General features: G+C 45.1%; 48 protein-coding genes, 2 tRNA genes and 1 pseudogene (1 of these 51 running past the window's edge). 29 read left to right on the top strand and 22 right to left on the bottom strand.

The annotated features are described in order from the left end of the window. Both AACT23_RS04235 and AACT23_RS04230 read right to left on the bottom strand, forming a co-directional pair. Window positions 1-903, bottom strand: the 5' portion of a protein-coding gene (locus AACT23_RS04235; RefSeq protein WP_094127099.1) for an imelysin family protein. It extends 360 nt beyond the left edge of the window; only the first 903 of its 1,263 coding nucleotides appear in the window; its start codon is at window positions 901-903; the stop codon falls past the left edge of the window. Window positions 904-1,069: 166 nt separating this feature from the next. Then, window positions 1,070-1,717: a GTP cyclohydrolase II gene (locus AACT23_RS04230; RefSeq protein WP_013856740.1), complete on the bottom strand. Its 648-nt coding sequence runs from the start codon at window positions 1,715-1,717 to the stop codon at window positions 1,070-1,072. A 223-nt stretch (window positions 1,718-1,940) separates the two neighbouring features. Here AACT23_RS04230 and AACT23_RS04225 point away from each other — a divergent pair, with 223 nt between their 5' ends. After that, the gene (locus AACT23_RS04225) at window positions 1,941-2,837 is read left to right on the top strand and encodes an ROK family protein (protein WP_094127098.1); all 897 of its coding nucleotides are present in this window, start codon (window positions 1,941-1,943) and stop codon (window positions 2,835-2,837) included. 212 nt (window positions 2,838-3,049) lie between these two features. After that, complete coding sequence (locus AACT23_RS04220; RefSeq protein ID WP_094127096.1) at window positions 3,050-5,200, top strand: TonB-dependent hemoglobin/transferrin/lactoferrin family receptor; 2,151 nt, start codon at window positions 3,050-3,052, stop codon at window positions 5,198-5,200. 124 nt (window positions 5,201-5,324) lie between these two features. On the opposite strand, the gene hutZ is transcribed toward AACT23_RS04220, so the two are convergent. Both hutZ and hutX read right to left on the bottom strand, forming a co-directional pair. Beyond that, window positions 5,325-5,855 carry a heme utilization protein HutZ gene (gene hutZ / locus AACT23_RS04215; protein ID WP_017044790.1) on the bottom strand — a complete coding sequence of 177 codons (531 nt, stop codon included), beginning with the start codon at window positions 5,853-5,855 and terminating at the stop codon, window positions 5,325-5,327. Window positions 5,856-5,909: 54 nt separating this feature from the next. Then, window positions 5,910-6,419 carry a heme utilization cystosolic carrier protein HutX gene (gene hutX, locus AACT23_RS04210; RefSeq protein ID WP_047691815.1) on the bottom strand — a complete coding sequence of 170 codons (510 nt, stop codon included), beginning with the start codon at window positions 6,417-6,419 and terminating at the stop codon, window positions 5,910-5,912. Window positions 6,420-6,720: 301 nt separating this feature from the next. On the opposite strand from hutX, the gene AACT23_RS04205 reads away from it, so the two are divergent. The 7 genes from AACT23_RS04205 (at window position 6,721) to trhO (ending at window position 12,343) form a co-directional block, all read left to right on the top strand. After that, window positions 6,721-7,431 (top strand): energy transducer TonB, encoded by a 711-nt coding sequence (locus AACT23_RS04205; protein WP_026028299.1) that lies wholly within the window; start codon window positions 6,721-6,723, stop codon window positions 7,429-7,431. Next, the gene (locus AACT23_RS04200; protein WP_094127094.1) at window positions 7,431-8,138 is read left to right on the top strand and encodes a MotA/TolQ/ExbB proton channel family protein; all 708 of its coding nucleotides are present in this window, start codon (window positions 7,431-7,433) and stop codon (window positions 8,136-8,138) included. The genes AACT23_RS04205 and AACT23_RS04200 overlap by 1 nt, the downstream gene beginning before the upstream one ends. Beyond that, on the top strand, window positions 8,135-8,545 hold the full coding sequence (locus AACT23_RS04195) for an ExbD/TolR family protein (RefSeq protein WP_017043643.1): 411 nt from the start codon (window positions 8,135-8,137) through the stop codon (window positions 8,543-8,545). The genes AACT23_RS04200 and AACT23_RS04195 overlap by 4 nt, the downstream gene beginning before the upstream one ends. Before the next feature lie 51 nt (window positions 8,546-8,596). Further along, entirely contained in the window at window positions 8,597-9,445 is an 849-nt protein-coding gene (locus tag AACT23_RS04190) for a heme/hemin ABC transporter substrate-binding protein (protein ID WP_094127092.1), read from the top strand. Window positions 9,446-9,455: 10 nt separating this feature from the next. Continuing rightward, window positions 9,456-10,490, top strand: coding sequence for a FecCD family ABC transporter permease (locus AACT23_RS04185; protein WP_094127090.1), 1,035 nt, complete (start codon window positions 9,456-9,458; stop codon window positions 10,488-10,490). Further along, window positions 10,487-11,269, top strand: a complete 783-nt coding sequence (locus AACT23_RS04180) for a heme ABC transporter ATP-binding protein (RefSeq protein ID WP_094123301.1) — start codon at window positions 10,487-10,489, stop codon at window positions 11,267-11,269. The genes AACT23_RS04185 and AACT23_RS04180 overlap by 4 nt, the downstream gene beginning before the upstream one ends. A gap of 90 nt (window positions 11,270-11,359) precedes the next feature. Next, window positions 11,360-12,343, top strand: a complete 984-nt coding sequence (gene trhO / locus AACT23_RS04175; protein WP_026027546.1) for an oxygen-dependent tRNA uridine(34) hydroxylase TrhO — start codon at window positions 11,360-11,362, stop codon at window positions 12,341-12,343. Between the two features lie 94 nt (window positions 12,344-12,437). Here the strand turns inward: trhO and AACT23_RS04170 are convergent, their stop codons facing one another. The 4 genes from AACT23_RS04170 to AACT23_RS04155 all read right to left on the bottom strand — a co-directional run bounded on the left by AACT23_RS04170 (window position 12,438) and on the right by AACT23_RS04155 (window position 17,762). Next, entirely contained in the window at window positions 12,438-13,169 is a 732-nt protein-coding gene (locus AACT23_RS04170; protein ID WP_013856728.1) for a transporter substrate-binding domain-containing protein, read from the bottom strand. A gap of 25 nt (window positions 13,170-13,194) precedes the next feature. After that, window positions 13,195-14,733: a methyl-accepting chemotaxis protein gene (locus tag AACT23_RS04165; protein ID WP_013856727.1), complete on the bottom strand. Its 1,539-nt coding sequence runs from the start codon at window positions 14,731-14,733 to the stop codon at window positions 13,195-13,197. Between the two features lie 244 nt (window positions 14,734-14,977). Next, window positions 14,978-16,657: a glycoside hydrolase family 32 protein gene (locus AACT23_RS04160; protein ID WP_094127088.1), complete on the bottom strand. Its 1,680-nt coding sequence runs from the start codon at window positions 16,655-16,657 to the stop codon at window positions 14,978-14,980. A gap of 118 nt (window positions 16,658-16,775) precedes the next feature. Next, window positions 16,776-17,762, bottom strand: a complete 987-nt coding sequence (locus AACT23_RS04155) for a LacI family DNA-binding transcriptional regulator (protein WP_010319758.1) — start codon at window positions 17,760-17,762, stop codon at window positions 16,776-16,778. Window positions 17,763-18,035: 273 nt separating this feature from the next. Here AACT23_RS04155 and AACT23_RS04150 point away from each other — a divergent pair, with 273 nt between their 5' ends. The 3 genes from AACT23_RS04150 to AACT23_RS04140 all read left to right on the top strand — a co-directional run bounded on the left by AACT23_RS04150 (window position 18,036) and on the right by AACT23_RS04140 (window position 22,123). Beyond that, entirely contained in the window at window positions 18,036-19,475 is a 1,440-nt protein-coding gene (locus tag AACT23_RS04150; protein WP_094127086.1) for a sucrose-specific PTS transporter subunit IIBC, read from the top strand. Between the two features lie 84 nt (window positions 19,476-19,559). Then, window positions 19,560-20,480, top strand: a complete 921-nt coding sequence (locus AACT23_RS04145) for an aminoimidazole riboside kinase (RefSeq protein WP_094127084.1) — start codon at window positions 19,560-19,562, stop codon at window positions 20,478-20,480. Between the two features lie 254 nt (window positions 20,481-20,734). Next, window positions 20,735-22,123, top strand: coding sequence for an EAL domain-containing protein (locus tag AACT23_RS04140; protein WP_255211867.1), 1,389 nt, complete (start codon window positions 20,735-20,737; stop codon window positions 22,121-22,123). Between the two features lie 46 nt (window positions 22,124-22,169). Here the strand turns inward: AACT23_RS04140 and AACT23_RS04135 are convergent, their stop codons facing one another. Further along, window positions 22,170-22,937: a potassium channel family protein gene (locus AACT23_RS04135; RefSeq protein ID WP_013856721.1), complete on the bottom strand. Its 768-nt coding sequence runs from the start codon at window positions 22,935-22,937 to the stop codon at window positions 22,170-22,172. Between the two features lie 463 nt (window positions 22,938-23,400). Here AACT23_RS04135 and AACT23_RS04130 point away from each other — a divergent pair, with 463 nt between their 5' ends. Beyond that, window positions 23,401-25,032, top strand: a complete 1,632-nt coding sequence (locus AACT23_RS04130; protein WP_013856720.1) for a methyl-accepting chemotaxis protein — start codon at window positions 23,401-23,403, stop codon at window positions 25,030-25,032. A 121-nt stretch (window positions 25,033-25,153) separates the two neighbouring features. Here AACT23_RS04130 and AACT23_RS04125 read toward each other — a convergent pair whose 3' ends face one another. Further along, window positions 25,154-27,958, bottom strand: a complete 2,805-nt coding sequence (locus AACT23_RS04125; protein ID WP_094127080.1) for a TolB — start codon at window positions 27,956-27,958, stop codon at window positions 25,154-25,156. A gap of 153 nt (window positions 27,959-28,111) precedes the next feature. Further along, window positions 28,112-28,531, bottom strand: a complete 420-nt coding sequence (locus AACT23_RS04120; protein ID WP_017048641.1) for a hypothetical protein — start codon at window positions 28,529-28,531, stop codon at window positions 28,112-28,114. 396 nt (window positions 28,532-28,927) lie between these two features. On the opposite strand from AACT23_RS04120, the gene AACT23_RS04115 reads away from it, so the two are divergent. The 8 genes from AACT23_RS04115 (at window position 28,928) to cydX (ending at window position 35,337) form a co-directional block, all read left to right on the top strand. Further along, the gene (locus AACT23_RS04115; protein ID WP_029189808.1) at window positions 28,928-29,884 is read left to right on the top strand and encodes an MBL fold metallo-hydrolase; all 957 of its coding nucleotides are present in this window, start codon (window positions 28,928-28,930) and stop codon (window positions 29,882-29,884) included. Continuing rightward, on the top strand, window positions 29,874-30,188 hold the full coding sequence (locus AACT23_RS04110; RefSeq protein ID WP_013856716.1) for a hypothetical protein: 315 nt from the start codon (window positions 29,874-29,876) through the stop codon (window positions 30,186-30,188). Before AACT23_RS04115 ends, AACT23_RS04110 begins: the two co-directional genes overlap by 11 nt. Further along, window positions 30,176-31,039 (top strand): DUF692 domain-containing protein, encoded by an 864-nt coding sequence (locus AACT23_RS04105; RefSeq protein ID WP_094127078.1) that lies wholly within the window; start codon window positions 30,176-30,178, stop codon window positions 31,037-31,039. Before AACT23_RS04110 ends, AACT23_RS04105 begins: the two co-directional genes overlap by 13 nt. Beyond that, complete coding sequence (locus AACT23_RS04100) at window positions 31,032-31,778, top strand: HvfC family peptide modification chaperone (RefSeq protein ID WP_013856714.1); 747 nt, start codon at window positions 31,032-31,034, stop codon at window positions 31,776-31,778. The genes AACT23_RS04105 and AACT23_RS04100 overlap by 8 nt, the downstream gene beginning before the upstream one ends. After that, entirely contained in the window at window positions 31,775-32,374 is a 600-nt protein-coding gene (locus AACT23_RS04095; RefSeq protein WP_017044810.1) for an HvfX family Cu-binding RiPP maturation protein, read from the top strand. Before AACT23_RS04100 ends, AACT23_RS04095 begins: the two co-directional genes overlap by 4 nt. Before the next feature lie 120 nt (window positions 32,375-32,494). Further along, on the top strand, window positions 32,495-34,075 hold the full coding sequence (locus tag AACT23_RS04090; RefSeq protein WP_094127076.1) for a cytochrome ubiquinol oxidase subunit I: 1,581 nt from the start codon (window positions 32,495-32,497) through the stop codon (window positions 34,073-34,075). Between the two features lie 11 nt (window positions 34,076-34,086). Continuing rightward, window positions 34,087-35,223: a cytochrome d ubiquinol oxidase subunit II gene (gene cydB, locus AACT23_RS04085; RefSeq protein WP_094127074.1), complete on the top strand. Its 1,137-nt coding sequence runs from the start codon at window positions 34,087-34,089 to the stop codon at window positions 35,221-35,223. Window positions 35,224-35,235: 12 nt separating this feature from the next. Continuing rightward, window positions 35,236-35,337, top strand: a complete 102-nt coding sequence (gene cydX / locus AACT23_RS04080; RefSeq protein WP_013856710.1) for a cytochrome bd-I oxidase subunit CydX — start codon at window positions 35,236-35,238, stop codon at window positions 35,335-35,337. 114 nt (window positions 35,338-35,451) lie between these two features. Here cydX and AACT23_RS04075 read toward each other — a convergent pair whose 3' ends face one another. The 4 genes from AACT23_RS04075 to AACT23_RS04060 all read right to left on the bottom strand — a co-directional run bounded on the left by AACT23_RS04075 (window position 35,452) and on the right by AACT23_RS04060 (window position 37,379). Then, window positions 35,452-35,814, bottom strand: coding sequence for a RidA family protein (locus AACT23_RS04075; RefSeq protein ID WP_013856709.1), 363 nt, complete (start codon window positions 35,812-35,814; stop codon window positions 35,452-35,454). Between the two features lie 12 nt (window positions 35,815-35,826). Then, complete coding sequence (locus AACT23_RS04070) at window positions 35,827-36,879, bottom strand: lactonase family protein (protein WP_094127072.1); 1,053 nt, start codon at window positions 36,877-36,879, stop codon at window positions 35,827-35,829. A 309-nt stretch (window positions 36,880-37,188) separates the two neighbouring features. Then, window positions 37,189-37,265, bottom strand: a tRNA-Val gene (locus AACT23_RS04065). 37 nt (window positions 37,266-37,302) lie between these two features. Continuing rightward, window positions 37,303-37,379 (bottom strand) — tRNA-Val (locus AACT23_RS04060). Window positions 37,380-37,651: 272 nt separating this feature from the next. Here AACT23_RS04060 and AACT23_RS04055 point away from each other — a divergent pair. Next, a complete protein-coding gene (locus AACT23_RS04055) occupies window positions 37,652-38,713 on the top strand; it encodes a GGDEF domain-containing protein (protein ID WP_094127070.1) in 1,062 nt (353 codons plus the stop codon). On the opposite strand, the gene AACT23_RS04050 is transcribed toward AACT23_RS04055, so the two are convergent. The 6 genes from AACT23_RS04050 to AACT23_RS04025 all read right to left on the bottom strand — a co-directional run bounded on the left by AACT23_RS04050 (window position 38,701) and on the right by AACT23_RS04025 (window position 50,454). Beyond that, on the bottom strand, window positions 38,701-39,372 hold the full coding sequence (locus AACT23_RS04050) for a DUF2726 domain-containing protein (protein ID WP_013856668.1): 672 nt from the start codon (window positions 39,370-39,372) through the stop codon (window positions 38,701-38,703). The two genes, AACT23_RS04055 and AACT23_RS04050, sit on opposite strands and share 13 nt — an antisense overlap. A 319-nt stretch (window positions 39,373-39,691) precedes the next feature. Further along, a complete protein-coding gene (pulA, locus tag AACT23_RS04045; protein WP_094127068.1) occupies window positions 39,692-45,733 on the bottom strand; it encodes a pullulanase-type alpha-1,6-glucosidase in 6,042 nt (2,013 codons plus the stop codon). Between the two features lie 488 nt (window positions 45,734-46,221). Beyond that, a complete protein-coding gene (locus AACT23_RS04040) occupies window positions 46,222-47,196 on the bottom strand; it encodes a chemotaxis protein (protein WP_026027355.1) in 975 nt (324 codons plus the stop codon). Between the two features lie 24 nt (window positions 47,197-47,220). Beyond that, the gene (locus AACT23_RS04035; protein WP_013856665.1) at window positions 47,221-48,000 is read right to left on the bottom strand and encodes a substrate-binding periplasmic protein; all 780 of its coding nucleotides are present in this window, start codon (window positions 47,998-48,000) and stop codon (window positions 47,221-47,223) included. A 157-nt stretch (window positions 48,001-48,157) separates the two neighbouring features. Next, window positions 48,158-48,838, bottom strand: a complete 681-nt coding sequence (locus AACT23_RS04030) for a response regulator (RefSeq protein ID WP_013856664.1) — start codon at window positions 48,836-48,838, stop codon at window positions 48,158-48,160. Next, the gene (locus AACT23_RS04025; protein WP_094127066.1) at window positions 48,835-50,454 is read right to left on the bottom strand and encodes an ATP-binding protein; all 1,620 of its coding nucleotides are present in this window, start codon (window positions 50,452-50,454) and stop codon (window positions 48,835-48,837) included. The genes AACT23_RS04030 and AACT23_RS04025 overlap by 4 nt, the downstream gene beginning before the upstream one ends. A gap of 360 nt (window positions 50,455-50,814) precedes the next feature. On the opposite strand from AACT23_RS04025, the gene AACT23_RS04020 reads away from it, so the two are divergent. From AACT23_RS04020 to AACT23_RS04000, 5 genes are all read left to right on the top strand, one after another. Then, a complete protein-coding gene (locus AACT23_RS04020; RefSeq protein WP_013856662.1) occupies window positions 50,815-51,069 on the top strand; it encodes a hypothetical protein in 255 nt (84 codons plus the stop codon). Window positions 51,070-51,213: 144 nt separating this feature from the next. Continuing rightward, window positions 51,214-52,650, top strand: a complete 1,437-nt coding sequence (locus AACT23_RS04015) for a TolC family protein (RefSeq protein WP_094127064.1) — start codon at window positions 51,214-51,216, stop codon at window positions 52,648-52,650. After that, window positions 52,647-53,621: an HlyD family secretion protein gene (locus AACT23_RS04010; protein ID WP_017042989.1), complete on the top strand. Its 975-nt coding sequence runs from the start codon at window positions 52,647-52,649 to the stop codon at window positions 53,619-53,621. The genes AACT23_RS04015 and AACT23_RS04010 overlap by 4 nt, the downstream gene beginning before the upstream one ends. Before the next feature lie 5 nt (window positions 53,622-53,626). Next, the gene (locus tag AACT23_RS04005) at window positions 53,627-54,775 is read left to right on the top strand and encodes an ABC transporter permease (RefSeq protein ID WP_094127062.1); all 1,149 of its coding nucleotides are present in this window, start codon (window positions 53,627-53,629) and stop codon (window positions 54,773-54,775) included. Beyond that, window positions 54,768-55,904 carry an ABC transporter permease gene (locus AACT23_RS04000; RefSeq protein ID WP_013856658.1) on the top strand — a complete coding sequence of 379 codons (1,137 nt, stop codon included), beginning with the start codon at window positions 54,768-54,770 and terminating at the stop codon, window positions 55,902-55,904. The genes AACT23_RS04005 and AACT23_RS04000 overlap by 8 nt, the downstream gene beginning before the upstream one ends. A gap of 4 nt (window positions 55,905-55,908) precedes the next feature. Here the strand turns inward: AACT23_RS04000 and AACT23_RS03995 are convergent, their stop codons facing one another. Continuing rightward, window positions 55,909-56,283, bottom strand: a complete 375-nt coding sequence (locus AACT23_RS03995) for an ATP-binding protein (protein WP_029189800.1) — start codon at window positions 56,281-56,283, stop codon at window positions 55,909-55,911. Window positions 56,284-56,420: 137 nt separating this feature from the next. On the opposite strand from AACT23_RS03995, the gene metA reads away from it, so the two are divergent. Together metA and AACT23_RS03985 are read left to right on the top strand one after the other, a co-directional pair. Then, a complete protein-coding gene (gene metA / locus AACT23_RS03990) occupies window positions 56,421-57,362 on the top strand; it encodes a homoserine O-acetyltransferase MetA (protein WP_013856656.1) in 942 nt (313 codons plus the stop codon). 145 nt (window positions 57,363-57,507) lie between these two features. Next, window positions 57,508-57,671 (top strand): annotated as a pseudogene (locus AACT23_RS03985) (type IV pilus biogenesis/stability protein PilW); the annotation flags it as partial.

Below are 57,671 nucleotides of genomic sequence, written 5' to 3'. Positions count from 1 at the left end.
AGAGTTATGGGTATTATCCGAGAAACAATCGTGCTCATCTTCAGTCGAGTTTGCTTCTAGCGCCACTTTCATACGCTCGCCCGCTAATTCGCCCAGTGATAAAGACCCCATACCAAATAACATCTTACGCAAACCATTGTCTGCTGATTCCGCAAGCAATTCGTGACGGTAATTGGCTTTTTCATCCGCAGACCACTGTTTTTCCATCCATGCCAAATCTTGCACGAGCAGTTGAGCAGCCGCTTTTAAGTATTGGGCACGGCGATCACAATGGTTATTGGTGCATTCGCTACCAACGACAAAATCCGTGTAAGCACGAGCACCAGCTCCCGCATTGGTGCCATTTAAATCTTGGCCCCACAGTAGGAACTCAATGGCATGATAACCTGAAGCGACGTTAGCTTCAGAGCCACCAATTTCGTTTAAGCTGGCAATCAGCTCTGGTGTGATAGTCGAGACATCAATCGTTGTCGCACCAATTTTCAGCGTTTGGTTGGCAATGATGTTAGCGCTGGCGCCTTCATTGCCCAGTTCATATTGGTAATCAGTAGCGACGTAGTCAATCAGCCCTTCATCAAGAGGCCAAGCATTGAGTTGCCCTTCCCAATCGTCAACAACGGCATTGCCAAAACGGAAGACTTCGGACTGCTGGTAAGGCACTCGCGATGCTAACCACGCTTGTTTCACCTCTTCCAATTTAGCCGCCGAGGGAGTCATCAAGAACTGATCAATTGATTTTTTTAATGATTGAGCGGTCGTCAGCGAATCTGCAAACACGGCATGGGCAATATTGGCATAATGTTCGACCACCTGCTCCTTAGTGACGGTAGCGGCAAATGACGCACTACTTGTGATGGCAAGTGAGGCAGCAATTGACTGAATAAGAAGCGTGTTAACTTTCATGGGAGCATCCTTGTTGAGGCGATTTGAGCTTTATCTTGTGGTAGTGCTAATTATTATCATTTGCACTTTTAGTCGCCGATAATACAAATTATCCATTTTTTTGCAAGGTAAAAACGTCAAAAACCTCACCGAACTGAGGTTTTTGGCTATCATCTATAAGTCTGAATTATAGTTTTAAGTTGTGTTTGCCATGGGAGACTTTGGCCTTGAGGTAATTTTCATTACCCGACTTAATATGTGCTGCGGTATTCACGACCTCTACAATTTCAATACCATGCTCCTTCAGCTCACGACTTTTTTTAGGGTTATTGGTGACTAAACGAATCTTGGTCACATTTAACGCTTTCAACATCTGCGCCGCTTCAGTGAAATCACGCAGGTCGTCACCAAAGCCAAGATGATTATTGGCTTCATAAGTATTCATCCCCGCACTTTGTAAGCGATAGGCATCAATTTTGTTGTACAGACCAATGCCTCGACCTTCTTGACGCAAATAGAGGATAATGCCGCCAACTTCGCCCATTTTATTAATGGTTTCTTCTAATTGTTCACCACAATCACAGCGTGATGAGTGAAAAACATCGCCCGTTAAACACTCTGAATGCATACGGACTAAAGGAGTTTCCTGAGTAACATCTGCGGATTTAAAAATGACCGCAACATGTTCTTTGTCTGTTTTCAGTCCTCTAAAAGAGAGTATTTCGGCGTCAATATTGCTTTTTAGACCGACTTTGAAATCCACTCTGGCTCGTACTTCCGCCATATCTACACTCACTTGAATAATTGCTTGTTGCAATGCTGAATTGATTTGCATTCGAATTGACCCATTGATGACCTAACTATGGGGATAGATACTCCCCTTTTCAATAAAAAGATCACTTGCTGAGAAATGTTATAATATAACAATTCTCAGCAATCAAAAGAAAAAATCTCACCACTTCACGTTATCTTGTTCAGTTCAAAGACAAAACACGTTGATTATTAGACTATATTCCATAGTCAGGACTCACACTCAACATCCAAAATAAGGAAAAATCATGCTGATAGGTTTCGACATTGGCGGCACCAAAATTGAAATTTGCGTACTGGATAAATCAGGAAACACCCTCTTTAAACACCGAACCCCTACCCCACATGAGTACGAGCTTTTTCTAAGCACCTTATGTCAACTGGTTGCAATGGCCGAAAGCGAAACGCAAACTCACTGCCAAATCGGGATTGGACTTCCCGGAGCCATCAGCCCAGCGACAGGGCTTATCAAAAATGCCAATTGCACTTTTTTAAATGGTCGAGATTTAAAAGCCGATCTGTGCGCTCGCCTGCAGCGCAACGTTGTAATTGCCAATGATGCCAATTGCTTTGCGCTGTCTGAAGCGGTCGATGGTGCCGCCAAAGATGGCAACGTAGTCTTTGGCGCGATTTTGGGCACAGGTTGCGGTGGCGGTATTGTGATCAATAAACAGGTATTGGTCGGTGCGAACGCCGTATGCGGTGAGTGGGGGCACAATCCGCTGCCAAGTTTTACCAGTGAACGTGATGGGCCTAATCGCCACTGTTATTGCGGACGCGATAACTGCATTGAACTCTTTATCTCCGGTTCTGGCTTAACAAAGAGTGCTCAGTTGATTGGTCAACAAGAGTGGAATGCAGCCGAAATTATCACTCGCTACCAGCAGCAAGACCCACAAGCAACAAAGCTTTACCAACAATTGATTGATCAAATGGCGCGCAGCTTTGCTTGCATCGTTAATGTGTTGGATCCTGATGTGATAGTGCTTGGCGGAGGATTATCAAACGTAGCATCGCTGTATGTTGATCTACCGCGGGCAACAGCGAACTACGTTTTTTCTGATAGTGCACAGATTGTGTTTACCCAAGCAAAATATGGTGACAGCAGCGGCATCCGTGGTGCAGCTTGGCTAGGTTTGAACTAGAAGAAAGTGATTAAAGTCACAACTTTAGTCATCGAAAAATTAAGTAAAGCAAGTGTTTTACATATCAAATGACTGATATTTAAAACATATACTCCTAATTCTATTTATATTTCACCCCAGCACACAAACACAAATGATAGTAATTACCATTTAGATCTAATATCATTGCGCACAGCTTGAATCTGTTATTGATGAATAAGGTAATAACTCAGATGTACACTAAAACACTACTATCAGCCTCCATATTGCTAGCGCTTTCCCCTGCTGCTCTCGCAGAAGAAGTTTCTCGATTCGATGAGGTCGTTGTTTCGGCAACGCGAACTTCTCAAACCATCGAAAATACCGCCGCTTCTGTTGCTGTCATTTCGAGCAAAGACATTGAAGCCAATATGGCAAAAGATGTCGCAGATATCCTTGAATATACCCCTGGAGTTTCAACCAATAGCTCATCTCGCCAAGGTGTACAGACCATCAATATTCGCGGCGTAGAAGGTAATCGAATCAAAATCATGGTTGATGGAGTCACACAAGGACAAGCATTCGACGGAGGTCCTTACTCTTTTGTCAATTCGAGCGCTATCAGTATCGATCCCGATATGGTAAAGAGTGTTGAAGTCATCAAAGGTGCGGCGTCAAGCCTTCACGGCAGTGATGCCATTGGTGGTGTCGTCGCTTTTGACACCAAAGATCCTCGTGATTTCCTAAAAGGAGACGCAACCACAGGCGGACAAGCAAAGCTTTCCTACTCTTCAGAAGATAAATCTTTCAGTGAACATATTGCCATTGCAAATAGAAGTGGCAATTTAGAGACCTTGGTCGCCTATACTCGCCGTGATGGACAAGAGCAACAAAATTTTGCAGATCGTAAAGAAAATTATTCGATAGAGAGTCAAGATAGTGCAAAAAATGACTTGCTACTTAAGCTCCAATATCAACTGAGCGATGCTCACCGTTTGGAGTTCTTTGGTGAAGCACTGCATAACAAAACAGATTCTGATATCGCTCATTCCAGTTACAAAAACTATCATGGTCAAGATACAACGAAACAGTATCGCCTTGGCATCAAACACATTTGGCTAGCTGACTCTGCCATCGCAGACACCATCACTAGCCGAGCATCTTGGCAAAGCAAAGAAGATAACGGCTTAACGCACCGTTTTCAGCCAGCATCGTCAGGAAGGCCTCCTTACACTCCAGCCAATGCGGACAACCAACAAACCAAAGATTACTTCTATAATGAAGATAAAATTGAATTAGAAACGCAACTGGATAAGTTAGTTACCTTAGGTCAAACCGAACATAACTTTATTTATGGTTTAAGTTTTGCCAGTAGCGATATTTCAAATACCAATACAGAACTCAACTCGGATCCTGCAACGCCAAATCAAGTTTTGGTTTATACACCGGATGCTACAGACCAAAAAATCGGCCTCTTTGTTCAAGATGAGATCACCCTTTTGAGTGGTAATTTGATTGTCACACCTGGCCTTCGTTATGATTCATTTAGCACCGATCCCGGTGGTAGCACCACAGAACCTCTCGTTAAATTTGACGATTCAGCACTCACCAGCCGTCTTGGCGCACTGTACCGTATCAATAATCAACATTCAGTATTTGCTCAAGTCAGCCAAGGCTTCCGTGCCCCTAACTTTACTGAGCTTTACTACACGTATGACAACATTGCTCACCGTTATGTGAACGATCCAAACCCATACCTTAAGTCAGAAACAAGCTTGGCCTATGAATTGGGTTATCGTCACAATACAAACGTCTCGGCAACTGAAATTTCTGCATTTTATAGCGATTATGATGATTTCATTGAACGAGTTACAACTAAGAAAGTGAACGGAATAACCCACTACTCCTATGTCAACTTAAGTGAAGCGACGATCAAAGGGGTTGAATTATCAAATCAATTAAAATTGGATCAATTAATTGGAGCCCCGAATGGTATGTCAACACGCCTAGCGGCAAGTTATAGCAAAGGTGAAGATGGTAACGGACGTCCATTGAACAGCGTAAACCCATGGAATGTTGTCGCAGCACTAAATTATGATGATGAAAGTACCACTTGGGGTACTAGCCTGAAGTTGAATTATACTGCTGCGAAGTCAGCCGGTAATATCAACCGTGACCAACTTAATAGCGGTACAGAAAACCAAGTTGAACTGCCGAGTGCGACCATTGTCGATATCACCGCTTACTTTAAACCAATGCAAGATGTCACGATTACTGCGGGTATATTTAACTTAACCGACAAAGAGTACTACCGTTGGAATGATATCCGCGGTAAAACAAACTTAGATAACGACTACTCTCAAGCTGAGCGTAACTATGCTATTACCGCTAAATATGAGTTTTAGCGATTAAACCATTATTCACAAAGCCAGCGTTATGCTGGCTTTGTTGTTCCATGAACTCCTCAATAAAAAAGGCTAGATAACTAGCCTTTTCTTCCAATGTCCAATGTATCTTGAGCGATTAAGATTACGCGTTGGAAATTTTCTTATGCCCTTCATCAAGGTGCACAAAATCAACCATATCATCACCAGACACTTGATACGCCTGGCCAAAGCCTTTCACATAAAGACCTTTTTCTACTTTCAATTGGAATAAAGCAAAGTCTTGCAGCTGGCTTAAGCCGTCAATGATCTCGCCAAAACGAGCTTGCATTTGGCCAATGACTTGCTGCCATAACGCCGTTTCACGTGGTACAACACTCGCAACGGCGTCAAACGTCAACCGTTGACGGGCAAAAATCTGTTTTGATGAGCCTTCGTCTGCAATCATCATCAAGGAGACGTGTGGGTTCACCTCCAAGTTACGCGCATGACGAGCGATGTGCGAAATCAGCACAAAGTAACCTTCTTGGTTTTGTACAAATGGCGCGTAGCTCACATTCGGACGGCCTTCAGCGTCCACTGTAGCCAATTGCAATGTACGACGTTCTTGACGAAACTCTTGGATTTCAGGTTCCAATCGTCCTTGTAATCGCTCTTGTTTGATCTGCTGATCCATGACTTTCTCCTCGACCCTTTCGCACTGCGTTCAGGGCTTATCGTTATATCAATATTATTGGTTGGAATGAACGTCTTGTTGTAATGCTCTAAAACGTGCGACTTGCTCTGCAATCAGTTCGCGCTTTTCATCTCGGCCTAGATAAATTTTAAAAATGTTATCGCCTTGCTCACTAAAGAAACCAAAGTAATGACTTTCACGTCCCATAAAAGGCTTGCTGACTAAAGCAACGTGTTGGATGGATTCCAACTTTAAGTGGCCGTGTAACTCGCCCTCTTTACCCATCAAGTTATAATAGCCACGAGCCAACTTCCCTTTTGGAAAAGGCGCTTTCACTTCAAATATAGAGCCAAAAGAGTGGACAATCGTTGTGACCATTCCCCAATCCGCTAATGATTCCAACAGCGATTGAGCTTGAGCTCCATCAACAATCGCAACCATCTCTTTAGGCAATGCCTGCACCACTTCAAATTCAGTCACATTCAACTCTTGCGCCATCGCTGCCGGCAATAAGGTCGGTTGTTGCTCTAATAAAGAGGCCACTTTCTGTTCAAGTAAATCCATATTCATTTCCAGTTCGTTCTTCGCTTTAAATCGCCTTACGCTGGCTCAGTACATCACATTAATCGCCACTAAAAACCCGATCTAGTAAGTAAAATTATGGCAAGGGTGAATTAATTCAGGTTGTTTATGATTGATTGTGGTTGATCGAAAACCCTGTGCTAACAAGGCATTTCTAACCCAGCTTTTAAATTCGTAAAATCATAATTTGATGCAAATGATAATGCAATTGATAATTGATCTTATTTTGATGTTGAGTAATAATCCCTTCATCAGAACGCTTTGTTGTTATATGGAGTACCACGTGAATTTCACTAGATATCTTGTCGCTGGCAGTCTATCTCTCGCGATTCACGCGGCGATCTTGTTCGTTGATGACGAATCAAAAGTGTTTGCCATGCCTGCGGGAAATCAATCCACCTCAGTGTCGATTAACTTTGTGGCTCAACCTCAAGCTCAGGTAGTACAAGAGCAAGCAACAAAAACCCCACCTCCAGAAAAGAGAGCCAACAAGCCCAAACCAGCAAAAAAAGAGCCGCAAAAAGTGGTGCAGAAAAAGAGCCTGTCAAAACCGGTAAAAGACAAACCGGCTCCTAAAATACCGACAAAATCAGCACAAGTGCAAACTCCTGTAAAGGAAGCTGTGACATCCTCTGTAGAGAATGAAAATAGCGCTGAATCGACACCGAAAACCGCCGCCGCCCCAAGCAGCAGCGGCGCAACTAATCAACCGAAATTAGTCGATGCGCCGTCTTTTGTTACTCGCCCAGCCCCTCCTGTTTATCCAAGGCTTGCACAAAAACGAGGAATTGAAGGGGTCGCTATGTATGAGGTGTGGTTAGACGAAAACGGCCGCCAAATCAAACAGGTTCTACTCTCTTCGTCGGGCGCGGCGCTGCTAGATGAATCGGCTCTTAATGCCATCAAACAATGGAAATTCTCTCCTCAAGTGGTGAACGGTGAAAAAATAGCCCACCGAGTGCAAATCCCAGTACGTTTTAAATTGGAAGGATAATGGAACTACTTACTCAACTAGAACAACAACTTGGCCTGATGGCCTGGCCTCTTTTTGTCTGCTCAGCACTTGCGACCATGATCATTACTGAACGGCTTTTCCAAGTACTGCTTAGCCTTGGTGTTGGAAAAGGTGCGATCGGTAGTGCGCTCAACCAAATATCACCGACCAATACAGCGCAAATTGAGGCGTTAGCCAGTGAATTTTCCAGCAAGCGCCCATTGCTTTATAAAGGGGTTGCCATGCTACTTGCTCATCACGATTTCTCTAAAGGATTACGTGAAGATGCGGCGGGCATTTGGTTGCAAGAAAAGCGTCATCAACTGCATTCCGGACTGCGTATTTTATCTTTGATTGGTGTGATCAGCCCACTGCTAGGCTTACTTGGCACTGTGTTAGGTTTAATTGAAATGTTCAAGGGGGTAGCGCTCTCTTCTGGCAATATTACGCCAAACGACCTTGCGGATGGCCTAGGGATTGCGATGCGAACCACGGCTGCAGGTTTGCTGATCGCGCTTCCCGCAATTACCGGCGCTCAATTGCTTGGCGTATGGGCTGACAGAGTGATGGCAAAACTTGAGCACACACTAAATTATGTCAACTTATGGCTCGAAGGTGTTTCTTTACAGCATGATTGCACCACCAAACAAGAGCGTGTAGCTAAGTATGAAAACGTCTCTGACAATGATGTGGTTAATGCATCATGATTAAGACACCGCACTCTCACTCATCCCCATTAATGCCAGATTTAACGCCATTGTTGGATATCATTTTTATTGTCATGGTGTTTTTACTGCTTACAGCTGCGGTTAAATTTGAGTCATTAGACGTTTCACTGCCAACAACCGACTCACCCACCGTGAGTGAAGTGAACAAGCAGTCAATCACAGTGAATCTTTTGGCGCACGAACCTTACTGGGCTATCGATGGCAAGCAGTATATCGATTGGAATAACTTCACATTGGCGTTGTTAGAACAAAGCAAAGCGAGTGATCGCCCCATCGTGATTGGCGCAGACAAAACCGCCGAAGTGCAGCAGTTGGTTAAATTGCTGGCGTTCTTGCAAGACAATGGCATCGCTGCCACTCAGTTATTAACCGACCATCCCCAATAGCCTATTCATACGCGCTTTTAAAAACCGTATGATTTTCATGAGTACAACACGATGACACACAAATCTTTTTCTCATTGGCTTGTTGCCATAACGCTCTTCATCTTCTCACCTTGGCTCTGCGCGCAAGAACGGATTATCAGTGCGGGCAGCGCGGTGACCGAAATCCTCGTTGCGTTAGGCGCACAAAACAAACTTGTTGCGGTCGATGTCACCAGTGAAATTCCAAACGATCTTGCTCTCCCAAAAATCGGTTATCATCGCCAATTATCCGCAGAAGGATTATTAACCTTAGCACCAACACAATTGATTGGTTCTAGTGAAATGGGGCCAGAAAGCACATTGCAACAGCTTAAAGGCGCTGGCGTTAACGTCGAGGTGGTGAATGATGAATCCACACCACAGGGGTTGTTGGCACGCATTGACCAAATCGCGACGCTCGCTGATGCAAAGCCTCAAGCTAAAGCGCTCAAACAGCAAGTTCAAAGCACAATAGCGGCGTTAACCCACCATCTATCTACCCACAAGACACCGAAAAAAGTGCTATTTCTCCTTATCCACGAAGGAAGGGCAGCCAACGTGGCGGGCAGTGACACCACGCCAAACAGTATTATTGAGTTAGCTGGCGCGGTTAACCCAGCTGCTGAACAAGTGACGTCTTATAAACCACTGTCGATGGAAGCGATAATTGAGATGCAACCGGACGTGATTTTAGTCAGTGGCCGCAGTTATGAAAAACTCGGAGGAGCAGACGCCATTTTGCAATCCATACCGACGTTAGTAGCAACTCCGGCTGGGATAAATAAGCAGATCATCACCATCGATGGCCACGCTCTCGTCGGTGGGTTAGGCCTTAAAAGCTTGGCTGAAGCGCAACGTCTAAACGCATTGCTCTATCCTTAAGGAACTTATTTTGTTACGTCATCTCTCAAAAAATGTGGTGAATGCAACGCTGTTAGTTTTGGTAATCTTAGTGAGCCTTTATTCTGTCACCGTTGGTCCAATGAATATCAGCTTCAGTGACAGCATAAAAAGTCTCGTGCTGCACTCCAATGACATTGCCGCGCACATCAATTTAGTCATCCACGAGATACGCTTTCCGCGGACCCTGCTCTGCTTGTTGGTTGGAGCAATTTTGGCACTGTGCGGAACGGTGATGCAAGGCTTGTTTCGTAATCCATTAGCTGAGCCTGGCATTATCGGTGTTTCGGCAGGTTCAGCCCTCGGAGCCGCACTTGCGATTGTGCTATTCGCCAATTTAGCGCTGTTTTCCAACCCGTGGATGAGCGCTGCGGTGGTACCTATTTTTGCCTTTTTAGGCGGTGCATTGACTACCTTGTTGGTTTACCAATTAGGCACCAGTAAATTTGGTACTTCCGTCACCATCATGCTACTCGCAGGCGTCGCCATCAGCGCGCTATCGGGGGCGGGTATTGGCTATTTGAATTATGTTGCAGACGATCAAATGCTGCGCGATCTCTCATTGTGGTCAATGGGATCACTGGCGGGTGCAAACTGGCAAAATATTCTCTTGTGCGCTCTGACCTTACTGCTGCTGCTCGTCTGTTTCTCTCGTCAAGCGATGGCGCTCAACGCATTATTACTTGGCGAGTCTGAAGCGCGTCATCTAGGCATTTCTGTGCAACGGCTTAAACGTTCAATGATTTTACTCAGCGCACTCGGCGTTGGAGTGACCGTCAGCGCGGTGGGTATGATTGGTTTTATCGGTTTGGTCATCCCTCATCTAGGCCGGATGCTGGTTGGCCCCGATCACCGTAGTTTGATCCCCATTTCAGCTTTACTTGGTGCACTCTTACTCACTGTCGCCGATATGTTTGCCCGTATAGCAGTGGCACCTGCGGAGCTGCCTGTCGGGATTGTGACTGCGCTGGTGGGTGCACCTTTCTTCCTTTATCTTCTGTTTCAACAAAAAGGCAAAGTATTTTGAGTACAACGGCAGCGATCCAAGCCAGTAATATATCGGTTACATTTGGCCATCGAACCATTTTGGATAAGATTGATATTGAGATTTTTTCAGGTCAAGTCACAGCGTTACTTGGCCCCAATGGTGCTGGAAAAAGTACCTTGCTGAAAATACTCAGCGGTGAAATCTCATCAACAGGCAAAATGGCTTACTTCGGTGTTCCGCAAGCACTGTGGCAACCGAATGAGTTAGCAAAGCACTTGGCTATTCTTCCGCAGCAAAGTACGTTGAGCTTTCCTTTTATCGCTCAAGAAGTGGTGGAATTAGGCGCACTGCCATTAAATTTAAGCCACCAACAAGTCAGTGAAGTGGCGCTACACTACATGCAACAAACCGATATCAGCGATAGAGCGAACAATCTCTACCCGGCTTTATCGGGTGGTGAAAAACAACGTTTACATCTGGCGCGGGTATTAACTCAACTTCACCACTCCGGTGACAAAAAAATCCTGATGCTGGATGAACCAACGTCAGCGTTAGATCTGGCTCACCAGCACAATACACTGCGCATTGCACGTTCATTAGCACGCCAAGAGCAGTGCGCTGTTGTAGTCGTGCTGCACGATCTCAACCTTGCGGCTCAATATGCAGATCGCATGGTGATGCTGCACAATGGCAAACTGGTTTGTGATGCGCCACCTTGGGAAGCGCTCAATGCAGAAAGGATTGAGCAGGTATATGGCTACTCGTCGCTTGTCGCCGCACATCCAACCATGGATTTCCCAATGGTCTACCCCATCTAATATTGTCCTTAATAATTGTCCGTATTTGTGGGCGCGTCCCTTCGCTATAATGCGCCCCCATTCTTTATATCGTTTTTTAAAAGGTACCCCATGAGTCAGTACGTCGTCTGTGCACTCTATAAGTTTGTTGAACTCAATCACTACCAAGAGCTGCAAGCACCGCTTCTTGAACTAATGGAGGAAAACCAAATTCGTGGCACGCTATTATTAGCCAGTGAAGGAATTAACGGCACCGTGGCATCAACACGCAAAGGGATAGATGTGCTACTGGCTTGGCTTGATGCTGAACCGAACTTGAAAGGTACGGTTTACAAAGAATCACAAGCCTCAGAGCAGCCATTTAACCGTACCAAAGTGAAGCTAAAAAAAGAGATTGTCACTATGGGCGTTGAAGGTATTGACCCTCGTCACGTTGTGGGCACTTACGTGAAACCAGAAAACTGGAATGCGCTAATTTCAGACCCTGATGTGCTGGTTGTCGATACCCGTAATGATTATGAAATCCAAATCGGCACCTTCAAAAATGCGCTTAACCCACACACTGAAACCTTTCGTGAGTTTCCTGATTATGTGAAGAAGAACCTCGCACCAGAGAAACACAAAAAAGTCGCGATGTTTTGTACTGGTGGGATTCGCTGTGAAAAATCCACGGCTTATTTAAAAGAGCAAGGGTTCGATGAGGTGTACCATCTCGAGGGTGGCATTTTGAAATACTTAGAAGAAGTGCCGCAAGAAGAGAGCTTATGGCAAGGTGACTGCTATGTGTTTGATGGCAGAGTGGCTGTAGGGCACGCTTTAAAAGAGAGTCACTACGATGTATGTAACGCTTGCCGTTTGCCGATTACCGATGAAGACAAACAGAGCGAAGTCTACGAGCAAGGCGTCAGTTGTCCATCCTGCTTCGGTACTCACTCTGCGGAACAACTGGCCCGTTTCCGTGAGCGAGAAAAACAAGTTCAGCTCGCAAAACAGCGTGGAGAAGCACACATTGGCGGCGATACCGCATCACTGATCGAGCAAAAGCGTGCGCAAAAATTAGCACGTAAAGCTGAGCAGCGCGGCTCAAAGCGCTAATATTTACCCCAATGCTTACTTCAAAGGATTCAAATCCTATTGGAATAGAAAAAGGCCGCAGCGTTAAAACTGCGGCCTTTTTTTTTAAAAAAAATCACTGAATACCGTATTTCGCTAAAATGGCATCAAATGTTCCGTCAGCTTTAATCGTGGCTAACCCTTTGTTATACGCATCAATATATTTCTGCGCATTAGGGTTCGCTTTGCCTGAGGTAACATGTAAAGGATTTTTAGACAAAGATGCAGTGGTAAACTGAAAATCACTGCTATTTAAGCCCGCCTCTTTCATGGTCGATAACGCAACCAACTTATCTTCAAGGGTAAGATCAATTCGTTTGGCTTGCAGTTTCTTCAAGTTAGTCGTGAGATCATTAGCGTCTGGTTTGTTGAAATTAGTGGCGGATAAAAAGTCATCCCCATAACCATAGCCCCTAACGATGCCAACTTGTTTACCACTCAAACTATTTAAACCTGAAAATTCGAAAGCATCGCCTGCTCTTTTAATAAAGCTCAGTTCATTTTCTAAATATGAGTCACTGTAAAGTAAATAAGCCGTTCTCTCCTGCGTATACCAAGTTGCGGGCAACAGATCAATTCTGCCTTTACTCACCTCATCTAATGCTCGTGACCAAGGCATGATTTGAAAATTGACGTCATAGCCCTGTGTTTTCATAGCCGCAACAGCGATTTCTACCGATAGCCCCGGCATGCTTTTATCCGGTGAAATAAACGGTGGCCATGGATCTTGCGCAGCCGTAATAGTAGCAGCAAAGCTACTCGGTAAGGCCATCATCATACTGAAAATAAAGATCAACAGACGCTTCATACTTTCTTCTCCTTGAAGGTGGAACTTATGTTTTGAACTTACGCATATGAGTTTTAATGTTTGAGCTCAGTTGAAGAACTTCTTTCGTTCTCTGAGCATTATCTTGACCACTACTCGACAGCTCATTAGTGGCCTCTGATGCTTCAACAATCGCCTGACTGACTTCATCAATGGCTTGTTTCTGCTCTTCTGTGGCATGCGAAATCTCTCCATTTCTTTCAGAAATTTCAGAGATAGTATTTTTCACCTGCTCAACAGAATGTTGTGACTCTGATACTCGCTTAGCGGTGCTTTCTAACAAATTAGAGATGCGAATAATTTCTTGCTCAACCGATTCTGTTGCACTGCTAAGTGAGCGAATATTGGTTTGGATTTGTTCGGTGGATTGGCTGGTTTTGGTCGAAAGGTTGCGCACTTCGTCAGCCACTACTGCAAAACCACGACCATGCTCACCTGCGCGTGCCGCTTCAATAGCAGCGTTCAGTGCCAGCAAGTTGGTTTGCTCGGAAATGTCATTAATCACCCCGACTACCGTTGATATTTTTCGCCCTTCATCAAGCAGCTTATGCATTTCCGCGTTTACCGAACCCATTTCGGAACGCATGTTTACAATCTCGGCGGCAGAGCGTTCTATTGAGTGGTAAACATTATCGACCAGTTGAGAAGCCTCACTTGCTTGCCTTGCGGCGTCATTAGCGGTTTCAGCCACTGTTGCCACCGACTGACTCATCTGTGTGGAAGCGGCAGCGACGGTCGATAAACTGTGTTTTTGTTGATCAATTTGCTGCGCATTTCTCATGGCAACCTGACCACTCATCTCTGCAGTGTCTTTTAACTGCACAGAAGCATTCGTTACTTGTACAACTATCTCCCTTAGCGACTCCGTAAAATGATTAATACTGCGGATGATCTGCGAAAACTCTCTATATTTGGGTTCTGGAATGATGCGACTTAAATCCCCTTCACCGGTTGCAAGATCGGCCACTCGCTCTGTCAAATCGTTGAGCGGGCGAAGGACGGTTTTCGTTAACGCCAAAATTAGGAATACAATCATTACGCTATCTAAAATCAGCAACTCAATCAGGCTATATTGCAGACTTTGTAACAAGGTTTTTTCTAGCCTATCTGTGTTATAGAAAAGCTCTACCTGACCAACTTCATTTTCCTTTTCATACTCAACAAAGGTGAGCTTTTGCACCGAAGAGAGCATGGATTCGTATTGTTTCCCCTCATTGGGCTCCATCTCTTTCACATCTTGAGAGTCGGGTGATGTACTCAGGAAAAGAAGCGGTGTACCACCCGCATCTTTCACTCTAACCGCTTGTATGTCTGGGTTATTTAACTCTGCTGAAATAGTGAGTTTGGCGGCATGTAAATCAAAATCCCAAATTGCTTTAGGTAGGCTGTAGCTCAAGCGCTCTTTTGCATTCAAGATTGATGTATCTAGGCTATGTTGTAGCTCCGCTTTCTTTGACTGGTAATCAATGTAACTAGAAATGCCCAACACAATGGACACTGCCAGAACAACTTGGGTAACAAAGATCACTTTGACACTTTTCCACATACTTCATTTCGCCTTAATCAATGGTATGAGTTAAGCACTGCGTTGACTTCATCGCACCGCATGATAGCTATCTGACTCTTGTGTTTAATGAATAGGACGCAGACCAGAAGAGAGGTCAATATCATCTCTGCTATTGTCTGAACTCATACCGATCATGTTGATCTCACTTATCTTTTACTTAAGGATAGACCAAGAAAGAAAAAGGCTATTATTTTTTAAGCCGAAAGTTTACTTTCGGCTTAATTTAGAATTGAGTAGCGAATGAAGAAGCGCTAACGGGCTGGATAGGCGAGTATTTGGCCGTAACCAACGCATTTAATAGTGATACTCCTGTCGCCTCTTGTTCGGTAAACACTCTTGCACTCATCACTACTTTTCCGCCGTTGATGAACACTTCTAATGAAGAATTATCCGCGAGAATCTGCAGCTCAACCTGTTCACACTCTAAGGCCAATTCACGAATCACATCACCTTGACGTATCAAAGTATGGGAACGATCAAAACGTAATACTTTTTGCTGGGCATCCAAACTCAGTTCAACGTATTGCTCACCTTTTTCAAACAAACGTAAGCTTGCCCCCCACGGCAAAGTGATACACATTTCAAAACTTTTGGTGTTGAGAATGGTGCATTTATCGCTTAACTCCAAACTTACCGGCTGGTTACATAACTGCTCTAGCTCCTTTATAGGCCTTTGAATAAGTTGACCATTCTCAACACTCAACTCTCGCAGTGCCGTAAGTTGATGCAGCCAGCCGTTGTCACAACTAGGATGATTAATTTCGTCAGGCAACCCCATCCATGCACACAAGACACGCCGCCCGTCTGCCGTCTGCATTGTTTGAGGAGCATAAAAATCAAAGCCGTGATCCAGTGGTTGCAGATGACAAAAGTGAGGATGATCATTTTCATCCCATAAGACTTTTGCAATACGATTTTGATGGACAACTGTGTGGTTCACGTTATCTGAAATAATCCCTTGAGGGCCAAAAACAAAATAACTTTGGCTCGCGATTTCAAACATATCGGGGCATTCCCACATGTAACCGAGCGGTGCGATTTCTTCACCAAATAGACCATCGAAATGCCACTCTTTAAGATCATGTGAATGATAAATAGCGAGCCGACCTTGCAATTGCGTTGTTTGCGCGCCCAATAACATGAGCCATTTGCCTCGGTGGCGCACTATTTTAGGGTCGCGAATGTGTTCCGTGACACCCGTTGGCAAATTACGGATCACTGGGCCACGTTTTTCAAAACGGAGACCATCTTGCGACACGGCTAAACATTGCGTTGTTTGACGCAATCGCTGGTCACCTAACCGAACATTGCCAGTATAGAAGAGCATCAACTCATCGTTGTGACTTAAAGCATGACCAGAAAAAACTCCGTGGCTGTCATACCAATCTGATGGAGTCAGTGCAATACCTTGCCATTGCCAGTGAATAAGATCAGTACTCGTCAGTTGTACCCAATATTTATCCTTGTGCTCACACCCATAAGGATACCACTGATAAAAAAGATGATATTTTCCTTGGTGATAAATGAAACCGTTTGGGTCATTGAGCAGCCCTTGCGGCGGAGAAATATGCCAAGTAGGACGAAATGGACAATCGTTTGGCGAGGAATAGGCGTACGCATTAAGCCGCAGCTGAGAATCAATCATTCGACCTAAACTGTTGATCAGTTCATCGGCATATTCATTGATGTTATCTTGTTGAATCAAAAATGAAAGCTGCCATTCACCGAGCACTTCTCGCAAGCGCATATGACTCGGCAAAACATTGACTAAAGCTGGATCTCGCAGCGCAATAACGATTTCGCCTCTTGGTGCGAGTACTCGCTGAATATTGGCTGGGCCGCCAACTAATCTCACCATCTCTTCAAATGACATTTTTTCTACTGGCACTGTTTCTAATGACATGACTTACACTCAATTTTTGGGAACGATTGCAAAATATAAAAAAATAAGCCTGCTTGCAAGCATTGGTGAAATATTGCCCTCAATTATGCGGGCTTCCCCTCAGCAAATACCTTCAGCCTTAGCCGGTTTCACGTTCGATATTTTGGAATGTTAACACGACTTTACTCATCTCCTGCCCACGACCAGCAATACGTTCAAGCAACATCTTGGCTGCATTTTCACCTGCTTTATCAAAGGCATAGTTGAATGTTGATAAGCTTGGGTTACTGACAAATGCGAGCTCATCATTGCCAACTCCTAATACTTTTATTTGCGATCCAACCTGAACTCCAGACTCTTGCAGTGCTTTCACCGCTCCAACCGCAATTCTATCGGTTGCGCAAAAAAGACCATCTAATTGTGGGTATTGCGTGATTAATGTTTTAGCTTGTAAGTAACCAGATTCAATCGAAAAATCACCACGCACATGAAACAACAGGGTTAAATTGTTGATACCCAGTGCTTGCTCTAACCCTTGAGAACGCAAGCAATCCACCGCTACATCATCGCTCTGAACACCAATAAACCCAATGTGTTGACAACCTTTTGCTATCAACCGTTTACCCGCTTCGAATCCAACGCGAAGATCATCATGAACAATACTCGGGATATCGTGCAGTGAGCCATCTTGCCCAACCAATACCACCGGGACATTAGATTGTTGGATGGCTTTCACTAATGGCATATCAAGGTGTGTAGCGTAAAGTACAATGCCTTCGACCCTCTTTTGATTAAATATTTGAATATATTCCAATTCTTTAGCGTGATCTTGATGAGTATTGGCAAGCAACACGTGTTTGCCCGCTTGTTCAAATATGGCACTTAAACCATCAACGCCTTGTGCTGTCGCATGCGAAGAGACTCGCGGAACGATGACTCCAATTAAATTGGTTTTTTGTGATTTGAGATCTTTAGCGACTTGGTTGACCATATAGCCGCATTCGGAAATTGCCTTTAACACTTTGATTTTTGTAGACTCTTTAACACCATACTCATCATTTACAACGCGTGAAACCGTCGATTTAGAAACTCCGGCCAGCTTAGCGACATCGTGCAAACTCGACATACATAACCTTACTCATTCTGTTTTGGGATTGTTTGCAAAACTCAGCGCTGCAAACGCTCGAATAGTGTGATTCTAACGCTGTTTGTAGAATTATCGATCTCTCTTTTACTGATCTAATTCACAGAATCAATGGTTGGCTTTTGACTACTTTGAATTATTCATCAAAAATCCATTCTGCAAACGTTCCCAAAAATACTTATTTTAATTTTATCCACCATGCTTATCTTAAAGAGATCAAGTCATCTGGATACCAAACAACAACCGGGGTGGGTTATGAACTATCCAGTCATAGCAAAACAATTATTAGAGCAATTAGGTGGCAGAGAAAATATCCAAGCCCTTGCTCACTGTGCAACACGTTTAAGATTAGCGCTAAAAGATGACGCATTGGTTGATGAACAAGCCATTGATTCACTTGAAGGTGTCAAAGGACAATTCAAAGTCGCTGGCCAATATCAAATTATTTTTGGCTCCGGTATCGTGAACCAAGTTTATGCGGAAATGGCCAAGTTGACCGGCCTTGCTGAAATGTCAACCAATGATGTTGCAAGCGCGGGTGCACAAAAGCAGAACCTAGTGCAGCGCGCCGTTAAAGGGTTGTCGGACATTTTTGTCCCTATTATCCCGGCCATCGTTGCTGGCGGTTTATTGATGGGGTTGTTCAATGTACTGACAGCCACTGGGCTTTTTATCGAAGGGCAGTCACTGATTGATGCCAACCCGGGCTTGGCTGATCTTGCCAGCATGATCAACACCTTCGCTAACGCCCCTTTTGTTTATCTTCCTGTTTTGTTGGCATTTTCTGCTTCAAAAAAATTCGGCGGCAACCCATTTCTTGGCGCTGCATTAGGTATGTTGATGGTTCACCCAGACCTGCTTAATGGTTGGGGATTTGGCGGCGCGTCTGTCGCGGGCACCATCCCTACTTGGAATATTTTTGGTTTTGAGATCCAGAAAGTCGGCTATCAAGGCTCTGTCTTACCCGTTTTAGTCTCCGCCTTTATTCTTGCAAAAATCGAAAATGGCCTGCGCAAAATTATCCCTTCTGTACTGGATAATTTACTGACGCCTATGCTCTCGATTTTCATTGCAGGCTTTTTAACCTTCACTCTGGTAGGTCCGATTACCCGCGATATCGGCTTTCTATTGGGTGATGGGCTGAACTGGCTATACGATTCTGCTGGCTTCATTGGTGGTGCACTGTTTGGCTTTATCTACGCACCGTTTGTGATTACTGGCATGCACCACAGTTTTATTGCTATCGAAACACAACTATTGGCTGACATCGCCATTACTGGCGGTACGTTTATTTTTCCTATTGCGGCCATGTCAAACGTCGCACAAGGTGCAGCAGCTTTAGCGGTTGGTATGAACACCAAAGATATCAAATTAAAAGGCATTGCGATTCCATCAGGTGTGACCGCCCTTCTGGGCATTACCGAACCCGCAATGTTCGGTGTAAACCTGAAACTTCGCTACCCATTTATTGCTGCGATCATCGGTTCAGCTTGTGCCAGTGCATTCATTACCTTGTTTAATGTCAAAGCACAAGCGTTAGGCGCGGCTGGGCTTCCAGGAGTGATTTCCATTAACCCAGAGAAAATCAGCTACTACATGATTGGCATGCTGCTTTCTTTTGTCATTGCCTTTACCTTAACACTTGTTTTGGGTGCCAAAGAGCGCGCAAAGCTTGATAAACAAGCAACAGCGTAACCCCCAAGGCTGTTATGCTCCTAAGCCCGCTCGATGTGAGTGGGCTTATTTCTTCAGCGAATAACACGGATATTGGAAGAAAAAATGAATCGAGTTTGGGTGACAGGCGACGCGGTCGTCGACTTAATTCCTGATGGTGAAGCACACTATCTCAAATGTCCGGGCGGTGCTCCGGCGAATGTGGCTGTTGCCATCGCAAGATTGGGGGGTAATAGCGCCTTTTTTGGCCGTGTGGGTAATGACCCTATGGGGCGCTTTATGCAATCCACATTAACCGAAGAGAAAGTAGACACCCGATATTTGCAGTTGGATGAACAGCAAAGAACATCAACCGTCGTGGTCGATTTAGACTCGCACGGCGAACGCAGTTTTACCTTTATGGTGAAACCTAGCGCGGATCAATTCATCCAATGTTCAGATATTCCCACCTTTTTAGCGGGCGAATGGCTGCATTGTTGCTCCATTGCACTGGCCAGTGAACCGAGTCGCAGCACTACCATTGAAGCGATTAAACGCATCAAAGCCAACGGGGGATTTGTCAGTTTTGATCCCAATCTACGAGAAGAGGTTTGGCCTAACTCCGAAGAGATGATCCCAGTGGTGATGAGCGTAGTGGCAATGGCGGATGTGGTTAAGTTTTCCGATGACGAACTGCTCTTGCTCACGCAGCGCCCTAGCCTTGAGCAGGGATTAATCTCAGTGAAAGAATTGAACATTCCGCTGATTGTCATTACTCAAGGTGCAAAAGGAGCGCTGGTGATCACAGCAGAGATGCAAACAATGATTACGGGAAAAACCGTAAAACCTATCGATACAACAGGTGCCGGAGATGCTTTTGTCGGTGGATTACTTTGCCAGTTGTCATTACATAAAGAGTGGTTTACTAAGGGTACTATCATAAACGCAGTGCAATGGGCTAATGGCTGCGGAGCATTAGCCACCACCCAAAAAGGGGCAATGACAGCGCTACCAGATAAACACATGCTTGATCAATGGATTGGCTAAAATGATGGCTTGTACTTACAAGGACGTAAGTCGTGTTGAAGTTCAAGCAAACTGCGAAATAAACGGATGATTTTCAGAGGATATTTGCTACGCTTACTGCATGATTAAACAAATAGCACTCGGACCAGATGCAGACATTTGTAAAATATGAACGATGTAGACGGTGGATAGTTAGCTTACTATTTTGCTTACTGCCCATCGTTGTAGCTAGCCCAATTATCGCTTGGCAGACACGAGCTGATTTGAATCATCACATGCAAAACGTTTTGGTAAAAGGTACGGATTACATTAATCTACTGCTAAGAAATGCTCATGTTGCCAATGAACGTGCAGCGCCCTATCTCAATATGGATTGCCTAGATGCTATTCATTATTTACGCGAGCTAGTGGCGACAACTCCCGATATCCGGACCATCAATTTAGCCAAACAAAATACGATTTATTGTAATTCGTTAAACGGTCAAGTAAACGATCACTACCAAATCGACAGCTATGTCAGTGGTGAGCTCTATTTAATGGCTGGTAATCGACTCACACCTCTCCGGCCTGTGTTAGCTTTTCACAGAACTTACGAACAGGGTATGGTGATCACTGGAGTTAGTTCCTATTACCTAACTAACATGCTTATTTTACTAGATGGCTATGGCAAATTTTATTTTCACGTTGGCAAAAATCATCTCGACGAGACCGGCGTTGTAACTTCCGAACCGTTATTTCCCACAATCATTAATACTTCAGAACGCTACCCTTATTCACTATCGACCCTATTAACTATTGATGACTACTGGCTTTATTTTAAAAACACCAAACAAACCAGTGCGATGTTAGCTCTCTTAATGGGAATCGGTTTAGGCGGATTTGTTTTTTGGAAACTCGGCCAAGCTTCGTCAATGCAAGGAGAAGTAAAACGCGCTATTCAATCCAACGAGTTCATTCCGTATGTACAACCGATCGTTGATGGTAGTGGCCAGCTCTGCCATATCGAAGTGCTTGCCCGCTGGCAACATCCTGTTCATGGATTAGTGAGGCCCGATCTTTTTATTCCCCTGGCGGAGGAATCTGGGCTAATCATTCCTATTACGACTCAGTTAATGTCCCAAGTAGAGCATGAACTTTCATTACATCAGTCACAATTTCCAGAGCATTTCAGTATTGGATTTAATATTTCAGCCAAGCACTGCGTAGCTTCCAATTTGTTTGATGATTGCAAACATTTCATTGAAACCTTCAACAATCGTAAACATATTTTAACGCTAGAGCTCACTGAGAGAGAGTTGGTTATTGATAGTGATGAAGCAAAAAAGCTCTTCCAGTCATTGGATAAAATAGGTGTGTTGCTAGCAATTGATGATTTTGGTACGGGTCATTCTAGTTTGAACTATTTGCAAGAGTTCAAGTTTGACATTTTAAAAATCGACAGAAGCTTTATTACCATGATCGGTAGTGATGCGATCTCTAGCCATATTGTTGAAAACTTAGTCGATTTGGCTAAGCGACTTGGGTTAAAAACCATCGCCGAAGGTGTGGAAACCCAAGATCAAATTGATTTTTTGAACGAAAGAGAAATTGACTATTTACAAGGCTATTTCTTTTATAAACCTATGCCGCTCAGTGAGTTTATCACTCTGCTTAAAACCACCTAGATCAATCTCTGGCATTCCAATACGATGATAACTAGAACTTCAGTGGTTATTTCTTATGACGAGAGGCCAACTGAGCACGGTAGCGAGCTAAATGAAAACGCTTGCGAACAGGTTGTTGAACAGAAAGTTGTTTTAACACTTTATTAAGCTGTTTCGTGTGATGTGCACTATTATGCTCTGCTGATTGCCCATCTTCTTCAATGAAAAATGAGGCGACACTCGCGGTCAATAAACCGAAAAGTGTAATACCCGTCAACATCAGAAACACGGCAACACCACGCCCAAATGGAGTGATTGGATACATATCGCCGTAACCAACAGTAGTAATCGTGGTCATTGCCCACCAAATCGCATCAGAAAAATCATTGATTGGGCTATCCGTGCCTTTTTCGACCAAATAGACAAAAGCTGCAGAAAGAAGCACTGTCGATAAGCTGGTTAGCCCAATAAAGCTGAGCGTTTTTTGTCTCAGTACCGCCTTTGTTTGACGCCATGCTCTTGGCAAGATCAGTAAAATGCGTAAAAAACGGAGCGGACGTAGGAATGGCATGGCCACAATCAACACGTCAGGCCAATTCTTAATCATATAACGGATAGGATTGGGGCTCAGCAACACTTTAATAAGTAATTCTGTTGCAAACAATGCCCAAATAATCCAAAGCAGATGCTCCAGAAAATCAAGCTCTTCGGGTTGTAAAGGTGCAATATCTGGTAGTAAAGCGACGATCACATACACTACCGATAATAGCAGCATCGGAATTTCAGTTTTATGTTCGATCGCAGACAGTAGTTGTAAACGTGTTTTTAACTTCATGATTCAAATACCTTTTTCCGTTTACCTTAACGCCAAAAGTACCAAGTGAACAGTACAACCATCCCTTTCGTTACCCAATTAGCACCCAATTCAAAATGGAAATCACTATAAACTAGGTGGTTGAGATGTAAAGAATTGTGACCTTAACAAAGCTTAAAATAACCGTCTTGAGCGTTATTCTAAGCTCTCCACACCCAATATCTCACTCACAAAAATCTCAAAAACACCATAGGAGTCAAGTTTCAATTGTGATACGATGCACAACTTTATGGATATCTCTCTATTTTCATATGGACGTGACCCGATACCCAAGCCACTTAGGATGCTGTCGATGACCAGTAAGTGAGGCCGAAAAAACATCAATAAAATGGTGGAATTGGCGTCAATGAACGTGATCAATACAGCAATACTGCAAGTGGGACAGGTATAACTCCGTTGTTTTACTCCGAGGTCACTTATTACCATGTCTTTTTTAAAAGATTTAGCCATTCGCAAAAAAATTGCGCTTGCCTTTACTATTATCGCGTTAGTCAACATCGCCTTCGGTTATTACCTATATCGTTCATTGAACGAAATACAAGATGACCTACTCAATCTAACGGATGACACACTCCCATCAATGATGATGGTCAATAACGTCAAATACAATATGGCTTCTGTGCGACGTGCTCAAATCAGTTTGCTTTCCGCAACCGATCAAGCCGAAATTACGGAGGATATTCGTTGGATGCAGGAACACTATCAAGCAATTGATAGTGCACTAGCCACCTATGAGCGTGCGGTTTGGACCGATCACGAGCGTTCGATTTTTATGCCAGTTAAAAACCTCTGGCGTGACTACTTGACTGCGCTTGGCTCTTTTAATGACGATATCCTCAATCAAAATATCGTAAAAGCTCAAGGGGATATCTCAGCCTCTTTGGTTACATTTGAACGCCTAGAGAGTGCGATTGACGATCTTCTCAATTTAAACCAAACCTTTGTTGCCAAAAATCGCTCTGAACTGATGACGCTTATTCAAGCTATCACCTCATTTTCCACAGGCAGCATCGTTGCGCTGATAGCGTTTATGGTGTTCATTACACTATTACTTTCTCGCTTAATCTGCCAGCCATTACAGCTGGTTGTACAGCAAGCGAACGCCATTGCTGGAGGTAATTTAAGCCATCGATTAGCACGTCAGCATATTGGGCAAGATGAGCTAGGTGAATTGGCCGATGCGTGTTCAAGTATGCAAGAGAATTTACGCTCAATGGTGGAAGAGATCATCGCCGGAGCGACTCAACTATCTCATGCTGTCGATGAAGTTAGCGCCGTCTCTGAACAGACATCACAGGGCATGCAAGAGCAACAGGTCGAGGTCATGCACATTGCTACGGCCATGACGCAAATGAAATCAACGGTTGCAGAAGTGGCACGAAGCACAGAAGTCGCTTCTGACGCCGCTCGTGAAAGTAACCAACAATCCATCCTTGGATCAAAACAGATGGATTCCGTCGCTAATGCTATCTCTCTTGTGACTCAAGAAATTGATCAAGCAGAACAACGCGTATTAGAACTTGAGCAGCAAGCACAGCAAATTAACGTTGTCGTTGACGTGATAAGCAACATCGCCGACCAAACCAATTTGCTTGCACTTAACGCAGCAATTGAAGCGGCGCGTGCTGGTGAACAAGGGCGTGGTTTTGCGGTTGTGGCTGATGAAGTCCGTGCTTTAGCTGGCAAAACTCAACAATCGACGGGCGACATCGTCAATATTATCCAAAGCCTACAAACATGTGCACTGCGTGCTCGTGAAGCGACGTCACAAAGCAGTGTACTTATGGGACAATGTGTGGAGCAAAGTGGCCAAACTCAAATCGCGATTGACCACATTAGTAATCAAAGCGCGCATATTGCTGATATGACCATTCAAATCGCCAGTGCGTGCGGAGAGCAAGATTCGGTTAGCGAAGAGCTCAGCCGCAATATCGAACGCATTAGTGAATCAGCCAAGCAAGTTGCACAAGGTTCTTCCAGCGCCGCTCAAGCGTGCGTCGAACTTAGCCAGTTAGCGGCGATGTTGCAAAATACCGTGAGTCGTTTTCAGGTATAACCCTCGCATTGTTAGTTAAAAATAACCATGCTCTCATGTTTGAGTGGTCAGTAAGCCTTGCTTCGGCTTACAACGCAAAAAGGGTCGCATTTGATGCGACCCTTTCCTCCTCAACAAACGGTTAAAACTGAGCAGTTAGCTTGATATACACTTCATCTTTGCCTAATTTACTGTCTAATCCATGAGCGTAACCAATCCGTACTGGTAACGTGCCGCCATAAAGTACGATGGTATCGATCTGCATTTCAGCACCAATCCCCGTCAGGGCTTGGTAGTTTTGGTTATCGTTCCAGCTTGATCCTGAGTCGACAAATACAGAACCTGAAATATCCCCCAAACCAATTGGCCACAAATTCCAGTTTCGTTCAGCGCGATACAATAAGCGGCTTAGTTCAACACTTTGTGTCGCGTAAGCTTGCCCTACTTGAGCCGCAGAGCTGTAGCCACGCAACGCTATCTGTTGGCGGCCATAGAGCTGCGCGCTGTCACCTTCGTAACTGCCCAGCTCAAACCGTTTGGCTTTTGAGTCCGCATAACCTGCCGCAAGATGAGTGGTAAGGTTGAAGCTCCCCGGGAGGTCCCAATGTGCTTGCCACTGCGCATGCCATTTTTGTCCAGAGTAATCACCGCCAACATTGGACTCCCATACCAAATCAGCGTAATGACCCCACGCGTAACCGGGAACATTCAATAAGCCTTCACGGTTATCCCATTGTAGCGCAGCCCCTGCTAGCCACTCATCACTGGCTTGTGTATAGCGCGTACCTTGAGGCGCTTTGATCAATGACTCTTTCTGCCAATAAGTTCCGATACCAAACGTTAAGTTATCATCGAGACCATGCCATAAATAATTACGTTGTAACGTCAAGTCATCTTGACGGACAATGCGATCGTCTTTATTGGTCAATGGGTTTAACTTAAACTCATGCTCTCGGCTGAGCGTCGCTTGCCAACGGTTGTCATATTGATACCCCAATTGGTACGTCGCCAACGCATTTTTTGTATCCCAAGCCGCTTGGATCTCATATTGGTGTCGCCCTAACACATCTGAACCACTGGTCGAGAAACCAAGTAACGATTGGTTATCATCCCCTTGCCAAACGGGAACCCAATAACGTGGCGTTAAAGTCGACAACGGTGAGTAGTCGGTAGTGTCACTTTTTTCGACCTGAGATATCGGCGTCGAAGCAACGGATGTCACCTTGGCAAAGGAAGACAGTGGAGCCTCATTGAAAGCCGTCACCGCCGGAATGTGGCGCAAATGGTAACCATCATGCTCATAAGCTTGGTAGATAAGCCCTTGCGATTGATTCCATTGCGGAGAAAAAGCACCACCAATTTCATTGGTTAACTGCTCCAACTGCAAACTGGCCAAGTCCATTCGGTAGATCTGATAACGCCCCGTGTAATCGGCGCTGAGCAGCAACTCTCCCTCTTGGGTAAAACTCAATTGATGCTCGGTTGCTGATGTTTCAGTGACAGCCAACCAGCGCTGCTCTTTGGCGACAAAACGCATGATATTCCAAGCGCTAGACGGCTGCTTCACGGAAGCATAAATGTCGCCTGTCGGAGACAGCGCCATATCACCAATGACCCAACCATATGTGCCTTGCCATAGGCGGGTTTGCTGCCCATCCAGCGTCACCTGCCATAACTCAGGCAACCCTTGTTCATGACGGGTAGCGAAAACACTTTGCCCATCTCGGCTCCAACGTACTTGGGTAAAGCGCTGTTGCTCGGTTAAACGCTGCCACTGCCCATCAACGTAGCGATAAAGATCATTCAACACTCGTCCATCAAGATAACTATTCACTTGTGACGCGACGATACCTTGCTGGGGATGAACATCGAGGCTAGTTAAGCTTTTTGTAGTCAATAAACGCTGCCATTGATTTTGCTTACTATCCCACATCGCTAAATTTGCTCGATCAACCCCATCACGACGCCAAGCCAGTAATTGCTCTGATCCACCATTGGCTAATAGATATTCAAACGGCTGGCTATCGAGAGATTGAGCCTCTGAAGGCTGTTCCTTACTTTGCACAATTTGATCTGAAAACTGCGTGATTAGATCGGCACGGAACTCTTGCCAAAGCGCAAAAAAGTCTTTACCAAAAGCACGTTGAGCGCTTCGGTTTAAGAAAACGCCCGGAATTAGGTAGCCACTATAATCGCTTAAAAAATGTTGGAGTGCGTCTTCGCCATACGTTTTGGCTAAATAATCAATAAAATACGCGCCGTAGAGGTAATTACTGCCAAGCGGTAAACGTTTGTTCGCTACCACGATTTGGTTGAGATCAGCTAGTTGTCCGCTCGCCACTTCCATGCGCATTTGCATCGCAAAATGGCTATTGTGCAAACGTCCATAACCTTGTTCATTTTGGCTTTCCATGTAAACAGCTAACCCTTCTAACAGCATCGAGGGTGTCATTGCATGCGGGAAAAGCAGTGTGTGACGGCCAAAAATACGCCGAGCTCCGGTGACCGCACGCTCATTTAATTCCATATGAACAATGTGAGTGTACTCATGGCGGATGAGCATGTGCAACCATTCATCATTGCCTTCCAATCCATTGATATCGCTGGGGGGATTTAAGATCAAGCGAATTTGAGCATAAGGCAGCGGCGTTGCCCAACCGTTGGAATAGTCGTAGTCATCCACCAGCGTTAGGTGCGTTTTTTCAGCTGGCATCTTTGAAAATTGACTGGCAAGGTCTTGATGCACTTTCTCGGCAATATCTAACGAACGCGCCGCGTACTGGGCCAATTCACTGCGAAAGTGCACGATAAAATGTTGCGATTGTTGAGTCTGCCATTGCTGACCAGCTTGATCCCAAGCGACTGACTCAGCCAATACTGTTGGTGTATGCATACCCAAACAAACCATCAAACCCATAATGGGTGAGAGTACAAATTTTGCTGACATCGTTACAACAACCCTTTTCAATAATTAAGTGCGGCGATTGTACGTTGAATGAGAAAAGGATTGGGTATCGAAATGTATGGCTTTGTCAGGATAAGGCCTGACTATCATTTGCTCTCCCATTCAGGGAGATGGCACTTGACATTGTTAAGCAATCTATTTTATATCGCACTCTATTTGACTGATCGGAACGCTCGATTGACCAAAACAGACATAAGCGGTAATTGGTTGATTTACCTTCATTTTCACGTAGCCAGCTTTTACATCATCCTCTCGAAATCGAACCATATTGGACGTTGCTTCTGAACCATCGACATAAATCGCCGTGAAATCATCATTCATCCAAGCAACCACTTTGTCGTAACTCTGTTTGGTCTTAAACACGACCTCGGCGCAGCGAATAGGCGGATTGTCACGAACGCTGTACCCGCCAGAATGTTCAACCGCTTCAGAGCCATTGCTCACATCGTGTAACTGGCTGGAAATCACATCACACTGACTGTCAGCCGCATGGACATTAAATGCAATAAGCATAGGAATCACGTAATAGCTTGGCTTCATCTTCATCATAAACATTACTGACATCATAGGTATTTGTAAAAAATAATAGCTTTACCCTATTCAAAACCACCCAAAAATAACATCACTTAAAAGTAAACGTGGGTTAAATATCACTGAACACTGCAGTGATGCCGTTCTAAATAGAACATTTGTTATTTTTTTATGTGTATTAATTGGTTCTGGCTATGCGGTGCAAACCTAGAATCTAACAGGCTTATTATTGCATCACACCACATTGTTCAATTTACCTTAACCAATAGGTAAGAAAATCAAGATTGACCAAACATCCTCGTAAATCATATCTTTCACCTACACCTTGACGAGAATCAAAAAGCTTGCACTTTTATCGCAAGTCTCTTTTCGCCCTAGGTATCCACATATCATAAAAAAGACAATCAAAAGGTAGTCAGCATGAAACAACCACTCAAGGCGCTGGTGCTCGCAATCAGTTTGTCGTGCGGTGCCATCGGTGCTTACGCAAACTCGTTAGAACCGCTCGACAAAGAATTCACTTTACAAGTTTTAGGATCGGGAGGGCCAATTTCAGATGATCTGCGCTCTTCTTCAGCGGAAGTGATTTGGTGGAAAGGCAAATCTAAAATCATGATTGATGCTGGCGGCGGCGCGTATCTGCGCTTTGGCCAATCAGGCTCTAAACTGGAAGATTTGGATTTTCTAGGCATTACCCATTTTCACACCGATCACGTTGCAGACTTGCCCGCGCTGCTCAAAGGCGGCTACTTCTTTAAGCGAGAAGACCCGCTAGATATTGCAGGCCCGCAAGCGGGATCAGCCTTCCCTAGCCTATCAGGCTATATGGACGCACTCTTTAATAGCAAAGATGGCGCTTACGCTTATTTGAACGGTTTGTATGATGGCAGCGATGGTTTGTTCCCAGTCACCATCACTGATGTTCCTTACAAAACCACGACACCAACTAAAGTGTATCAACAAGACGGTTTAACCATTTACGCACTCGGTATTCCTCATGGGGACGTGCCATGTTTGGCTTATCGTATTGAAAGTGATCAGGGCGTTATTGTTATTTCTGCCGATCAAAACGGCAGTAACCCAGCATTTCTCGATTTTGCTCAAGGCGCTGACATTTTAGTCATGCCGATGGCTGTTCATGAGTCAGCCGATGAAGTTTCCGCATTTATGCACGCTAAACCTTCAGTGATTGGCGAAATTGCAGCCAAAATCAATCCTAAACTGCTCGTGCTCAACCACTGGATGGGAGTCGGCCTTAAACATAAATCAGAGTCCACCAAGATCATCAAACAGTTTTATCACGGCGAAGTTATTGCCGCCCGTGATCTCTCAAGCTACCCAATGAGTTCCGTGAAGGAGATAACCCATGAATTGTAAAATTGTTTTGTCTATTGCGATGACTTCGGCCATTGCTCTTCATCCTGCAATGAGCGTTGCAGAAACGTCAACGGAAGCACCAGTGAGTGCGCAACCCACCTCTCAAAATGGTGGCAAATGCGCGGCTGGCAAATGTGGTACTGAAAAACGTTTTGAAAAGCAGGATTTAAAAAGCGATCCGCAAGGACGTTTAGTACGCGCCAGAGATGGTAAATGCGGCTTAACCGCAGAGGGAATCGCACCTTCCGCTGAAACCATTACTCTAACCAACAGCAAAATCACTGGTGGTGTATGCGGGCAATAGATCGCACTTCAAAAGGCATCGGCTTGCGTAGCGAACACGTCGATTTGCTATACCAGTTGCCTGACCATCCCGACATCGATTTCCTTGAGCTTGCTCCGGAGAACTGGATGAACATGGGCGGCCTTAAACGCGAGCAGTTACAGCAGATAGCAAAGCACTATCCTCTGATTGCACATGGGCTGAGTTTGTCGATTGGCGATTGTCAGCCACTGAACAAAACGTTTGTGAAAAAGGTAGCGGCATTTTTAGATGAATTTAACATCGACATTTACAGTGAGCATTTGAGCTTTTCGCGTGATGCCCAAGGGTACTTGTATGAACTGCTGCCTATCCCGCGCTATAAAGAGAGCATTGCTTACTTGGTCGATCGCATTCGCTGCGTTCAAGATATTGTGCAACGCCCTTTGGTGCTAGAAAACATCTCCTACTACCACAGTTACGGCAAGGAGATCCCCGAAGGCCAATTTATTGCTGAGATAGTCGAGCGCAGCGGCTGCCAGCTGCTGATTGATATCAATAATGTGTATGTGAATAGCCGTAACCACAATTACTGCCCGTTTGACATGCTGGCCACTTTACCGAGCGAAGCGATCTGCTATTACCACATCGCAGGTCACTTGAAAGAGCGCGAAGATTTCTTGCTCGATACCCATGGCAAACCAGTACAGCAAGAGGTGATTGACTTGGCTCGTTATGCTTACGCTCAACAAGGTAGCCGTCCTTTGCTGCTTGAACGTGATCATCATGTGCCTCCTCTGGTGGTTTTGACTGAAGAGTTGCGCACTATCCATCATGACATCATGCAGCCAGCGCCATCATTAGTTATCGATGTGGAGCGTAGCCATGCTTAAACCACCAATGAACATGAGTATGTCAATGCACGCACTGACCTGCGTGATCCGCTCTCCTGTCGCGCAAGGCGAACCGCCCTGCCGTTATCGAGAGTTCATTCGAGCGAATATCTACTCTGTCATTAAGCACACTTTTCCTCTGTTTTACGCTCAACTTAACGAGGAAACACTCTACATTTTGACGGACGAATGGCTGGTAATACATGGCGCTATGGAGCCTGAGTTCCATCAGATTGCGACTGAATTTGTTCAGTTTATCCAACAGCAAAATAACCATAACGCCAGTGTTAACCTCAGTGCTGAGCAAATCGCACTGCTTGAATATGAATGGATCGTTTTCAACGCTGAAATGGATAGCGCTCATGTGCCGAATCTCAAAGTATGGTGGGATGATGTTGAAGCTCAACCGGAGGCGTTTTGCATACAGCTTAACCCAACGTTAAAACTGGTCGAAGTGCCTTTTCTTGTCCATCCAGAATCGGTCACTTTTTTGATTCAAGAACAGAAAACGGTCTGTTATGGGGTATTTCGTCATGCATCGCATCAGGTGGTATCACAAAAACTCAGAGAAGTGGATATCGCCCTAATTCAGATGATTCAAAACGCCCCAGCGCAGTCACTAACGCAACTAGAACAACAGATAGCTCAACACCTATCCAACTTCCATTTTTTGGCGTGGGTTCAAACGTTTCAGCAACAAGGACTCATCAGCCTGTATTTATTAGGAGAAACTCTATGATTCACTCAGCCCTCAATTGGTACGATGGCGTGATCGAAAAATTTAAAAAATTCGATTTTATAGTACTACTTGCAATTCGACTTTTCCTCGTGCCGGTGATTTTTGTCGGCGCTCATTCCAAAGTGGTTGGTTTCGCTGGAACCGTTGCTTGGTTTGGCGCCTCAACCGCCGATGGTGGTTTAAATCTACCTTTTCCAGAACTGCTGGCATTTTTAGCCGCCGCGACAGAAGTTCTCGGCTGTATATGCATCGCACTTGGTCTTTTTACTCGCATTATGGCTATCCCTATGATTCTCATGATGAGTGTGGCGAGCGCAATGGTGCACTGGAAACATGGCTGGGACGCGATTGCCACCAGCAGTATGGAAGCGACGGTGCGCTTAAACGGTTTTATTGAATGGTTGGCGGTCAATTTTCCGGGCCGCTACAACTACATCACAGAACTTGGCGATCCTGTAATGCTCAATAACGGGATGGAATTTGCGGCTACTTACTTTGTGATGCTGATGGTTCTTTTCATTTACGGTGGTGGCCGCTACGTCAGCCTCGACTACTGGCTAAAAAAACCATTCACTCGCACGCCTCAAACTGCTTAACACCTAATGATGCCTACTAACTTGAAGTTGCCGCCCGCAGCTTCAAGTGGCAGGTGTTATCAATCACACATTCATCTCTGACTATCTTACCTGCCATTTTGGTGGCGGGAGGGAGACTTTATGCTTACAGATGTGGTGGAACTGTCACGGTTCCAGTTCGCCAGTACGGCGCTTTACCATTTTATTTTTGTTCCGCTGACCATTGGCTTATCGTTTTTACTGGCGATCATGGAATCACTGTATGTCATGACCGGCAAAACCGTTTACAAAGACATGACTCGTTTTTGGGGCAAGCTGTTTGGCATCAACTTCGCCGTTGGCGTTGCCACCGGCCTCACTATGGAGTTTCAATTTGGCACCAACTGGGCGTACTACTCTCATTATGTGGGTGACATTTTTGGTGCCCCACTGGCGATTGAAGCTTTGATTGCCTTTTTCCTTGAATCAACACTCGTTGGATTATTTTTCTTCGGCTGGGAGCGCCTTTCTAAGCGTCAGCATTTAAGCGTGACTTGGTTAACCGCTTTAGGCTCTAACTTTTCTGGATTGTGGATTTTGATGGCCAACGGCTGGATGCAAAACCCCGTCGGCGCCGAGTTTAACTATCAAACCATGCGTATGGAAATGACCAACTTTACTGATGTCATTTTTAACCCAGTAACCCAAGTGAAGTTTGTGCATACCGTTGCGGCGGGTTACACCACAGGCGCACTGTTTATCATGGGTATCAGCGCTTACTACCTATTGAAAAAGCGCGACCTTCCCTTTGCGCGTCGCTCATTTGCTGTGGCTTGCGCTTTTGGCATGGCATCCATTACCGCCACTTTATTGTTAGGTGATGAGTCAGGTTACACCTTAGGTGAAGTGCAACAGGTGAAACTGGCCGCCATTGAAGCCGAGTGGGATACCGAACAAGCCCCTGCCTCTTTTACTCTGTTTGGGCTACCTAACCAAGAAACCATGCACACAGACGCGGCGATTAAAGTCCCTTATTTGATGGGTATTATCGCCACGCGTTCATTGGATGAGCCCGTCATCGGCTTAAAAGATTTGATGGCGCGCAGTGAAGAGCGCATTCGCAATGGCATGCTCGCTTACGGGTTATTAGAAGCCTTACGCAATGGTGACGATTCACTGCAAAACATCGCTCAGTTTGAAACGCTAAAAGAGGATTTGGGGTACGGTTTATTACTCAAAAAATACACCGATAAAGTAACTGATGCGACTGAAAGCCAAATCAAACAAGCCGCGCAAGATACCATTCCGCAAGTTGCACCTCTGTTTTGGAGCTTCCGCATCATGGTGGCCTGCGGTATGGCGATGTTCGCTGTCATTGGGCTCTGTTTCATCCAAATTTGTCGGCGAAAAATCGGCACTCAGCCTTGGTTACTTAAGGCGGCATTATTCGCTATTCCACTTCCCTGGATTGCCAGCGAAGCGGGTTGGTTTGTCGCTGAGTTTGGCCGCCAACCTTGGGCTATCGGTGAAGTGCTTCCGGTTAATATGGCCGTATCTAACCTATCACCCAGCGATTTATGGATTTCACTGGGCCTAGTTTACTTACTCTATAGCGCATTTTTGGTGGTGGAAATGTACCTGATGGTGAAGTTTGCTCGGCGCGGCCCAAGTGCCCTACATACCGGACGTTACCATTTTGAAACGCAAGATGGGCACGGATCTCTATCTCACGTACACCATTAAGGGAGAACACAATGTTTGATTACGAAACCTTACGTCTGCTGACTTGGGCGATTGTCGGTATGCTATTGATTGGTTTTATCATCACCGATGGCTTTGATATGGGCGTTGCAGCGCTACTGCCCATTTTGGGACGCAGTGATGTTGAACGGCGAGTGATGATCAACAGTATCGCGCCTCATTGGGATGGCAACCAAGTGTGGTTGATTACTGCTGGCGGTGCGATTTTCGCTATCTGGCCACTGGTTTACGCCACCGCATTTTCTAGTTTCTATTTAGCGATGATGTTGCTACTTGCTGCGTTATGGCTGCGCCCAATTGGTATGGATTATCGCTCAAAAATCGATAACCCCTCATGGCGCAAGGCGTGCGATAACGCACTGTTCATCAGTGGCGTTGTGCCGCCCCTCATCTTTGGCATTGGTTTTGGTAATTTATTGGTAGGAGTCCCTTTTCAGCTCAATAACTTATTGATGCTCGATTACCAAGGCCATTTTTGGGATCTATTCACACCATTTCCACTACTGTGTGGCCTGCTCAGCCTTGCCATCGTCGTCACTCAAGGCGCAACGTTTTTACAGCTCAAAACTTGTGATGTGTTATGCGAGCGAGCCCATAGCGCGTCGGTCGTCAGTGCCAGCATTGCCGTGGCTTTATTTCTCATCGGCGGATTCTTGGCAGCCAACATGGCGGGTTATATTATCGTGAGCCCAATTGTCACGGATGCCGCTTCAAACCCCTTGCATAAAGAGGTGGTTAGCATCGCTCGTCATTTACTGCATAACTATCAAGCACACGCCATGCTGTGGTTGATCCCTTGCGTGGGCATCGCGAGCTTATTGGCGTGCATATGGGCAAGCCTGAAACGAGCATCTGGCGGGGCATTCTTATTCTCTAGCCTTGCTATTGCATGCATTATTTTTACGGCAGGCGTGGCGCTATTTCCGATGATCATGCCGTCAAGCTTAATGCCATCACACAGTTTGACGATTTGGGATGCCACATCCAGCCAGAAAACACTCAATATCATCACGATTGTCGCCATCTTAGTGGTGCCAGTCATCCTCAGTTACACGGCTTGGGGTTACTACAAAATGTTCGGTCGATTGAGTGATGATTACATTCGCAACCACAGCACATCGCTGTACTAAAGGAGATAACTGATGTGGTATTTCTGTTGGGTTCTTGGCGTATTACTCGCCTGCGCATTTGGCATAATCAATGGATTGTGGCTTGAGCAAGCTGAGCATTTCGATGAATCGTAACTCACTCATATGCAAGCAGATAACCGGTTAATAAAGTTTAAGAACATCGGGCTTTGAGATAAAAAAATGGCGCTATTTTTAGCGCCCTTTTTTATCACATCGTAAGAAACGTATTTACTGAAATTTTGGGCCAGCTGCGGCAACAAAAGCCATTTCAACCAGATAGTCAGGGCTTGCCAATTGCGCTTGAACGCAGGCTCGGCTTGGTGCACATCCTTCTGGAAACCAGCTATCCCACACTTCATTCAAAGCGGCGAAATGAGCAAAATCTGTGACATAAATTGTCACCGATAACACGCGGCTTCTGTCGCTGTCGATCGCCGTCAACTGCTGCTCAGCTTGGGCTAAGATCTGCTCAACCTGCCCTTTCATATCGGCTTTTGTATCGCTATCAGCCACTTCCACAAAGTGGGCAATGCCGTTGAATACGGTAATGTCAGACCAACGTTTACTTGGATTAATACGATGAATAGTCATTAATTTCTCTCTTTATGGTAAAGATAACTCGCAACAGTGCTGTTCGATCACACAGACTGGCGCGCCGACTTTGCAGCTAAAGCCGCTGGCAACCAACCTGCCTGTGGTTTCATCTCGGCGATAACTGGTTATTGTGTTTGAATGTTGGCTAGCAACCAACAACCAATCTCCATCCGCAGACAAAGTGAAGTCACGCGGGAATTGGCCACCGACGTCAAATGCGGCAATCCATTGCGGTTGTGGCTGGCATAGTTCAAAAAGAACGATTTTATTTTGCTCTCGGCAGGAAGCATAGAGAAAACGTTCATCGGGCGACAACTTAATCGCCGCAGCCGCTCCACTTTTCGCCTCATTCGGCAAGAGATCGCACTCAGTCTCTATTTGCCATTGTATCCCGGAAAATACTAAGGTGACCAAAGTCTCCGACAATTCACAGACCACAAAAGCTCGGGTTTCTGCGTGATTAAACACCACATGGCGCGGCCCACTCCCCGCAGGCATCTCTACAGTTTGCGCCAATGAAAATGCCTGATTATCACTGTTGATGGCGAAAAAATGAATTGCATCACTCCCTAAATCGACCACAACCAGTTGCGACGACTGTTTAAGGAAAACCACCTGATGAGCGTGAGGTGAGGTTTGGCGCTCTGCATTTGGCCCCTGACCATCAATCCATAGATCAGCGATGCATAACTCAGGTTTGCCAGTGTCGTCCAAACGAACAATGTTCACATTACCCGACCCATAATGCGCCACAGCGCAATAGCGCTGCTTGGCATCAATAGCAAGATGACATGCATAGCTACCCGACAGTGGCATTTGAGAAACCAAACCCTTATTAATGTGTATCAATTGTGAATTGTCGCTCGCTTCTACCTCGTTAAAAGTGTAAAAGCCCTTGGTGGTTTCAAGAAGGTAGGAAGGGTTACGCGTCGCCATCACTTCTTGCAAAACACTAAGTTCACCCGTGATGGTGTTAAGCTCAATCAGCTCAACGCCGTTACTATTGCTTGGTGCATCCGTATAAGTACCAATGTAAAAACGCGCGGCAGTGTGTGTGCTCATTTTCCACCTATCATCAAAAATAAAACACTATACCCAAATTTCACCTTAATCTGGGATAATTTAATTAAGCTGCCTGTGTGGCAGTGATGAAAACCGCCATACAGTCCAAACTTAAATCCAATCGGGCGATTGCGGAACATAATCAATGAACAACATGCTCGGAATAATGTTTATTTTTCCTAGAGGATAAAATCCATCTTCGCTGTTAAATAATTTTCCGCGATAACGTTGCGTGGGTTTTTCGTCTAATACTGATTTGGTATGTCATAGATACAACAAAGCCCGCACGTGGCGGGCTTTGTTTGAATTTGGTGGGTCTTATTGGATTCGAACCAACGACCTTCTGGATGTCGACCAGACGCTCTAACCAACTGAGCTAAAGACCCAAATTTTTGTTCTTGAGCATGATACATGCAACTGAAATGGTGCGTCCGAGTGAACTCGAATCACCGACCCCCACCATGTCAAGGTGGTGCTCTAACCAACTGAGCTACGGACGCATATCTTCAGAACGGAGTGGATATTAACGGCTGTTTTTGCTGTGTGCAAGTCTATTTTCTTTGTTTTTGAGCCAGTTGGCTTATCTATCACCAGCTTGTCTGTTTTTTATTCACAACTCTGGGTTTAAGCACAATAACCGGATCAACAATAGGTGTAAGCTGTCCAATTTATTTCATTGTATAAGTTATGTGAGATTATCCATTGATTCGGACCAATTATCTCGTACTATAAGCTTTATCAATATCTTCGATATGCAATACGGTGACGTAACATGGATGCGCGATTATTCAACCATTCTCATCATTTGAGAGCCTCTGTACTTTGTGGGTTAAGCTTACTGCTAACCGCTATTGCATTTTTCTTCGTCCTATTTAACGTTTTTTACACTTACAGCTACGGGCTAGCAGCATTAGAATTTATCTTCATGTGCTACTCCTATTACGTTTACTTGATTGCAAAACAACAAGCACATTCAGTCACTCACATTCGTGTCTACGTTTATTTTCTGATCTTTATCATCAGTGTAGGAACTTTTATTCAGCCTTTAAGCAATGGCCTATTTTTATGGACAACGTTTTTCCCAGTACTTTTTTACCTATTGCTAGGGGTTAAGCATGGCCGTCTCGCTACAGGCATCGCACTCATTCCGCAACTGTTCAATATCCATTCTCAAGCCTCATGGAATGCGGCTTATGACCCAACCCCGTTGATGATCAACTTACTTCTTTGCTATTGCGGGATTTGGACGGTGGCTCATCTTTTTGAATCTAGCCGTAAGAAAACCGAAAACTCGCTACGCTACCTCGCTTCTCGTGATGCGTTGACGGGCTCTCACAATCGTTTGGCACTCACTCACGCCTTCGCCCACTTTGTGCAAAATAAAGTGGATACGACGCTGTGCCTTTTAGTGATTGACCTTGATTATTTTAAGCAAGTGAATGACACCCATGGACACGATGCCGGTGATAAGGTACTGATTGATACGACGCAGGTAATGTCTCAAATTGTGGGCGACGATAACCTCTACCGTATCGGCGGGGAGGAGTTTTGTGTGACTTTGTTTAATAATAGCATCGCGCAAGCCGAACATGTGGGAGAAAAATTACGCGAGGCGATTAATCAACATTTGTACGCTTATGGATCGAAGCGAATCCAACTGACCTTAAGTGTCGGTATTTGTGAATACCGTGAAGGTGACAAGTTGGATGTACTACTGAAATTAGCCGATGTTGAGCTTTATAAAGCGAAGAAAAATGGACGTAACCAAGTTCGTATTTGCCAAATCAATGACACAGTGGATGATTCGACACTTTGGATTTCTCAGAGTTCTTGATCTTCGCCTACTTCATACACCACATTATAATTTTCAGTATAGGTACACTGTGGTTGACGGCTACACGTAAAGAATCGTCGGCCTTTGAATTCGCCTTGGCTGGCAATTTTTATCACCATTGGGCTGCCACATTTTTTGCAAAAACGCACTTCTTTATCGGTTTCGATCAAATCGATATGTGCGGCCAGTAACCTTCTTAGTTTACTCACTTGATAGCTGTGTTTGATGTTCGCACCAATCAATGGAATGTTGGCAGACTTACACACATGCATCAGCAATTTTTCACGCTCTACCTTGCCTTTATGCAGTTCTTTTCCGTTATCCAACTCGATGATAACTCGCGGCTCTAAGGTTCTTGCATCACACACCACAAAATCAAAATAGTTTTTGGCGATTCGGTTATTGGCGATGAACCACTGCTTTTTATTCAAGTTCGCCGCTGGGGTAACCACGTTGGCCATTGAAACTTTAGCCAACACCACACCGTGTTCCCCTACTGCAGATTTCAGCGCGTTATGAAAGGCGCCTTCAGACATATTGAGTAACGCCCCTTTCTTCTTATAAGCGTAGTCTTTGGTATCGTCGTGTTTGATCACATACTTTTGGATAAAGACAAAAAACAGCACCAGCAGTGCAACAATGATAAAAATGTTGGTCATACGATAAAAACCATATTGAAGTAATTAGCTAACTCGCTAATTAATAAACGAAGTACCGCCCAAAGGCCAGTTTATTACTATGGATTTGTTGAAGAGGGTGACCTAATCCACATGGCAGCAGGCTCTCTTGTAAGCTGAATCTAGAATGTGTACCAGAGTGTCATTCAGGTTGATAAGCTACGCCAATGAGTGAAATGTCGCAACTTGTGTTTTCTGTCAATGGACAATGACCAAACGAGAGGCTCATTAATGAGAGCCTTAGCAGGAAAAAGTAGAGAAAGAAAAAGCTCGCCGCAGCGAGCTTTTATTGCTTTAACGATTAATCCAGTCGAAGTAAGCGACCAGTTAAAGCCGGAACGATGATTGTCGTTGTGCCGATTTGCGTGGCGATCGTCTCTTCAGTCATTAAATCCTTCAATTGAGTCGCAGCTTTTACGCTTCCCATATCAAGAGATAATCTCCGCTCCGCAGTGCTGGTGTTAAGCACATAGAGGATCTGCTCATCACCGTACACTTTGAGATCCGCGTACAAACTCTCGTCAATCCACACATTACGCCGCTCCCCTTTAGCCAGTGACGGGTATTGGCTGCGCAGTAGCATTAGTTGACTGACGCTGTTTTTCAGCGCTTGCTGTTGTGGTGACAAGCTTGAACCATCTACTTTGCCACTAGAACGAGCAACGTGATCATCACACAAACCAACAGCGGCACAATTTTGTGTCACTTGCGCTGCAAAGTTTTCGACTTCATCCCCAATCTCTTCACCATAGTAAAGCGTGATTGGCCCAGAATAAGCAGCAAGAAAACTGAACGCGGCAAGATGTCGCGCATAATAATCACCTAAATTACCTCGTTGGATCAGGTCACCAAAGCGAACCAAATCATGATTACCTAACATTAGATTTGGCATGGCGTGATAAGGCGATTTCGCTCGGTTATTCCAACTGGCTTCTAGACTCAGAGCGCTACCGCTTGCGCCAGATTCTTCCACGGCTAGTGCTTGCATTACACCATAGCGTAAAGGAAAGTTGAAGGCTGAGGAGAGCGCTGGGTTTGCATCACTGCCATACGCAGTTAGGGTAATGTCATCAGCCCCTTGCCACACTTCACCGACCATATAGCCTAATGTGCCCCATGATTTCCCTGCATTGAGGTTATCTTGCGATGCTTGTTCAACCGCCACGCGCAGCGAACGCCAGCTCTCAAGCGGGACTTGATACGCTTGGTCTAAACGCCAGCCATCGATACCAAACTCACGGATCCAGTAGCTGGCAACTTCAGTGAAAAATGCCTCACTCGCTTGGCTAGGATAAGTGACCAACTTGCCCGGATAACCACTTTCTCCGTCATGAAGCTGAGGCAACTTGCCGCTCGGTGACGCTTTCACGCCAACAGAGCTGGTGTGGCCAAATACGCCATCCAATAACACGTACAGCCCTTTGTCATGCGCACGATCAATCAGCTCTTTTAGCTTAGCGTTGCTGCCAAAGTTAGGATCTACGTTGAAATAATCACACGCAAAATAGCCAGTAGCGTCAAGCTTATCATCGCCATTTTGACCCGCGCAGGAATCAAATACTGGCGTTAACCACAACGCATTAACGTTCAAGCTAGCAATATAATCCAAGCTATTGATGATGCCTTGCAAATCACCACGGTGGTGCGAGTTGCCGTAACCAACGCCGTAATCAGCATTTGAATCTCCATCAACAAAGGATTCCACCATCACTTGATAAATTCGCAAATCACAAGCGGGGTTATTGTCTTGATAACACGCGTAGTCAACACCCATATCCACAACGCCAACCACCAGTTGCGATGTGTTGGATGCATCCAGTGTGAACTTCCAAACACCTTGCTCTGTTACGGTAAGCTTGATATTGCCATTTCCTGCATTTTCCAATGTCGCGGAACCGCTAGCGATACTAAAGCCACCAAAACCAAGGTTTAGTGTGCTCCAATCTTCAGAAGCAATTTTGAATTCATACACTCCGGGAGTCAGATAACCTTCAAACATGTAGAGACCATTTTGCTGATAGGATAATGGATTTGAAACTCCCCAACCGTTCATCGAACCACGCACGTACACCGTGGTTGAACCATAAGGTGCAACATCAATTGGTGGCTCATCAATGCTTAAGCCAGCACCCTGCTCGCCCTGCTGCGGCATCACAAACACTGCCGCCGTTAAGGCTGGAACGGTAAAGCGGCCATTGTTAAACTGGCTATCTTTGACGCGCACATCTTGTGCTGTGCGTAAAACAGGATGTAATTCAAAGCGCTGCGCATTCGGGATCACGACACTTTGCTCTGCGGTATTAGCGTTGATTGCAACCACTATCGCCTCTACGTTTGGATCCAGATCCGCACCAGCTGAAATACCATCATTCACCGACATCACTATCATGCCAGGCTGCGCATTTGGCCCCGTATTATGGAAACGAACACGATTTAACACTTCTTGCTCAGAGATGAGCTTGAGCAACGGTGTTTGCGCACGAATCGCCAGCAAGGCTTTGAAGGCATTGTCTGTCCATTCGATATCTTGCGCGGAAGCCACCGTATTGGGGTTGGCTATCACACTTTGAATCGCACTCCAGTTGGCCTGATCTTTATCTGCTCTTGGCAAGCCGACATTCCAGTTGTTGGTCTGCTTGCTAAAGTCAACACGGTTGTACCAATCACCACTGTCGTAACTGTCGCGCGCCATCGATTTTGAGCGAAGTAGTTCTGACCCCATATGGAAGAAAGGAACACCTTGCCCAAGCATTACTGGCGCAAGGCCAATGATCTGCATGCGCGCTCTATCCGCTGAGCTGGTTTCTGCTTTTGCTTTATATTGGTTGAAGTCCCACAGGGTTTGATTGTCGTGTTTAGAGACGTAGTTAATCGACTCTTGTGGGTCAAGTGTATAGGCCGCGCCTTGACCACCGTATTGGAAATCACGGCCAAGCACTGTCATGCCGCTGGCGGTTTGCAATGGATAGGCTTGTAAATTGCCAGCCATGCCATAGCGAATTAAGTCCATTTTCGATTTCAGCTCATCACTAAATCGATCACCTGCATTAGCAAAACCCGGAGTGGTTAATAACGCCTCACCGCTATCAAATGGACCACCGCCACGCACACCATCACGTAAGCGGTCGTTATAAGTCCCTATTCCCGTTCCAGCCATTGGCCATTGCGTAGCATTTTCGCCTCTGGCACCGTTGGCGACTTCACCAAAGTTCCAGCCTTCACCATAGAACCAAGTGTCAGGATCAACCGTTTTCGCCGCCTCATAAATCTTGAGCATGCTTGATTTCATCAAGTGTCCCATAAGATCGAAACGGAAACCGTCGATTTTGTAATCTTGCGCCCACATCGTGACGCTATCGGCCACCAGTTTCTCGAACATACGGTTTTCTGAAGCGGTATTGTCACAGCAGCTAGAATTTTCAACCGCACCTGTGATGGGGTTCAAGCGGTGGTAATAACCGGGCACGGTTTTATCCAGTACTGATTTGTCATACAAGCCTGACGAGTAGGTATGGTTGTAGACCACATCTTGCACGACTCGAAAACCAAGCTGATGCAGTTTTTGCACCATTTGGCGGTACTCTTTCACCCGTGACACACCATCACTTTGCACCGCATAACTGCCTTCTGGCGCACTGTAATGGAATGGATCATAACCCCAGTTGAAGCTGTCAAGCGGCCGCACATCCGCAAGTAATGCTTGTGCTTGCGGTGTATTCGGGTCGGTTTTTTCCAACAAAGAAAGTATGGTCGCGCTCATCGACGTGCCATCAGAACAGAGCGACGCTTTCGGGTTAATACCACACAGTTTTGCGACCGTATCATTAAGATCGACCCGCTTTTGCTCATCTTCCGGAATCGACGCTAAATCATAGCTTGGCAGTAAGTGAATGGTGGTTAAACCCGCTTGTTTTAAACTTTTCAGGTGCGCAACACTGTCACGTTCTTCTTCCAAGAAGGCGAGGTATTTACCGTTGTATTCCGCTGTTCCTTTGTTATCACTGTTGCTGAAGTCACGAATGTGTACTTCATAAAGAATGTTATCTTCAGGATGACTCAATTCAGGAATAATTTGAGTATCCCAATCGTCCGGTTTTGACTCTGCTGCGGTTAAGTCCACCAATTGAGAATAAAGGCTGGATGTACTGAGCGATTGCGAATACGGGTCGGTCGTCATCATCCATTCAAGTTGCGCCGTTTTAGGATGGTAGGCCTGCACGCGGTAACGATAGAAACTGTTTTTCAGCGAGCGCTCACCTTGATAGTGCCAAACTCCGGTGTTGGGATCTTCAACCATCGGCTGAGGGGAGGTACTGCGAAGGGTTTTATCTTGATCATACAGATACAGCTCCACTTGCTGCGCGGTCGGAGCCCATAGCGCAAAATGCGCGCTATCACCGTCTATCCAAGCGCCAAGTTTCGCTTCATCGGCATCATCGCTGCCCGCCGTGTAAAGATTATCGACTATTCCTGGGATCTGTACTTTTGTTGCAACCAGTACTTTGCCTTCAGCATCTCTCGCCACTGTCAGCAGCTGAGTTTTCAACAGCGCTTTAGCTTGTTCATTGCTCACATCCAATGTGAAGGCTGTTCGACCCGCTAAATGTGGGAAATGCGCATTATTGGTCACGCCTGACAAGGCTAATGGGTAATGAATGAATTGTTCAGGATGGGCGATATCACCATTGCCTTGTGCGCGGCTCCAAAGCTCATAGCTTGCCGCTTCGCTGTGATCGAACCACGCCAGTTGATTTACCGCAAGCCAATGTGCAGCTGCGCCCTCAATGGCAACTTGAATTTGCTCATTCGGAGAATAGTTCAACACCGCACTACCGTGGCGCGTATAAAGCGTATTGCCTTTGACAAAATCCAGCACTAAATCATCGCCGCCCAGCGCTTTATCATTGCCACTGTGCACAATAAAGTTCATGCAGTTGCCATGTTCTGCTTTAAGTGGAATGCGATATATCGCTCCATAAATCGGGTCGATTTCTGAGGCTAAGTAAGGATTTCCCCAATCCACGCCATTAAGCGCAGATTCAGAAACAGAATCACAGCTACCGTTGTTCCAAAGGTGTAGTCCCCATCCGTCATAATTATTGTCATCACGCAGGTAGTAAATGATCGCTTCTTGATAAGTTGGGGTCGGCTCGGTTGTCGAGTTATCCGCCTGTTTCGGTTGTGGATCAATGCTGTCGGGGATGCCATCACCGTCATCGTCGCTTGAGGCAAAATCCCCTAGCCCATCGTTATTGGTATCAAGGCTTTCTAAGCGATCTCGTGGGAATACATCCTGCGCGTTGCTCACGCCGTCACCATCAATATCGTCATCTTCGCTATCGGCAATACCGTCACTATCAAGATCAGCAGGAACGCTTGAAACATCATTGGCGTCCGTTCCTAAATGCGCTTCATCGGCGTTGCTCCACCCATCACCATCAATATCATCATCTTCGACATCCGCAATGCCATCGCCATCGAGATCGGCAGCAAAGCTTAAGGCGTCATAAGGATCTGTCCCTAATCGCCATTCAGTTTCATCAGGCCAGCCATCGTTGTCATCGTCTAGGTCTGCGTGATCGCCAATGCCATCATTATCGGAGTCAATACTCTCTTGGATGTCGTAAGGAAAGTGGTCAATCAAATCGGCTACGCCATCTCTATCGCTATCAAAGCCAATAACAGGCTCACCATGTTCAAGCATCAGTGTTTTATCGCGAATATCGCTCTTTTCTCGCTGCGTTTTTTTGATCTCATCGCCAAACAGTTTACTGGCTTTTTTCAAGGTATTGGCCAATTCAGGCAAGCTGGAGTCATCGATAGTAGCAGGTAGCAGTTGCGCTAGCGCTTTAGCAGATTGAGCAACCAAGATGTGGTTATCGACATAATCCGCTTTGACATCCAAAGTTGGAATACGCAGCGCCTTTTTCAGCTCAGCCAACGCTTTACTCTCTCGCTTACCATTTTGCATCTGCACGCTGAGGTAAGTCGTAAAAGGGCTGATCACCGGATAATTTGCTGGCGCCATCATTGAATAATTGCGCGCCGCTTTGACGGTGGGAATATCTTGGTCAACGGTTTTTCCCTTGATAGCAGAAGCCATCAGATAATAATTTTTTACGTCACCACGCAGCCCCGCCACGTTAATTTTTGCGATACCTTTTTGGTCGGTATACGCTTGAGGTTCGTTTTGTTCAAATTGACGATTGCCGTTCACATCCAGCCAAACTTGGGCATTGGTTAAATACCCATCCATGACTTGAACGTCTAACGAGTCATTACAACCCGCTAGCATACCAATTGAAGCAAACGCTAAAGTCATTCTCGTTAGGTTTGTTTTCATTGTTGTAATCCGTTTTATAACGTTAGTGCTCGTCCTGCTCTCACTGCTGGCAGAAAACCTATAAATCAGTAGACATATGCCTATATCTACCTAAGCTAACGTTATAATTTTGACACCGCCAATTACCTCCCCCTTGCCATTTTGCTCTCAGGGCGTAGAGCCAAGGGAGGAGAAGAAAAACACAGAGTTCACTCACGCTCAGGGTAAATGAGATGAAAGGAAAGCAGAGAGAGCAAGATAAAAACGTGATCGGAAAGACAAAGCGTAGAATGAGGAATGATAAAGTGTGAAAGAATATTACATTTTGACCAATCTAATAGAGTTTGATCTTCCTCCCATCTCTCCTTACTCATCACTCGCTATTCGCGCCGCTGAGCTTAGCGTTCAAAATTGTGATAAAACAAAAAGAGCCTCAAATGAGACTCTCCTTAATTGGTCACAGACTGACCGCTATACCCAAACAACTCTAAGTGGGAAGAGTATAAAGGTTAAGCAAATACATATTTATCCATCAGGGTGACCATTTTGCCAATTTCGGGTTTGGTCAAGGTATCATCAGCACCCAGTGCTAAGGCTTTTGCTCGGTTATCATCACTCATGATCGAGGAGAACATCACTATCGGCGTTGTTTTATAAGTTTCGCTGTCACGCAAGCGCTTCAACAAGTGCATACCATCCATGCGCGGCATTTCTACATCCGTTACGATCGCATTCACTAACTCTGTCACGGGTACGTTTTCGGACTTGGCTACTTTTTCAATTTCCATCAATTTCTCATAGGCTTCACCACCGTCTTTACACGCAATAATGTTGTAGCCTGCAGAGCTTAATGTGTCTTGTATTAAACTGCGGATAAACGCCGAATCATCCACCACCATGATGGTTTTCGCATTACGTTTGCTGATCATTTTTTGGTTGAGGTCGACCGATCTGTCCACCGTGACATCGTATTTTTCCATACTCAATTCAGGGTTGATGTCAGCGATGATTTTCTCAAAATCCAAAATCATGATCAGGTTGCCGTCTTTGCGAACAACCGCCACGACGCAATCTTGCTCACCCGCTTCTAAAAACTGACTCGGCGATTCAACATCGTTCCAAGAAATACGGTGAATACGACTAATGCTGTCAATCAAAAAGCCATTGGTCATGCGGTTAAAATCCGTCACGATAACAAACTTTCGATCAAGGCTTGGATTAGTAGGCACACCAAGCCAACCGGCAAGATCAACTAACGGAGTCAGTACATCACGTGACGAAAATACACCGATCATATGCGGCTGAGCATTGGGATAATCGGTGGTATCAGGAACTTGTATCACTTCCCTAACTTTCGCAACGTTAATGCCGTAATAGCAGGTTTTCGTGCGTCCATCTGGCAGTACCTTTTCTAAATGGAACTCAATAATCTCAAGTTCGTTGGTACCACTCTCTGTCAAAATTGTACTACTTGGGTTGCTCATACTGGTCACTAATCTTAAGAATGGTTATTGGTATTTGTTTAATATGGCTTGATATCGATTAACACCGTCTTCATTAACCGTGTTCTTTACTTTATCAATACCCATTTGTAAATCGTCTAATAGTGTTTGGTCTATATTTTTATTAAAAGCATAGTAAAGTAATCCCTGCTTTAACACATAAAGTGTTTCAAATTGATCGGGGGCATATCCTGCTTGTTTTATCCACCAATGGGCTGACCGTTCATCGTATGCAATCAAATCAATACGCTTTTTCACTAACTGCTCTGCCAACATTGTGACATCCGTTGCTTCTTGCATTGAGTCTCTCGGAACACCATATTGCAACAGCATTTGTTCGCCGACGTCATCTTTTATCACCCCGATCTTATAGGAGGTAATTTCTAAAGGCTCCCCAAGTTTGATATTACTGCCTTTACGTGCAATTACCGAAACTTTGATGTCATCAATTGGGCCTACCCAATGAAATAATTCCTCTCTGTGTGACGTCCTTGTTGTCGAGAAAAGTACTCCGTCTTTTTTCAAAATGGTAGAGCGATAAGAACGAGCCCACGGTTGCAATACGATCTGGCTCAATAATACGTCATGTCCTGAGAATTTAGCGGCTTCTTGAAGTAAATCAACCGAAATTCCAGTGATTTTGCCCTGATTCATAAAATTAAAAGGGGGATAGGCCTCTGTATAATAAGTTAGTGTTTCAAGACTAGCGGGATAAGCAGGTGATGATGCCAACACACTGATTAGCCACATAGGTAGAATAGTACGCAGATATTTGATTACGTTCATCCTCTCTCCTACATGATGTTATCTGCCTTTTGTCCTTAAACTTTAGATGGGGTTTGAAACGCCGTCTAGTTGATCGCAAGCATTCATCATCAACAATACGAACGACGTGATTAAATAGCATTAAATTTCATGCGGTTAACCCATTAAATCTCTCGGCCTAACGCACAACTTTTTTATAGCAACGCTCCGGGCGACCAACCGTGCCGTAATTTAAGTCGGCGGTTAGCTCACCACTGCTGATTAAATATTCCAGATAACGCCTTGCCGTGGTTCGACTTGCGCCAATTTTTTCTCCCGCTTCGTCCGCGGTCAAACTGCATGGTGTATTAAAAAGATGGCGTATTTTGTCTAGCGTAACCCCATCAATTCCTTTGGGAAGACGCAGATGAGTGGGAAGCTCACTGGTATTGGCTGTCAACATTTTATCAACTACGTTTTGGTCAACATCAGCCACGGAGCCCAGCTCTAATTGTTGGGTTTGGTATTTCTTCAATGCCGATTCAAGACGGGGAAACATGACTGGCTTGAGCAAGTAATCAACTACGCCACCACGCATTGCCTGTTGTAGCGTCTCAACATCGCGCGCTGCAGTAATTAAAATTACATCACAGCCTTGGTTATTGCCTCGAACTTTCTGTAAGAGATCGAGCCCCGTACCATCCGGTAGATAAACATCCAGCAATACTAAATCGGGTTTGAGGATATCTAACTGCAATTGGGCATCGGCGTGAGTCGTTGCAATGCCAATGACTTCAAATCCCTCAATTTGTGTCAGGTAACGATGATGTAATTGCGCAATCGCGATATCATCTTCAATGATCATGACACGGGTATTCATACTTGTTCTTCCTTAGGCAGATAAACCGTAACTCTTGTTCCAACATCTTGATTACTTTTCATTTCTAGCTGCCCTTGATAGCGATCAGCTAACTGTTTTACCAGGTGTAAACCCACACCTCGGTTATGTTTTGCTTTGCTAGAGACTCCCTTTTGCCATAATTGCTGTGGCGACATTTTTTCGGGTAAACCACACCCTATATCATCCACTTCAAGAATAATTTCGGCACCATAATCGCTGAGTGACACTTCAATGATGCGTCGTTCTTGTGTCACCCGTTTTTCATTGCGGATCATCGTGAGTGTCGCATCAAATGCATTGTCAATCAGGTTACCCAAGATAGTGACGATATCTTCGGCATTGATACGCTGCGGCAAAGGTTCTAGACGCGATCCCTCTTCAACGACTAACTCCAAACCAAGTTCACGAGCCCGCTCAGTTTTACCCAGCAGCATTCCAGCAATGAGTGGATCTCTAACTGTCTCGCGTAGAAATTCAATGAGCGATTGGTAATGAGCCGTTTCTTGGCCGATTAAATGCTGAACCGCTTCCAGCTCTCCCATCTGTACAAGCCCACTGATGGTGTTGAGTTTGTTGCGATGTTCGTGAGTTTGAGAGCGCAGCATTTCAGCATACTCTTTGGTTTGGGAGAGTTGCTCAGTTAACTCGTTGATTTCATCTCGGAGGCGGAAGCTGGACACCGCCCCAACCACTTTACCGTCAACAATAATCGGACTTCGATTGGCGATCAGACGCTGTTGATTGAGGTACAGCTCGATGTCGTGATCAGGCGTGCCACTTTCAATAACACTCATGAGATCACTTTCAGGTAGAAACAGAGAAAGTGGTTGATTCAGTGCTTTCTCTCGGTTAATCGCCAAAATCTCACACGCACTTTTATTAATGGAACGAAGAATACCCGCCTCATCAATACTTAAAATGCCTTCCTTTAAGGTACTCATGGTGACATCGAGTTCGACATACAATCGGCCAATCTCTTCTGGTTCAAAACCGAGTATCGCTTTCTGAAAACGGCGTGAGGCGTAGCTGGAAAGTACAGCATTCGCCAGCACCACCAGCAGTGCCATCCCAATTAGGTAGATGAGAAAAGGTTCAATTTTATCTTGTAGCCGTTCTATTAAGTAACCAACTGACACCACACCAACGATTTGTCCTTGGGCATTTTTTACCGCCGATTTTCCACGCACGGATTTACCCAATGAACCCTGAGCAAAAGAAACGTATGACTCACCATGTAGCAAAGCTTGATCATTATCTCCCCCTTTCATGGGAAGACCAATTCGTTCATCAACAGGATGGACTAAGCGGATCCCATGTTGATCGCCGATAACAATGAAGGTTGCACCGATTAATTTTGTTAACTCTCGATAACGCTGTTGGTGATCCACCCCACTACCAGATTCAAGCATATCGACCACTGATGGAGTTTGAGCAAGAAATGAAGCAACCCCTAAGGCCTTTAAGCCCATCTCTTCTTCTTGAGAATGTTTGATGTACACAAAACCAGCGGCAACTAACAGCAGTAATTCAATCAACCCTGAAAGGGTCATTATGATCAGCATACGCTTACGAAAACTGATACTACTCCACACCATAAATCCCTCTTTAACTCTGCATACAAGCTAACACTTATTTAACATTTGAGCGAAGAGAGAAACGAATAACTGTGAACAATACTACGCATTCCACGCACCATTTTGGTTCGTTTTATTGCAATCTATTTCGAAGACTTGCCAAGCAGAATATGCACAAGGTTTTATAAAAAATTATCATGGTTATTTCGTGATCTATATCACGCCTATTTTAGAAAAATTTTATCTTATAATGCAAAAGCATTTGTATACTAATTGTGCAGTGAAGAAGATGATGAGGAAACCTCACAAAAAGATAGCCCTATAATAACCATACCAATTGCTATCGATTCCATTCATAACATTGTCAGAAGGACACTTACAATGAAACGCGATGCCTTTGGAATTTGCCTTTCCCGAGATATGCTGTTTAACCATTTACAGTCAACCTTTACTCACGTTCGGGCTTATGAAGAAATAGCGACTGAGTCAAATGATGACCTGAGAGTGCTACTCGCTTTCCCGCAGATGTCGGGTAAGGACGTGCTGACCACGATGCAAGGTAGTACAAACGTGAGAGGTAGTAAAAAATTGGTTTGGCGGGCCGATTATCTCTGCCCTTCTTACCATAAGTATTAAATTTAAATATTGAATTTTGATGATATGCGCTTCATGCTAGCGCATATCACTTGCTGTTGTTTCGACATTTCAACCCATCTCACTGTTGACTTCCGCAGCAAAAAACTAGAGCATTAACTCTAATTATTATTACTCGAGCTTAGCATGAAAGCGAAAACACTCAGCCTATTCGTCTTTACTCTGCTTGGTGCAGCCCCTTCTTTCGCCGCGCCGATTTCCTTTCAACAAGCATGGGATCTTTTGCAACAGAGCAATAATTCACTTGCCGCTGGGCGGGCAAATGTCGAACGTTATCAGCATATTGAAAATTCCACAGACAGTCTTAATTTGCCTGCTGTTTCTATTGGTGCAAACTACACGCGTCTAGACCAAGATGTTACTTTGTCAGGAAAGCAGATATTCGATAGCACTGGGCAATCTATCCCATCATCTTTGGGGCCAGTTTTAGGACCGATACTCGCCAGTGCTGGCTCCATCACATCAACCATCACCGAACGTGATATTTTCAGCTCTTCGATTCGCGCTATTTGGCCCATTTTTACAGGCGGACGGATCAGCGCCGCACAAGCTGCTGCGGAAGGTAAAAAAGAAGAAGCACAAAGCCAGCTCGCAATGGAAACACAAGCGCGCTATGAAGACTTGAGCAAATATTACTTTAGTGTTCTTTTGGCAAAAGAGGTTTTAGTGACTCGCCAAGCCGTTGAGCAAGGGTTAACCAAGCACCGTGATAATGCACTAAAGTTAGAGCAACAAGGACAAATTGCCCATGTGGAACGGCTACAAGCTGAAGCCTCATTAGATAAAGCAACGGTTGAACGCAAAAAAGCACAAAAAACCTTAGATATTGCCCAAAGCGCACTAACCCAAATTCTAGGTCAAACAGAAAAAGTCGAGCCAAGTGGTTCACTGTTTGTCAATGACCGTTTACCGCCGCTCTCTGTTTTTGTGGAGCAAACGCTCAATACCTATCCGGGCTTGGCACTACTTGAAGCAAAAGAAAAGCAAGCAAGCAGCTTGATCAAAGCTGAAAAAGGCAAATACTATCCAGAAGTCTACCTTTACGGTGATTACAGCCTACATGAAGACGATTCGCTGGCCAGCCAAATGAAACCGGATTGGTTAGTGGGTGTTGGGGTCAACATTCCGTTAATTGAAACATCGGGTCGCAGCGATCAAGTCAAAGCAGCGCACAGCGCAGTCTCACAAGTACGTTACTTAAAGGCGCAAGCTAAGCAAGATTTGAGCGTGTTGGTGGAAAAAACCTATTTGGAAGCCGAACAAGCATTGGAAGAAGTGATGGGACTAAACTCAAGTCTCACACTGGCTAATGAAAACCTGAACCTACGCCAAAAGGCATTCAGTCAGGGTTTAGCAACGTCTTTAGATGTAGTGGATGCAGAGCTCTACCTTGCGAGTATAAAAACGCAACAGTCATTAGCCAGCTTCAACTACTTACTTTCTTTAAATAAGTTACTGGCATTGACCAGTGAAATGAATACTTTCCCTATCTACACACAATCAGCGATTTTGTTGCACTCATCAATGACTCACGAATCACCTGCTCAAAAGGATGCCTTATGAAAGCCGTAAAACCAACACTGATTGCTCTTGCTGCTGTGGTGGCGATCTCTTGGGTAGGCTATCGCTTTTACCAAGCATCTCAACCTAAACCTGTTCGCTTACAAGGACAGATTGAATCTCAACAATACAGTATTTCTTCAAAAGTTCCCGGCCGTATTGATCAGGTACTGGTGCGCAAAGGCGATAGCGTTGAACGTGGCCAGCTCATTTTCACGCTGCACAGCCCTGAAATTGAAGCTAAATTAGATCAAGCGATTGCGGGTCAAAAAGCGGCGGGCGCACTGGCTAAAGAAGCAGAAACAGGCGCACGCGATCAGCAGATCCAAGCGGCAAAAGATCAATGGCTTAAAGCCAAAGCCGCAGCGGATTTAATGGAAAAAACCTATTTGCGTGTCAATAATCTTTACCGTGATGGTGTCGTCGCTGAACAAAAACGTGATGAAGCGAATACCCAATGGCAGGCCGCTAAATATACTGAAAGCGCCGCTTTTCAGATGTATCAAATGACCAAAGAAGGCGCACGCTCTGAAACTAAACTCGCTGCCGCGGAAAAAGAACGTATGGCTGCTGGTGCCGTAGCGGAAGTTGAAGCTTATGCCGCGGACACTAAAATTGAGAGTTGGTTTGACGGTGAAGTGTCCCAAGTACTGCTGCAAAGCGGCGAACTGGCTCCACAGGGCTTCCCTGTCGTCACTGTCGTGGATACCCAAGACTCATGGGCGGTGCTCAACGTACGCGAAGATCAACTCAAGCATTTTACGAAAGGCACAACATTTACGGCTTACTTACCTGCTTTAGAAGCCAAAGTAGAATTTATCGTTTCCCACATTGCAGTGATGGGTGATTTCGCCACATGGCGATCAACAGACGCCTCACAAGGGTTTGATTTACGCACCTTTGAAATCGAAGCTCGCCCTACCACGCCTGTCGAAGGTTTGCGTATGGGAATGAGTTTAGTGGTTGAGCTATAAGCCTTATGTCAATTCAGGTTCGCCCTCAATGGCCTCTGCTGCGCCATGACCCTTGGCTATTGTCTAGCCTAAGCTGGATACCAATAGTATTGGCATTCAGTATTTGGTGGATTTTCTCACAAGGGATAGTGCGCGATCTGCCGATTGGCGTGGTCGATTTGTCTCACAGCCAATTGTCACGTCAATTGATAAGAGATTTCGATGCAACCTCGACCATGGCAGTCACGCACCAGTTCCAAGATGTCAATCAAGCCAAAACTGCGTTAATTGAAAGTGACATTTACGCGTACGTTGTCATTCCGTATCAATTTGATAAATCAATATTTCGTGGTGAGCAGCCACAAGTATCGACCTTCTTCAATAGCCAATACATTTTGGTTGGACGATTGATCAACTCTGCTATTGTTCAAGCACAAAGTACGTTCAATGCCCAAGTGGATGTCGTAAAAAACCTAGCGACTAGCCAACAAACCACATTGAGTGCGATGGGGCGAGCCATACCAATCAGGACACAGATTACGCCCCTGTTTAATCTCAATACAAACTATGCGCAATTTTTAGTCTCGGCGGTTATACCCGCTCTTTGGCAAATCGTTGTCGTGGTCAGTACCATTATGATTTTGGCAGCAAACCATCGTCACTTTGGTTTGCAAACGTGGCTTGGAGAAAAGCCATTACGCATTTTAACGCTAACATTGATGCGTTATCTGCCGATTTTTATGTTGCAAGGGATTGGTTTTTTAATCTGGTTTTATCAAATATTAATGTGGCCAATGCACGGCAGTTTTGCTCTATTGATTATCGCACAACTTGCAATGACGCTCGCCTGTATGATCATGGGCGCACTCTTTTTCTTTCTAACACTCGATCCGGCAAGAGCGATGAGTTTTGCTGGCGCTTTTACCGCACCAAGTTTTGCGTTTATGGGCATTACGTTCCCAGTGACGGATATGAATACTCTAGCGCAGTGGTGGCGAAGCCTGCTACCAGTGAGTCACTACATTGAAGTGCAAGTAAGCCAAGTGAGTTATAACGCTGAATTGCTGTCATCACTTAAGTATTTAGTGCCAATGCTGGGCTATGCATTGCCGCTGCTGCTCACTTTGATTCTTATCCGTAAACACAAGCAAGCCGAGCGAATCAACCATGACTGAAACTACGCGATTCATTGCTCTACTTAAAGCAGAGCTAAAAGCGCTATTCACTAACCCTGTGGTGCTGTTGACTGTCTTTGGTGGCGTGGTTTTTTACTCCTTTTTATACCCTTTGCCTTATACGCAGCAAACTCCACGCGAGCAGACACTCTCGATTGTCAATCTCGATAAAAGCCAAGCCAGTTACCAACTAGAACGCATGGTTGACGCAACACCACAAGTCAAAGTGATTCAACGCGACAGTACCATTGAAGATGCCAAGCAGGCGTTTCTTAACCGCAAAGTTAGCGGTATTTTAGTGATTCCTGAACATTTTTATAAAGACCTACTGCTTGGGAAAAGTCCAACACTGGCCTACGCTGGCGATGCCTCTTACTTTCTAGTGTACGGCACCATCGTTGAGGGCTTATCACAAGCTGGTGGAACCTTAGCCGCGAAAAGTAAAGTGTCACGTTTAGTGATGGAAGGAGAACCGCTTTCTCTGGCCGCTCAGCACTATTCCGCCACAAGCATCAACTTAAAACCGACCTTTAACCCACGCATGGGTTATGTTGATTACGTTGTCCCAGCGGTGTTTGTTTTGATCTTACAACAAACCATGATCATGGCGGCAGGATTAATGGGCGGAACACAAAAGCACGGAAATGGCTACTGGAGCCATACCACACCGCTACGATTAATATTGGTACGCAGCATTGTCCTTGTTGCTGTTTATTATCTACTCAGCATGTACTACTTTGGTGCCAGTTTTACCTCACATGGTGTCAACACCCTCGCCAGTGCGGGGCATTTATTGCTACTTCTACTGCCTTTCTTACTGGCCTCTTGCCTATGTGGCATTTGGCTTGGTTCAGTTACACCGCGGCGAGAATTGGTGACGTTAGTGGTATTAATCAGCTCAATGCCACTGATTTTTTCAGCTGGTTTTATTTGGCCGTTAGAAGCAATTCCACGCCCTATCATTTGGATATCCAACCTCTTTCCAAGTACGCCTGCCATTCAGAGTTTTCTCAGTTTGAACCAAATGGGCGCATCATGGGATCAAATCAGCACTCAGTGGGGGATCTTGTGGGTTCAAGTGTTTGGTTGGGGAGCCCTTGCTTTTTACCAACTCCAGCGGAAGCGTTAATTAATCATTCCTGCCACTGCTGACGCATACGCTCAACAGTGGCATCATCGATGCCATGAACATTCTGGTATTGCGCACGGCAAACATTAATCACTAAGGTTGCATGGTAACGTTTAGCCAACTGCTGGTAAGCTCGCATCTCCCACTGTCGAACAAAAGTATTCGCCACAACAACGTCCTCACCTTGCGCTAAACAGCGCTCCACTTGCTGTTGACACCACCGATGAGCTTGCTCGATTTTATCTGGCTGATAACAATAGTTGCCTTTCTCATTGATAAAATACATATCCGCTTCAAAATGCTTTGCATGTAGCGTCCTTGCTAAGGTGCTTTTGCCTGAGCCGGGTAATCCCCTGATCAAAGTTAAGGTTAGCGCCATGTGTATCCAACAGGTAAGTAAACGGATATCCAATAGTAACCAATTTCACAGCAAGATTCATTTTGCTATCGACATCTGGTTTTGATTGAGTTAAGTTCGGCAGTATAGACGTCCAAAAATAGCTTAGGGAGAAAGCTGTGCCGATTAAGATCCCCGACCAACTGCCTGCCGGTGATGTACTGCGTCATGAGAACATTTTCGTGATGTCAGAAACACGTGCCGCCACACAGGGCATTCGTCCATTGAAAGTTTTGATTTTGAATTTAATGCCGAAGAAAATCGAAACCGAGACTCAGTTTTTGCGCCTGTTATCCAATACTCCGCTGCAAGTGGATATTGAATTACTGAGAATTGATGAGCGCCCAAGTAAAAATACCCCCACTGAGCATTTGGAGAACTTTTACCGTCAATTTGAGATGGTAAAAAATCGCAACTTCGACGGGCTCATCATCACCGGAGCACCTTTGGGGTTGGTTCAATTTGAAGATGTGATTTATTGGGAACACTTAAAAAGCGTGATGGAATGGGCTAAAAATCACGTCACTTCCACACTCTACGTTTGCTGGGCAGCGCAAGCGGGGCTAAAACTGCTCTACAATCTACCCAAACGAACTCGCAAAGAAAAATTATCGGGCGTTTATCATCATGAAATCCACCATCCCTTTCATCCGATATTACGCGGCTTTGACGACACCTTTTTAGCGCCCCATTCTCGTTATGCTGATTTCTCACCAGAATACTTAGCCGAACATACGAATTTAGATATTCTCGCCACCTCTGATGTTGCGGGTGTGTACTTAGCCTCAACCAAAGACAAACGTAACGTGTTTGTCACAGGTCACCCTGAATACGACGCACATACACTGCATGGTGAATATATTCGAGACTTGGGTGAAGGGATGGAACCCGCAATCCCAGTCAACTACTACCCCAATGATAATCCAGATAATAAACCAGTCGCCAGTTGGCGAAGCCACGGTCACTTGCTGTTTGCAAACTGGTTAAACTACTGTGTTTACCAACAAACACCTTACGATCTTGAACACTTTAGCGAAGATAAATTTACCAAAGACGATTAGTGTTTCATGCCTGATCATCTCAGTAATGAGGTGTTCAGGTTTTCATCAAACATAGTGCATACTGACTCGCATTCTTCTCTCCTCTTTCCCCCTCGATCTTCTGATTTCCTTATCATGCGTCTAAGCGATTTAGGAGCTGCAGATAATGAAAAAAGTACTGATGATATTGATAATGTTCACGTTATCGGCCTGTGTCACCGTGAACGAAAAGGGTGAGCCTGAAGTAAAAGCGGATCCGGTTGAAATGGCCGAATCTCGCATTGCGCTCGGCCTAGGCTATTTAGAAAATGGCAACATGAGCAAAGCGCG

Origin of the sequence: Vibrio sp. V09_P4A23P171, assembly GCF_963875615.1 — a bacterium.
GTDB classification, from domain to species: Bacteria; Pseudomonadota; Gammaproteobacteria; order Enterobacterales; family Vibrionaceae; genus Vibrio; species Vibrio anguillarum.
The sequence above is the reverse complement of the archived record's forward strand: the minus strand, read 5'-3'. Positions and strand labels throughout refer to the sequence as shown.

Coding starts and splice junctions, on each gene's coding strand:
- AACT23_RS04130 (WP_013856720.1), top strand. CDS start 23,401: ATGTCTTTTTTAAAAGATTTAGCCATTCGCAAAAAAATTGCGCTTGCC.
- hutZ (WP_017044790.1), bottom strand. CDS start 5,855: ATGGATCAGCAGATCAAACAAGAGCGATTACAAGGACGATTGGAACCT.
- AACT23_RS04005 (WP_094127062.1), top strand. CDS start 53,627: ATGTCAATTCAGGTTCGCCCTCAATGGCCTCTGCTGCGCCATGACCCT.
- AACT23_RS04190 (WP_094127092.1), top strand. CDS start 8,597: ATGACACACAAATCTTTTTCTCATTGGCTTGTTGCCATAACGCTCTTC.
- AACT23_RS04075 (WP_013856709.1), bottom strand. CDS start 35,814: ATGACTATTCATCGTATTAATCCAAGTAAACGTTGGTCTGACATTACC.
- AACT23_RS04155 (WP_010319758.1), bottom strand. CDS start 17,762: ATGTCGAGTTTGCACGATGTCGCTAAGCTGGCCGGAGTTTCTAAATCG.
- AACT23_RS04200 (WP_094127094.1), top strand. CDS start 7,431: ATGGAACTACTTACTCAACTAGAACAACAACTTGGCCTGATGGCCTGG.
- AACT23_RS04015 (WP_094127064.1), top strand. CDS start 51,214: ATGAAAGCGAAAACACTCAGCCTATTCGTCTTTACTCTGCTTGGTGCA.
- AACT23_RS04050 (WP_013856668.1), bottom strand. CDS start 39,372: ATGACCAACATTTTTATCATTGTTGCACTGCTGGTGCTGTTTTTTGTC.
- AACT23_RS04025 (WP_094127066.1), bottom strand. CDS start 50,454: ATGGTGTGGAGTAGTATCAGTTTTCGTAAGCGTATGCTGATCATAATG.
- AACT23_RS04145 (WP_094127084.1), top strand. CDS start 19,560: ATGAATCGAGTTTGGGTGACAGGCGACGCGGTCGTCGACTTAATTCCT.
- pulA (WP_094127068.1), bottom strand. CDS start 45,733: ATGAAAACAAACCTAACGAGAATGACTTTAGCGTTTGCTTCAATTGGT.
- AACT23_RS04100 (WP_013856714.1), top strand. CDS start 31,032: ATGCTTAAACCACCAATGAACATGAGTATGTCAATGCACGCACTGACC.
- AACT23_RS04115 (WP_029189808.1), top strand. CDS start 28,928: ATGAAACAACCACTCAAGGCGCTGGTGCTCGCAATCAGTTTGTCGTGC.
- AACT23_RS04160 (WP_094127088.1), bottom strand. CDS start 16,657: ATGTCATTAGAAACAGTGCCAGTAGAAAAAATGTCATTTGAAGAGATG.
- AACT23_RS04105 (WP_094127078.1), top strand. CDS start 30,176: ATGCGGGCAATAGATCGCACTTCAAAAGGCATCGGCTTGCGTAGCGAA.
- AACT23_RS04040 (WP_026027355.1), bottom strand. CDS start 47,196: ATGAGCAACCCAAGTAGTACAATTTTGACAGAGAGTGGTACCAACGAA.
- AACT23_RS03995 (WP_029189800.1), bottom strand. CDS start 56,283: ATGGCGCTAACCTTAACTTTGATCAGGGGATTACCCGGCTCAGGCAAA.
- AACT23_RS04110 (WP_013856716.1), top strand. CDS start 29,874: ATGAATTGTAAAATTGTTTTGTCTATTGCGATGACTTCGGCCATTGCT.
- AACT23_RS04225 (WP_094127098.1), top strand. CDS start 1,941: ATGCTGATAGGTTTCGACATTGGCGGCACCAAAATTGAAATTTGCGTA.
- trhO (WP_026027546.1), top strand. CDS start 11,360: ATGAGTCAGTACGTCGTCTGTGCACTCTATAAGTTTGTTGAACTCAAT.
- AACT23_RS04125 (WP_094127080.1), bottom strand. CDS start 27,958: ATGTCAGCAAAATTTGTACTCTCACCCATTATGGGTTTGATGGTTTGT.
- AACT23_RS04000 (WP_013856658.1), top strand. CDS start 54,768: ATGACTGAAACTACGCGATTCATTGCTCTACTTAAAGCAGAGCTAAAA.
- AACT23_RS04090 (WP_094127076.1), top strand. CDS start 32,495: ATGCTTACAGATGTGGTGGAACTGTCACGGTTCCAGTTCGCCAGTACG.
- AACT23_RS04170 (WP_013856728.1), bottom strand. CDS start 13,169: ATGAAGCGTCTGTTGATCTTTATTTTCAGTATGATGATGGCCTTACCG.
- AACT23_RS04150 (WP_094127086.1), top strand. CDS start 18,036: ATGAACTATCCAGTCATAGCAAAACAATTATTAGAGCAATTAGGTGGC.
- AACT23_RS04035 (WP_013856665.1), bottom strand. CDS start 48,000: ATGAACGTAATCAAATATCTGCGTACTATTCTACCTATGTGGCTAATC.
- AACT23_RS04070 (WP_094127072.1), bottom strand. CDS start 36,879: ATGAGCACACACACTGCCGCGCGTTTTTACATTGGTACTTATACGGAT.
- AACT23_RS04030 (WP_013856664.1), bottom strand. CDS start 48,838: ATGAATACCCGTGTCATGATCATTGAAGATGATATCGCGATTGCGCAA.
- AACT23_RS04220 (WP_094127096.1), top strand. CDS start 3,050: ATGTACACTAAAACACTACTATCAGCCTCCATATTGCTAGCGCTTTCC.
- hutX (WP_047691815.1), bottom strand. CDS start 6,419: ATGGATTTACTTGAACAGAAAGTGGCCTCTTTATTAGAGCAACAACCG.
- AACT23_RS04010 (WP_017042989.1), top strand. CDS start 52,647: ATGAAAGCCGTAAAACCAACACTGATTGCTCTTGCTGCTGTGGTGGCG.
- AACT23_RS04135 (WP_013856721.1), bottom strand. CDS start 22,937: ATGAAGTTAAAAACACGTTTACAACTACTGTCTGCGATCGAACATAAA.
- AACT23_RS04195 (WP_017043643.1), top strand. CDS start 8,135: ATGATTAAGACACCGCACTCTCACTCATCCCCATTAATGCCAGATTTA.
- AACT23_RS04165 (WP_013856727.1), bottom strand. CDS start 14,733: ATGTGGAAAAGTGTCAAAGTGATCTTTGTTACCCAAGTTGTTCTGGCA.
- AACT23_RS04020 (WP_013856662.1), top strand. CDS start 50,815: ATGAAACGCGATGCCTTTGGAATTTGCCTTTCCCGAGATATGCTGTTT.
- AACT23_RS04120 (WP_017048641.1), bottom strand. CDS start 28,531: ATGTTTATGATGAAGATGAAGCCAAGCTATTACGTGATTCCTATGCTT.
- cydB (WP_094127074.1), top strand. CDS start 34,087: ATGTTTGATTACGAAACCTTACGTCTGCTGACTTGGGCGATTGTCGGT.
- AACT23_RS04140 (WP_255211867.1), top strand. CDS start 20,735: ATGCAAAACGTTTTGGTAAAAGGTACGGATTACATTAATCTACTGCTA.
- cydX (WP_013856710.1), top strand. CDS start 35,236: ATGTGGTATTTCTGTTGGGTTCTTGGCGTATTACTCGCCTGCGCATTT.
- AACT23_RS04230 (WP_013856740.1), bottom strand. CDS start 1,717: ATGCAAATCAATTCAGCATTGCAACAAGCAATTATTCAAGTGAGTGTA.
- AACT23_RS04095 (WP_017044810.1), top strand. CDS start 31,775: ATGATTCACTCAGCCCTCAATTGGTACGATGGCGTGATCGAAAAATTT.
- AACT23_RS04055 (WP_094127070.1), top strand. CDS start 37,652: ATGGATGCGCGATTATTCAACCATTCTCATCATTTGAGAGCCTCTGTA.